Raw genomic sequence first — 42,158 nt, forward strand, 5'->3', positions numbered from 1 at the left:
TTGCCCAGGCCGAAGATCTTCTCCAGGTCGAAGCTGGAGGAGAAGTCGGTCTGCTTGTAGTCGTCGGCGAACAGCGCCGCGGCGGTGACGCCGTTCTGGTTGGCGCCGCTGGACTGCGAGCCCTTCCGGTAGACCTGGCTCAGACGCAGGCTGACGCCGTTRTGCTCGTAATAGCCCGTCAGGTTGTAGCTGTACTTGGCCACGCCGTAGGCGATGGCGGGGCCATTGCTGGTCTGGTCGACGATCGTGGCGTTGGCGTTGAAGCCCAGACCTTCGACGCCGAACCGGCTGGTCAGGAAGTCGAGCGGCTGCACCCACTGGAATTCCAGGCCGTTGATCGTCAGCTTGTTGGGCACGTTGATCTGCGACTGGATCTGGACTTGCGCCGCGGTCGGGCCGCCGCGCGAATTGATCGCCGTCTTCTGGGTGTCGTTCAGGGTGTCGTAGGTGATGCCGTACTGGGCCAGGTACGAGAACGGCTGGGTCACGACGTTGTTGGTCGTGAAGCCGGTCAGCGACTTGCGGAAGGCGTTGACCGCGATCACGCCTTCCTGGCCGGTRTAGATCTCGAAGCCCAGGTCCAGGTTCTTGGAGAAGTAGGGCTCGAGCGCCGAGTTGCCGATGGTGGCTTGGTCAGCCGACGGCGCGCCGAAGCTGACGCCGGGCAGCTGGGCGGCCGGATCAGGACGAGTCATCGTCTCCGACACCGCCGCGCGAACCACGGCGTGTTCGCCGACATCGTAGGCGATGTTGGCGGCCGGCAGCCACTTCGAATAGGTGTTCTCGGTGTAGACGACGTTGGTGATGTTCGGATAGCGCGAGCCGTCGGGCAGYTGGGCGCCGCCGGGCAGGCTGTTGCGGGGATCGGCGATCGATACGCGGCCGCCGATCGTCTGCTTGGTGTGCACGTACCGGACGCCGACGTTGAAGCGCAGATCGCTGTCCAGCACCGGGGTGACGCCGTTCAGTTCGGTATAGGCCGCGCTGTTCTTCTCGTTGATGTAGCCGCCGCTGGCGCCGGTGTTGGAGCCGCCCGACTCCGGCGTGTTGTCGTGGAGCTGGTCGTAGTTGGTGGCCTTCTTGACCGCGTCCCAGTCGACSGTGACGAAGCCGGCGCGGCCGGGCTTCAGRTAGCTGGCCAGGCTGGCGGTGGGGATCAGCGAGCCGGCGTAGGTGAGCGTCCCGGTCTGGCCGGCCGTATAGCCCGTGCCGTAGCCCGGATAGGTCGGATAGCCGGCGGGCGCGGCGCCCGGCTGGTTCAGGCCTTGGCAGGGCGGCTGCCCGTTGGGCGACGGCAGRTTGATGCTGGGATTGTTGCCGCAGGTCGCGTTCTGCCAGGGCTGGGTGTTGTCGTAGCCGCGGATGGTGCGCGACACGTCGTCGTAGTTTCCGCCGAACTTCAGGTTCAGCGCCTCGTCGCCCCAGGTGACGGCGGCGCGAGCGCCCTTGGTTTCATACCAGCGCTTCTCGTCCTGCATGTTCAACCGGCCGCCGTTCCAGACGAAATTGGCCGGGTTGTTCAGGTCGACGCTGCTCTTGATCGTCGGAATGCCGTTCGGRTTGTAGGTGTAGTCGACGGTCGTGCCGACGCCCAGCGCGGTCACCGGACCAAAGGTCGGGCTTTCGCGGTGGAARTTGCTCTTGGTGTAGTTGAGCTGGCCCTCGACCTTGAGCTTGTCGTTGATGCGCCACTCGCCGCCCGGGTTGATCCCCCACAGCTCGGTCTTCTCGAGATAGGGCCGGAATTCCAGGAAGAACTGCGAATTGGCGTAGGTGCCCTGGGTGACCGTGCAGCCGGTCGAGCAATCGGTCTTGTCGTACTTGGTGTTGGTCGGAATGATCGCGCCGTTGCGCACGATCCACGCGATGTCCTCGCGCAGCAGGTCGTTGTTCTTGTASCCRTACATGCCGTCGACATAGAAGTTCAGGTTGTCGGTCGGCTTCCATTCCAGGCTGGCCACGGCGTTGAAGCGGTCGCGGCGGCCGTATTCGGCCGAGGGGCGGCCCAGGCGCGGCAGCAGGCCGTTGTCGATCTGCTGGATCGTCGCGCCGGGATTGTGCGCCAACAGGAAGGCCTGGTCGATGGTCTGGCCRGCCACCAGGCCGCCGCCCGCGCCGACCGGCACCGTGGCCGGGATCGTCCAGTTGCCGCCGCCCGTGGGATTGCAGCCCGTCGCCGCGCCGCAYTGRGCCGCCGACAGGTTCGGRTTGGTGAAACCGATCGTCTCGTAGCCGCGCGTATCGGTCTTGAGTCTTTGGCCGGAAATCCCGAACAGGACGCCGAAATTGTCCCAGGTCTTGCTGGCGATCAGCGAGCCCTTGCCGCCCCAGTCGGCGCCGTCCGGCTTGACCCCCTGGACGTTGAAGGTGAGGTGCTGACCGGGCCGATCAAAGGGCCGGGCCGAGCGCATGTCGATGTTACCCGCCGCGCCGCCTTCCAGCAGACCGGCCGAATAGCTCTTGTTGACCGTCAGCTTGGTGAACAGGTCGGTCGGGAAGAAGCTGAGGTCGACCGAGCGGTCGGTGCCTTGCGCGTCGGTCGGGCCCGACGAGGCGACCGCGATCGAGGCGCCGTTCAGCGTGACGTTGGTGAAGTTCGAGCCCAGGCCRCGGATGGCGACATTCGTGCCCTCGCCCGTGATGTCGCGGGTGATGGTGATGCCGGGAATGCGGTTGAACGACTCGGCGATGTTGGAGTCGGGGAACTTGCCGATGTCTTCGGCGAAGATCGTGTCGGCGAAGCTGGTCGACTCGCGCTTGGCGACCGTCGACTGCGCCAAGCTGCGACGATAGCCAGTGACGACCACTTCTTCGACCCGCCGCTCCGACAGCATGACGATCCTTTCGCCACCGCACGTCGCCCGTCAATAATGTCGGACTAAATGTGGCCAGGACAGATCACAGCTGGCCTGACCAGTTGTGACATTTCAATCTTGTTACAATTTCAACGACATAACGACTAACGGCGTTCGCTCAAACGGTAAAAACACCAACAAGTCTGCGATGGTAGCGGTACCGATTCTACGAAGGCGTGGGAAATTTGTCACAATCTTCCCTGGCCAATCTGAGCTTAATGTTGGAAAATTCCCGACAATTGCCCTGGACACCCCACCCGCCCGGGTTTTTTCTTGGCGAGCTAGCAAGGTTCAAGCTGCGCAATTTGTCGGACAAGCGGATACGGGAAGAGTCTTGTCGATGCAAAATAGAGCGAGGACGGCTCTCGGGATCAAAGCCGAATGGCGGGCCGCGACTGACGAGGCGCCGCGCACCGACAACCTCATCGCCTCCATGAACGGCCAGGCGCGTGGGCTTTGCCGCCGGCCCGTCTTAGGACGCCGGCGGCCGGCGGCCGCATGGGCGCCGCACCGACGACCACGTCCGCAAGTTCCCACCGGCTTGCGACGGTTAGGCTGTTTGGACAATTGCAAGATGGCCGAGACGACGGGCGCGCCTGGCGCGCGGCCCGACCGGAGGCGTCCGCAATGAGCGCGTTCACCTCTTTGCTCGCCGTGCAGATCACCCCTTCGAGTCGTCGAGCTCCTCATCGGGTGGCCTTTGAATTGATCACGCGCATCAACAGCGGCGCTTACAAGCGCGGGTCGTGGTTGCCGACCGAGCAGGAGCTCCTGCGAGAATTCCCCGTAAGTCGCGGGGCGCTACGCGAGGCGCTGACCATTCTGCAATGCCTGGACCTGGTTGAGCCGCGACGCAGCGTGGGCACCAGGGTCCTGGGCGGGGAGGTATCCGTCGAGGATCTTTTCGACGCCTCAGTGGACCTGGTGGCCTTGCTGGAAGCCTGCCGCGTGTTCGAGGTCGAGTCCATCGTTCTAGCGGCCGGATTGTCCGGCGAGCGCTGCGTCTGCAAGCCGCCCGGCGGCGCCCCGAATCTTCAAGATTTTCTCCAGTTCCATCTCGACCTGGCGCGCGTGACAGGCAATGGCGCGCTCATCGCCTCGATTGGAAACCTGTGGGCTTTGGCGCTGACCCGGCCGACGCTCCGAGCGCTGTTCGCCGCCGCTATCAGCCAATCGGCAATCGATTTTAGCCACCTGCAAGGCTTGGTGGCCCGAGCGGTCGAGGCTGGCGATCCCGGTGCGGCGCGGAGCGCAGCTAAAGCCCTGTTCAACGCCTATCTCACCAGCGTCCTGGACGCCGAGGAGGCCGAGCGGCTGCACCAAGCCAATCGCGAAAGCCTGAGACGTGGGCTGGCCTGGAAAAGCCGGTTGTCGATCGATACACGCCCGCCCTCCCCCTCCCCAACCTAGCCTAGCCTGGCCTGGCCTGGCCTGGCCTGGCCTGGCCTGCGCGGGCCCTTGCGGAAATCCATCTCCTACTTGGCTCAAGACGCCTCGCGAATCCTCAGACCGATCGCAACGCAAGTCGGCGCCACGAACGTGCGAAATTTCCACTCTCGCATTTCAGAATGTTTGCGCTACCAATACTCCGACAAAAGTAGCCAGAAGCGTTAGGGTTTTTGATGGTCGATCGTTGTTGCGCGCACCATTCGCGCCGGGTCTTTCTCGCGGGCGCCAGTGCGGGGGCCGGCGCGCTGGTGGCCGCCGGGCCGACGTTCGGGGCGCAAGCCACGCCGACGTCGCGGCCATTGGCGAGCCGACCGCAAGCCAAGCTGCGAGCCTTCGACCTTGCCGACGTCACCTTGGACGAGGGCCCGTTCCTGCACGCCCAACGGAAAACCGAGGCCTACCTTTTGGCGCTGCAGCCCGATCGCATGCTGCATAATTTCCGGGTCAATGCGGGCCTCAAGGCCAAGGCGCCGGTCTACGGCGGCTGGGAGTCCGAGCCCACCTGGGCGGAGATCAACTGTCACGGCCACACGCTAGGGCACTATCTGTCGGCCTGCTCGCTGGCCTACCGCTCGACGGGCGACCAGAGATTCAAGGCCAGAACCGAATACATCGTCGGCGAATTGGCCGAGTGCCAAAAGGCGGCGAATTCCGGACTGGTCTGCGCCTTTCCCGACGGGCCGGCCTTGGTCATGGCCCACTTGCGCGGCGAAAAGATCACGGGCGTGCCCTGGTACACCTTGCACAAAATCTACGCCGGTCTGCGCGACGCCGCGGTGCTGACCGACAGCCCGACCGCGCGCACGGTGCTGATCAGGTTCGCCGACTGGGCGGTCGTGGCGACCCGGCCGCTGAGCGACGCACAGTTCGAAACCATGCTGGAGACCGAGCATGGCGGGATGAACGAGGTCTTCGCCGACCTCTACGTGATGACCGGCGACGCCAACTACCGACACGTGGCCGAGCGGTTTTCGCACAAGGCGATCATGACACCGCTCGCGCGCGGCCGGGACACTCTGGACGGTCTGCACGCCAACACCCAGTTGCCCAAAATCGTCGGCTTCCAGCGTGTCTGGGAAGTGACGGGAGATCCCGGGTACAGGGACGCGTCGGTGTTCTTCTGGAAGACGGTGGCGCTCACACGCGCCTTCGCCACCGGAGGTCACGGCGACAATGAGCACTTCTTCCCGATGGCCGATTTCGCCGAACACGTGTTCTCGGCCAAGGCCTCGGAGACATGCTGCCAGCACAACATGCTCAAGCTCACCCGCGCCCTGTTCCTGCACGACCCGCAAGCGGTCTATGCCGACTACTACGAACGCACGCTCTACAACGGCATCCTGGCCTCGCAAGACCCCGACAGCGGCATGGCGACCTACTTCCAGGGCGCGCGGCCAGGCTACATGAAGCTCTATCACACGCCCGAGGACTCCTTCTGGTGCTGCACCGGGACGGGCATGGAGAACCACGTCAAGTATCGCGACTCGATCTACTTCCACGACGACAGCGCGATCTATGTGAATCTCTTCGTGCCCTCGTCGGTGAAGTGGAAGGAAAAGGGGGCGGTGCTCACCCAGAGCACGGTCTTCCCAGACGCGCCGACGACCACGCTGCGATGGAAGCTGCAACGGCCGACCGAGGCGACGCTAAAGCTGCGCCATCCTCACTGGAGCCGGGCTGCTGTCGTCCTGATCAACGGCGTCGAAGCGACGCGATCGGCTGATCCGGGCAGCTATGTCGAGCTGTCGCGGACCTGGAGGAGCGGCGACGAAGTGGAGCTGCGCTTGACGATGGAGGCGGCTGTGCAGCGCGCCCCCGCCGCGCCCGACATCGTCGCCTTCACTTATGGACCGCTGGTGCTCGCGGGCGCCCTGGGGCGTGAGGGCCTGGCGCCAGGCTCCGACATCGTCGTCAATGAACGCAAGTATGGGGCCTACAACGACACGCCGTTCGACACGCCGACGTTGGCCGGCGCCCCCGAAACGATCGCGAGTCATTTGCGCCCGGGGAATAGGCCGCTGGAGTTCACGACCCTGTCGACCGAACAGCGACCCGTTCGGTTGATCCCTTATCATCGCATCGCGCACGAACGGTACGCGATCTACTGGCCGATGAAATCGCCAGGCTCGAAGACCAGCGCGTAGCGACCAGATGAGAACGCGCGACGACCTTCGTCCTCTCCCCGCCCGCGCCGCGTGGGCTCGCGCCAAATGCGGCCTGACGGCGATGAGGGCGACCCTCGCGCACCGCAATGACGCGCTGTCGCCAATCCGCCTTGGCGGCAGGCACAGCGCCAATCCCGACGGCCCATGCCGTCAAAGCTCGTCTGGTCTTCGACCGCTGACCACGATCTAGCGACAAGAGAGGCCTATCACGATGGCGCGTTGGATAATCACGACCGGGGCGATCGCCTTGTTCGCCGCCCCCGCTGTGGCGTTCGCAGAGCCGGCGACGCCGCCCACCGGCCTTGACCCTCTGGGTCAATTGCGGGCCATCGCGCCGGCCAGCGACGCCGCCTTTCACTTTATGAGGCTGCGCAACGGCGTGCAGTTCCAGTTGAACGGCGTCACCAAGTCGGTAGTCTTCTATTCGCCCACCGTCGTACGGGTGAACGCCAATCTCGGCCAATCCTATTGGACCGCGCCAAGCCTGGTGGTGATCCGGCAACCCGAGGCCGCGCCGTTCACCGTGCAAGAGACCGCCGGCGCGCTGGAGCTGATCGGCCAGAAGCTGCGCGTCGTGATCGACAAGCGCGCCGGCGCGCTGACCTATTACGACGCCTCCGGCCGACTGCTCACGCGCGAGAAGCCTGACGCGCCCCAGTCGATCGATCGGCGCGTCATTTCCGGCGCGCCGACCTACGAAGTGGAAAACCGCTTCACGCTCAAAGCCGAGGAAGGCCTCTACGGCTTCGGCTTCACCGGCGACGACGAGGTCAACCGCCGCAACAAGGATCTGCTGCTCGTTCAGACCAACGTCGGCATCATCATCCCGGTGATGGTCTCGACCGAACGCTACGGAGTCCTTTGGGACACCTATTCGCAGATGCGCTTCAAAGACGACGAGCACGGCGCACGTCTTTGGGCGGAAAGCGCGCCGGGCGGCGTCGATTATTATTTCATGTCCGGCGACACGATGGACGGCGTGATCGGCGCCTATCGCTGGCTGACGGGCGATGCGCCGATGTACCCCAAGCAGGCGTTTGGCCTGTTCATGAGCAAGGAGCGCTACAAGACCCAGGACCAGCTGCTTGAGGTCGCGCGCACCTTCCGCCAGGACCAGTTCCCGCTCGATTACATCGTCCAGGATTGGCAATACTGGGGATCGGACAAGGACGGCACTTGGTCGGGCATGACCTGGGATTCCAAGCGGTTTCCCGATCCGGCTGGCATGAGCCGCACGGTCCACGACCTCCACATGAAGCTGATGGTCTCGATCTGGCCCTCGGTCGGCAACGACACGGCGCTCGGGCGCGAACTCGACCAGTACAACCTGCGCTTCAAGCCGCTGCACTGGATTTCCAAACAAGCGCGCGTCTACGACGCCTACAGCCCCCAGGGCCGCGAGATCTACTTCAAGCACATCAAGTCCGGCCTGCTCGACAAGGGCGTCGACGCGCTGTGGATGGACGGGACCGAGGTCGAGGTCAGCTCGGCGATGTGGAATCCCGCCGACAACATTCGCGACACCAAGGCGCTGGGCGCCAATGCGATGGGCGACTTCACGCGGTATCTGAACCCCTATTCGCTGCTGACCACCGAGGGGACCTACAAAGGCCAGCGCGCGACAAGCGACAAGCGCGTCTTCACCCTCACCCGTTCAGCCTGGGCGGGCGCGCAGCGCACGGCCGCAGCCTCATGGTCGGGCGACATCTACGCCAATTGGAAGACCTTCGCCCAGCAGGTGGCCGGCGGCGTCAACGTCACGATCACGGGCAATCCCTACTGGACCCAGGATACGGGAGGTTTCTTCGTCACCGATTTTCCGGGCGGCGAGAAAAACCCCGCCTGGCGCGAGCTTTACGCGCGCTGGTTCCAATACGCCGCCTTCAACCCGATCATGCGGGTCCACGGCACCAGCGTCGAGCGTGAGCCTTATCTGTTCAAGACGCTGGATCCGCCGGTCTACAAGACGCTGCTGGAGACGACGCAGCTGCGCTATCGCCTGCTGCCCTACACCTACAGCTTGAGCGCCAAGGTCACGGCCGATCGCTACACCCTGATGCGCGCGCTGCCGATGGACTTTCCCCAAGATCCGGCGACGTTCAACATCAACGACAGCTTCATGTTCGGACCCTCGCTGCTGGTCCACCCCGTCACCCGGGCAATGTACAACATCCTTCCATCCATCCCCACGACCGTGCCGGCGCAATACCTGCACGCTGCCGACGGCAGGCCAGGCCTGGCCGTGCAATATTTCTCCGGCGAGAACTTCGAGACGCCGCGCGGCCAGGCGGTCGATACGAAGATCGACCACACCTGGCCCGACCCGCCCCTGGCGGAGCTTCCGCCGGGCCTGACCTCGCTGAGCCACTTCTCCGCGCGCTGGGAGGGCGATCTGATCGCGCCGGAAGACGGCGAATACGAGATCGGTCTGACGGGCAATGACGGGATGCGCCTAGCCCTGGGCGGTGAAACGGCGATCGACGAGTGGACCCGCGCGGCGACCCGCACGCGTCTGGTGCGGCGCACGCTCAAGAAGGGCGAAAAGCTGCCGGTGCGGTTGGAATTCTCCCATCCCGAGGGCGGGCGCGTGTTCCGTTTCGTCTGGCGCACGCCCAGCGAGTTGAAGCGAGACGCCGCCGTGATCGGCGCGCCACGTGACCTGACGATGCGCACCTATCTGCCCAAAGGCGCGGACTGGTACGATTTCTGGAGCAACCAGCGCCACGCCGGCGGCCAGATCGTCGCGCGCCAGGCGCCGCTCGACGTTATGCCGCTCTATGTCCGGGCCGGCGCGATCATCCCGATGGGGCCGATCGTGCAATATGCGACGGAGCGCCCCGATGCGCCCTATGAGATCCGTGTCTATCCGGGCGCGGACGGCAAGTTCACGCTCTACGAGGACGACAACGAAACCTACGCCTACGAGAGAGGCCAGTCAGCGCGTTCCGACCTCAGCTGGAACGATGCGACGCGGACCTTGACGGTGGGACCTCGGCGCGGCGCGTTCGTCGGCATGGTCAAGCAGCGAACGCTCAAGATCGTTGTGGTCGGAGTTGTCGGGGAAAGCGCGCTCAGTCCAGCGTTGGCCGATCGGATAGTCTCGTATGGCGGACGCGCCTTGACCGTGCGGTTTTGAAGCTGGCGGCTGTTACTCGACGGCCAGGCGCCACCGCTTGCAGCAAAAGACAACGACGTGGACGGGAACGCTTGTGAAACACGCTGACAAACCTGGTGTCGAACGCCGCGCTTTCCTTGGATTGAGCGCACTGATCGCGGCGGCGCCCTTCGGGGCGAACGCGCAATCGGCCCCTGGAGACGGCGAGATCATTCCTCTGTGGCCGACCCGGCCGCCTGGCGCGCCCGCGTCATTGCCCGGGGACCGTGTTGAAACGCGCTCCGTACAAGGTCAATCCTGGCGCGTGGCCGTGGCTGTCGGCACGCCGTTCATGGCTCTGCTGCGAGCGCCTCGGCCGAACGGAGCGGCGATGCTGCTCATTCCCGGCGGCGGCTATGTGAACGAGTGGTTCGACAGCGAAGGCTATGCAACGGCCCGGCGGTTCGCTGAGGCCGGCGTCACCAGCTTCGTCCTGCGCTATCGCCTGCCGGCCGGCGGGTGGGCAGACCCTTCCGAGGCGCCGCTGCAGGACGCACAGCGGGCTATGCGGCTCATTCGCGCTGGCGCGGCCAGGTACGGTATCGATCCGACCCGGGTCGCCGCCCTTGGCTTCTCAGCGGGCGGCCACCTCGCGGCGAGCTTGGCCACGCGAGGTGCGCTCACATATGCACCGATCAACGCCGCCGACGCCGGATCAACCCGGCCTGACCTGTCGGCCTTGATGTATCCGGTGATCGAAATGGCGCCGCCTTACGCCCATCTCGGCTCGGTCAGGGCCTTGCTTGGCCCTGATCCGTCTGCTGAATCGATCATTCGTCACTCGCCGCGCCAACATGTGGACGCAGCCACGCCACCGACCTTTCTGGTGCACGCCTCGGACGACGATCTCGTGCCGGTCGAGAACAGCCTCGGCTACCTTGCCGCCCTTCGCCAAGCCAAGATTCCGGCCGAAGGGCATATATTCGAAGAGGGCGGACACGGGTTTGGCTTGCGCCAGGGAATCCCGGCTTCCACTTGGCCCGACCTGTTCCTGGCCTGGGCTTCGCGCCGAGGCTACGCAGGTGGCTGAGCAAGCCAGGGCGACGCGCGCGCCGAGATTGCGCCCCCGCCCCGTTCCTGCCCGCTCCAGAGGACGAAATCCCGGCCGGGCGCGACTTTTTACTCGGAGGCGAAATAGGTTCCCGCTCCCTGCCTGCGCTGGATGATCCCCTCACGCTCCAAATCCGCCAGAGCTTTGCGGACCGTCACGCGCGCCATCCTGAGCTCTCGCGCCAAGCGCCGCTCAGTCGGCAGCCGAACGCCGCGATGGGGCGCTTCGATTTTGCGGATCATGTCCGCCAGCTGCCGATAGAGCGGACGCTGGGGATCAGATCGAACCAGGCCCGCGCGTGCAAACGCCAAGTCGACGACGACGGGCGTGTCGACGGCGGTGGCCTCTGCAAGAACCGCTTCCGCCAATGGGCTCCCATCTTCGGCTCCGAACGTTTCGACACGCTCGAGGGTCAAAGGACCAAGATGGATCACGGAGGGCTTCCCCCGGGACCTTGTTTGCGCGCGGCGCGGACCATGACTGACCCGGCCAGTTGCGAGAACCCGCCGTCGGCGAAGAGCGCCAGGTCCGACTTGTCGACGCCGTAGTACCGGAAGCTCAGGGCGCGAAAACGATTGATGTAAAGAACTCCCAATCCCAGTTTCGGGTCGATCACCAGGTCAACCACGTAGCGGCCGTCGGCCGTTCGCGGAAACGCTACCCGCGGCGCGTTGGCGCCTTGTCCGCGATAGAGGAACGCGGCCTCGCCCTTGGCGGTATCCAGTTCCAGGACGCTCTTGCCGCCCTTCCCGGCGTCAAAGCTGACGCCGAAGCGGTTCCCCGGCTTGACCGTGATGTCGGCCCTGGCCAGCAGCGCCTCGTCTCCAGGACCAATCGAGGTTTGGGTCGAAGAGATCCTGGCGCGTTCGGTGGAGAACTGGCGCGCCACGGCGTCGGGCAAGCTGACGGCCAGGACGCCAGGTCCTGCCCGACGGACCGCATGCGCGACCAGGTCGCCGCCCCAGACCAGGTCCCGGCTGTCCTTGTGCAGCTCCTTGTGCGCCACCCAGCCGAACAGCAGTCGCTCGCGGCCCGTGCCGGCCGTCCTGCCCGCATAGAAGGCGCGCCCATCCAGGCCGTTGAAGCGCCCGTATTCATATTTGCCATCGCTTTTGGGCGCGGTGAGATACCGGACCAGGCGATATTCTTCGCGCTGATCGGAGAAGACGACGAACCAGTCTTCGCCCTCGGAAAAGAGGTCGGGCACTTCCAGATTGAGCGGTGAGCGTTCCGAATAGAGCGGCGCGGCGGCGGTCCATTTGATCAGGTCGGGCGAGGTATAGAGGGCGATGACCGCATCGAACTTCTGGCGCGACGCCAGGACCATCCAATAGGCCTTGGCCTGGGGGTTCCAGATCACCAACGGATCGCGAAAGTCGCGCTGATCATAGGTCGGCTTGCCGGCGAACGTCGCCTGCGGATCCTTGATCCAAGGTCCCGCCAGGCTGGCCGCCCTGGCCACCATGGTCACCTCCATGGGCACGCCGTTCGGGTCGTGCCCGGTGTAGAAGAGACGATAGCCGCCGGCCGGGTCGGCGATGACGCTGCCGCTCCCCGTCCAGACGTCGGGCGAGCCCTGCTCGCCGACCTTGACCGCCTCGATCGGCTTGGACCACGTGGTCAGGTCGGACGTCTGCGACATCCACCAGGGATGACGCCCCTCGTTCTTGAGGTAGAAAATCGAATAGACGCCGTTCTCGTAATAGGGATTGGGATCACCGATCCCTTCGGTCTCGCCGGCGAAATAGACCGCGCCGTCCTGGGCGGTCTGTGCTGCGAGCGGTTGGGCTTGAACGGCCGCCGGCGTCATGGCCAGCAGCGCCACGCCGAGCATTGATGCGAGCATCGCTACGCTCCTTGGCTGATCAGAAATGCAATTGCCGCCGCCCTCAAGGCGTGAACGGTCGCGGCGACGCCCGAGCCAGGGAGCGCCTCGGGCGCTCCCTGGTCGAACCTCGGCATGCCTACATCTTGAAGCGCAGGCCCACGCTGATGTAGCGGCCCTCGACCCGCAGATCGCGGCCGAAGGACTGGGTCTCGTTGTAGTTGCGATAGGTCTTGAAGGGCGTGCCGAGAATGTTGCTGACGTTGCCGACCAGCGTGAAGCCCTTCGAAAGCTCATACGACGTCGACAGGTCCAGACGGTTCACCGCCCGCGTCAGCTGGCCGGCATAGAGCTCTTCATTGGTGTTGCGGTTGTAGTTGTCCACGTACTCGGAACGATGGTTGTAGGAGAGCCGCGCGGCGAACGGGCCCTTCTCGTAGAAGCCGGTGAGATTGTAGGCCCAATTGGAAACGCCGGGGATCTTCACCTGGCGCGCGGATTCGCCCAGGGTCTGGGGCAAGGCGTAGGTCCCGTCGAGATAGGTCAGGTTGGTCTGCACGCCGAAGCCCGACCACCAGCCCGGCAGGAAGGTGAAGAAGGTCTGGAAGTTGGCTTCCGCCCCCATGACCCGCCCCTTGCCGGCGTTCTCCGGACGACTCAGCTGGATCAGGCCGTAGGTCGGGTCGGTGACGTCACGCGTGTAGTAGCTGATGAAGCCGTCCAGGTCGTGGTAGAACAACGCCAGCGTCGCCGAGCCGCTCTTGGCGAAGTAATACTCGAACGAGGCGTCGTAATTGATCGACGTGAGCGGCTTGAGGTCAGGATTGCCGCCGCTGCCGGTGGCGGTGTAGTGCGGCGCGGAGCCGTCCAGACCGGTGCTGTTGATGGTGATGTTGAGCGAGGGGTTCAGCTGCCCGAAGCTTGGCCGCGTCCGCGTCTTGTTGACCGCCAGGCGCAGCTGGAACTCGGGCGTAAACCGGATGCGCGACTGGATGGACGGCAAGACGTCGACATAGTTTTGCGAGACCGACTGCGGGACGATCTGGGCCGCGCCGTTGGTCCCGATGATATTGGAAAAGCCGGAATACTGGCCATCGGTGTTGACGACGCGAACGCCGAGCGTTCCGTCCACCGGATAGGCGCCCAGGTCGAACTGATACTTGCCCTGCGCATACGCCGCGTAGGTGGCCTCCTTGGCCGTAAATCCGCCCAGCGGGTTGTTGGGAATTTCCGCGGTGGCGTAGTTGGCCTGGCCCGTTAGATCGAAGGCGCGCTGGCGCAGCGCCTCGTCATTGTCGCGCATGGCGTCCCACGTCGGCATCAGCCACTGCCTGAACTGTTGGCCGTCGTCGCCAAAGCCGTTGGAGATCATCTCCAGCGCCCCGGTCGGCAGGCTCGCCAAGGGGATGTTCAGCGGCGCGGTGTAGGCGTAGCGGTCGTTGTTCTGGGAGCTTGCGTCGCGGTCGCTGGCGCGCACCCCGACCTTGATGCTCGGCAGCCAGGAACTGTGGGTGTCCCAGTCCAGGTCCAGCCGGCCTTGGACGCCGTCGCCCTTTTCGACATAGTCGCGCTGGTAGAGGCCGCGCCACACGTAGTTGGCGGGATTGGCGATGTCATAGTCGCCCAGATTGAAGATGGCCGTCCCGTCGACGTCGAACTGGACGTTGATGGTCGGCGCGCTGGCCAACTGGGCGTCGATATTGACCTGGTTGGACTGGTACTTGCTGGAGGTGTAGGCAAAGTCGCCCGACACCACGGCGCGGTCGCCCTTCCATTTGAAGCCGAGCGCGCCTTGATAGGTGTTGGTCTTGTCTTCCTGGGCCTTGCGCCAGAACTCCGGCACGTAGCCGCCGGTCTTGGTGAAGCTGGCCGCCTTCAGCGGCTCGCCCTCGACCAGGACCACGTTGCTCAGGGTTGGTGAGACGCCGGCCAGGTCCGGCCGCTCGAAATTGACGTTGAACGCGTCAGTGGTGACGTCGCCGCGATAGGCTTGCCAGAGCCCTTCGGCATAGAGCTCCAGCTTGTCGTTGGGGCGCCATTGCAAGGTGCCGTTGAGGGCCGGACGATCGCGCACGCCTTTTTCGTAGAAGTTGCCGGCATTGGCCGGGAAGTTGAACATCCCCACGCCCGGCGTCGTCACCTTGACGGGGTTGCTGGGGTTCCAGGCCATCGGCGTGATGATCGCGGAGTCGGCGTAACGGTCGGCGTTGCGATAGGTCATGCGAACGAAGCTGACATTGGCCAAGGCGCCGATCTCGCCAATGGCGGTGTCCCAACGCTTGGTCACGACGAGGTTGACTGACGGGTCGTAGGCCTTGGATTGGGTGTTGTACGATCCGCGCACTTCGCCGGCGATCTCGGTGTCCTTGACGTCGAAGGGCCGGCGCGAGCGCAGGTTGATCAGCCCGCCCAGGCCCGGCTCGATCAGGTCCGAGGTGCCTGACTTGTAGACCTCGATGCCGGCGATCACGCCGGCCGGGAAGTCCTGCATGTGCAGCGAGCGGTCGTTGGTCGAGAAGAACTCACGGCCATTGAAGGTGGTGGCGACATCGGGAAGGCCGCGCACGAGCACCGTGCCGGCCTCGTCGTTGTAGCGAGTGACCTGCACGCCGACGACGCGCGACAAGGCTTCGGAAGCGTTGTTGTCCGGCAGCTTGCCGATGTCCTCGGAGACGATCGCATCGACCATGGCGTCGGAATTGCGCTTGACCTCCTGGGCCGAGCCGAGGGCGGCGCGGAAGCCGGTGACCACGACCTCCTCGACCGTGGAGTCGTCGGCCGGCTTGGCGGGCTTGTCGTCGGCCTGCTGGGCGAAGGCCGGCGAGACGGCCAGTAGCGACACCAGCGACGCGGAACAGAACAGGCCGCGAATGGTCCTAGGCATAGTGTTTCCCCTCTTTGTTTGATTTTGTTTTGGTTCGACATCTCGAGCGCTGGAGCGCGAACCGGCGCTTGAAGGTTGGGAGAATGGCGGTTGCATGTTCGGCACGGCCAAGATCGCCGTGAGCGTCCGGCGCGGCCGCTGGCGAACAGCGCAAATCCTTCGTCGGACGGACGACTTCACCGGCTTCCTCCCCTGGTTCACAGCGTGCTTTCACGCTTGCGGCCAAGCCTCGCTCGGCCACTAAATCTAGAAAGGTGATTTAGTTGGGTCAAGACGAAATCGTCGCTTCCGGCCGGCTCTTCGGCAGAATTTTTAGAAATAAAACAAAGGCTTGTTAGATTCGAACGACAAAGCGGGTCGGGCGTGCAGGACGCCCGACCCGTAGTCGGGGAGGAAGCCGCTGAAACAGCTGGACGAGCGCTGTCCGACGGCTGGTTCGGCTCTCGCCGAGGGATGGAGCCTGACGAAATCCGCCAGGCTCGACGGGGTTGCGTTTCCCGACGGGACGAGCCCCGCCGGGAGAGTAGCGTCATTTCTTGCGCGGATCCGAAAGCGTCCACGCATCGAGCTTGTCGATCGTCGCCTCACCGCCTCGCGCCGAGATCGACCAGGAAAGATCGCCGCCGCCGCGGAAGAAACGGTCGGTGATCGTGCGCGCGCCGTCGTTCACGTAGAGCTCGATGATCGACTCATCGACGAACAGGTGGAGCCTGACCTTGCGCCCCTTGAGGTCCACCGGCGCGATATGGCGGTCGGGGAAGCCCTCATGGAAACTGGGGCCCGAACGGGTCCGGTCGACATAGACCTCTCCCGTCGGCGCGGTGACGCCGACCAGGGTCTGGTAGCCTTGAGCGTCCTTGATGGCGATCTCGACCTGCTCGCTGGAGCCGGTGTCCAGATCGATCACCAGTTCAGCCCGGCCGCCCTTGATGGGCAGCGGCTGGGACGCCTCGCCTAGCTTTAGGCCCTTGGCGCTGGCATGATCGCGCCGCAGGGTCTCAATTTCAGCCACCGGGGCCTGGTAGAGTCGGAACCCCTCCGAAGTCTTGCGCAGGGACAGCGAGCGCGGCAGGCTCATCAGGCCGCGATTGGGATAGGTCGGGATCAGATTGGCGTAGCGCCAGTTGTTGGCCCAACCGATGGCGATCTTCCGCGGGTCTGACTTGGGCAGGTCGTTGTAGGTGACCGCCGCATAGTAGTCGGCGCCCCAGTCCAGCCACTGCGGATCGCCGGTCCAGCTGGGGTCGAGGGTAAAACGCTGGCCGTCGAAGTCGCCGACGAAATACTGCATCCCCGATCCGCCGTTGACCGAACTGTCGCCCAGGCTGATGGCCAGCACCCAGCGCTTCTCGCCGGGCTTGCCGCCCTCGACCGGCAATTCGAAGATGTCCGGACATTCCCAGTTCTTGCCGCGCGCGCCGGTGGGCCCAAAGCTGCTGGCCATCGTCCAGCTCTTCAGGTCGCCGGACGTCCAGACCAGCACCCGGTTCTCCGCGGCGATGACGGTCAGCATCACCCAGCGCTTGGTGGCCTCGTGCCAGAAGATCTTCGGGTCGCGAAACTCCGTCGAGCCGATGTCGAGCACCTTGCCGTGGGTGGTCCAGGTGCGGCCCTTGTCGTTGCTGAAGGCCAGATACTGCGACTGGATCCGGGTCTTGGTATTGTGCCCCGTGAAGAGGGCCACCAAGGGCGGCCGACCATCCTTGCCAAAGCCGCTGGTGTTGTTCCAGTCGACCGCTACGCCGCCCGAGAAGGCCTGGACGTCGGTCTCGGGGATCGCCACCGGCAGTTCCTGCCAGGTGACTAGGTCTCGGCTGACCGCGTGGCCCCAGCTCATATGGCCCCAGCGGTCGCCATAGGGATTGTACTGGTAGAACAGGTGATACTCGCCCTCGTAATAGACCAGGCCATTGGGATCGTTGTTCCAGTTGCGCGCCGGCGCGAAGTGGTAGCCGGGACGGGCTTCCTCCGCTCGGGCGGCCGGGGCCAAGGGCGCGGCGCAAAGCGCGGCGAGCGCGACGGCGAGAAGTTGACGGCGCATCAGTGGCCCCTCCGAACGTCCATGTCCTCGAGCGCGACACCGTTGGTCTCGGGCATCACCTTCCAGACCCAGAAAAACTGCAGCAGCATCATCGCGCCGAAGAAGGCGAAGACCCAGCCGCCGACACGGGCGGCGAAGACCGGGAACGCCCAGGTGATCGCCGCGGCCATCACCCAATGGGTGGTGCTGCCCAGCGCCTGGCCCTTGCCGCGCACGGCGCTGGGAAAGACCTCCGAGATGAACACCCAGATCACCGCGCCTTGTGAAATGGCGAAGGCGGCGATGAAGCCCAGCAGGCCCAGAAGCACCAGCGCGCCGTTGGGATGGGCGCTCTCCAGTTGCAGCCCCACAAGGATCAAAGCCACGGCGGTGGCGACCGAGCCGAAATAGAGCAGCGGCTTGCGGCCGAAGCGATCGATCAGGAACAGCGCCAGGATGGTGAAGACGAGGTTGGTCCCGCCCACGGCCACCGACTGCAGCAGGGCGCTGTCGACCCCTGCCCCGCCCAGTTCGAAGATGCGCGGCGCGTAGTAGAGCAGCGCGTTGATGCCGGAGAGCTGATTGAACATGGCGATGGCGATGGCGCAGCCCACCGGCGCGGAATAGGCCGCCTGGAAGAGGCTGGGCTTGGCCTTGCCCGCGTCGCGGTCGGCCGCCACGCGCATTTGCACCACTTCGCCGGCCGGATCGTGGAAGCCCAGGCGCGCCATGACGCGGCGCGCGTCCTCGTCACGGTCCTGCACCACCAGCCAACGGGGGCTGTCGGGCAGCAGGAAGGTGACCACGAGGAAGAGCGCCGAGGGAAGCGCCACGATGCCGAACATCCAGCGCCAGGCGACATCGGCCGGCGCGAGGCTGGCGATCGCGTAATTGGAGAGGAACGCCAGCAGGATGCCCAGGACGATATTGAGCTGATTGAGCGCCACCAGGCGGCCACGCACATGGGCGGGCGAGACCTCGGCGATGTAGATCGGCGTGACGACCGAGGCCGCGCCGATGGCCAGTCCACCCAGGAAGCGGAAGCCGATCAGGCTGTACCAGTCGAATGCCAGGCCCGTGCCCAGCGAAGAGACCACGTAGCAGATCGCCACCGCCAGCAGCATGGGTTTGCGGCCGAAACGATCGGCCGGGGCCCCGGCGATCAGTGAGCCGATCACCGTGCCTATCAAGGCCGACGCGACGGTGAAGCCCAGCGCGCCGTCGCTCAGGGCGAAACGGCTTTGCAAGGCCGCGGTCGTGCCGGAGATGACGGCGGTGTCGAACCCGAAAAGCAGGCCGCCCAGGGCCGCCCCCAAGGCGGAAAGAACCATCACCAGGGAAACCCTGGATCGAAGAGGCGGCGCGAGCGCGGTGTCGGTGGTCGTCATGGTCAGCAGACCTTCGCGAGGGTGGAAGCGGCGTTCTGTTGCGCGCCAATGGCCCAGTGCATGGGCCATTGGCGGGTGATCGTACGATAGGCGATGGCCAGGGCCCCGGTCAGGCCCGCTGAGTCGCCGGCGCTCGGCGCGGCGACATAGGTGTTCATGTCCAGACCCGCGACGCTGGAGTCGTAGCCGGCCAGTTGGCGCTCCAGGGACGCGCGAACCTGCTCATGCATGTTGACCGGCTGCATGACGCCGCCGCCGATGATGATGCGGTCCGGGCGAACGATGTAGGTCAGGCTGGCGCACAGGCCGGCGATGTAGTCGGCGATGATGCCCCAGGCTGGGTGGCCAGGCGCAAGCTGCTCGGCCGGCACGCCCCACCGGGCGCGAATGGCCGGCCCGCTGGCCAGGCCTTCCAGGCAGTCGCCATGGAACGGACAGATGCCTTCAAAGGCCTGGTCTCCCACAGCCCGCGGCAGACGAATGTGACCGGCCTCTGGATGATTGGCCCCGCCATGCGGCGCCCCGCCGATCATCAGGCCGACTCCGATGCCGGTGCCGATGGTTACGTAGCAGAAGGTGTCCAGGCCACGGCCGCTGCCGAACAACAACTCCCCGACGGCGGCGCAGTTGACGTCGGTGTCCAGCGCCAGGGGCACATCCAAGGTCTGACGAAAATGCCCAAGCAGATCGACCTTGCTCCAGCCGACCTTGGGGGTGGAGGTGATGGAGCCGTAGTCGGGCGCCGTGGCGCGCAGGGAAAGCGGCCCAAAACTGCCGATTGAAAGCGCCGCCAGAGGACCATGGCGCCCCTGGGTCCGGGCGAAGAAGGCGCTGGCCGCGCCCAGCGTCTCCTCCGGTGTCGTCGTCGGTATGCGGATCTGATCGAGCACGACGCCATTCTCGTCGGCCACGCCGCACAAGAACTTAGTGCCGCCCGCTTCGATACCGCCGAACAGATTGGATTCCGCCATGGACTGTTACTCTTGGAAAAGGATCGGATTGGTCAACGCCGCGCAAATGCCCCACGCAAGACGCGCCGGCGCGGGCGAATGCGTCGTCAGCGCTGGACGCCGAGGAAGGTCAGGCCTTGGGGCGACGTCGCGCTGGAAGGCGAAGATGGGCATGTCGCCGCAGGGTGCGGCGCACCGTGCATCGGGATTTGTCGAGAGCCATCATCTCCTCCCAGGCGCCTTGGCGGCGCACTGCGTCGCATGGCGACGTTATAGGACTAAATCTAGTTATGTGATTTAGTCTGTCAACGAGGAAATCGCCGAGCTTAGTTTCCGTCGCCTTTCAGCAGCGATCCGAGGTTGGGGCTGTAGCTTGCATAAAGCGGCAGGAGCCCTGCCCCCACCGCAGGCGCGGCTTCGCGCAGAGCTCCAATCCGAAGTTGGGGCTTGAAGAAGTCTATCGGCGCAGTCGCGGCGATGTTGGCTCCAACCCGGTCGGCGAGCGCCTCAAGCATGCCAGCGTCAAGCGCGCCGCTAAGAATGATCGCGTCGAGGTCCAAAAGGCTATTGGTGCTCAGAACGACGAAGGCGAGCGCCTCAGCGCAGGTCGCCAGCCAAGTCTCGCGGGCCGCCTCGTCGTTTCCCGCACCCAGGGCGGCTTCCAGGCTGTAGAGGGAGGCCCGATGCAGCAGGAAGTCCTGCCCATTTTCGCCGGGGACCGGCATCGACGCCAGGGCCGCGGCGTTGCCGTGGCGTCCTTGGTGGATCTGGCCACCGATCACCAGTCCGCCGCCGACAAACGCGCCGATGTGGAAGTAGAGGTAGTTTTCGACCCCCAACCCGACACCGCAGAGCAGTTCGGCGAGGGCCGCAGCATTGCCGTCGTTCTCGAAAAACACAGGACAGTTCAAGCTTGAACGGAAGGCGTGCTCGACGCCCTCGCCGCTCCATTCGCGAGCCTGGGCTGCCGAAACGCCGATTTCCTCGCGCCAGGCGCCAATGAACCAGGGCATGGCGATGCCCACTCCCAGGAACGCGTCACGTTGTTCCGGCTTCAAGGCCGCCAACTGGGTCCGCGCGAACTCAGCGACTTCGTCGATGACCACCGATCGGTCGGGAAAGGCCATGGCCCGCGATTGCGTGGCCAAAACCACGCCGTCGAAATTCAGCAGAACGCAGGTGAGCCGGTTGCGGCCGATCTCCACGCCGATCGTGTAGCCGTTTTCGCCATTGATCTTGTAGATCGTCGAGGGCTGCCCCATGCCGCCCGTGCGGCGGCCGGCGACCACGAGCAGGCCATCGGCCTGCAGATCCTCCACGATGCGAAGCGCCGCCTGCGGAGACAGGCCCGTTATCCTGGCGAGCTCGGCCTTGGAGGCTCCATCCAGCCGCCGGATCGTGGAGAGCACCAGACGTTCGTTGTAGCGGCGTACGCCATTGGAATTGCTGCCGCGCGCCATGAAAACGAATGCTCTCTACAGTCTCGTGGTGACGATCGGCGGGCCATCTTTGGGCGTCGACACGTCAAGCGGGTGAAACACCATATCGGGCTGGCCGTCGGTTTCTCCATCCCCCGGCTCGCCCATCATAGTATTTCGAGATTCGAGCCCACCGAAAGCGCAGTCTCGTCCGGCTAAGCCGCGTTATCTCTGCATTCGGCTATCCACCTTTTCTCGCCGATCCGAAGGCCTGCATAGCCGGCCGGGGCGCGCCAAAAGCCGCCGCGAGTTGTCGCTTCCAAATCACGGCGTCGCGGGCTGTCGGCAGATTTCAGTGAGAGGATTCCTTGAAGACGCCCGCGCCTCTCTGGATAGAGCGGCGTCAAAGCGCGATTCCGGAAGTCTCGTCTGGGTTCTCAATTCTCCTCAACGATCGCGAGACCCCACGCAGCCAGGTCAATTTTCTGCCCGCTGGCAACCTTCCTGTCTTGCAGCAATTCGGTGCCGGCTCGAGCCACCGTCAATTGCTGCGGCGTCGCGGAGTAATTGAATATGTATCGAACGGCGTGTCCGTTCCTCAGCGTCCCACCGCGAACGATCAACGGAAATTGGACGTCGGCAATAGTCGGCTCGACGCCGGCACGTTTGACCTCGCCAGCCATGATTTTCTGGATCATCGCGTCACTCGGCATGAAGCCGATGTAGCTGACTTCCCCCTTGCCCCACGTGTTTCGGGTCATCGCTGCGTCTGCCGGCCAAGATGGATGTTTGTAACGCGCGACCACCTTGGCCGTCGTTGGCTGCAGCATCTCCATCCACCAGCGAGCCTTGTTGTCGGCCTCTCCCACGCCGAACGGATCGCCATCGAGCGAGACATTCTCGGGCGTGGTGAACAGTTGATAGCTGACCCCCGCTGCCTTGGAAATCGCACCCGGCTGCGTCGCGTAACGGACCTTGACGTTTTCGTCCGAGAAGCCGCTCTTGAACGTATAGACCAGATGACCACCGCGTTTGGCGTAATCATTGAGCCGCGTGATTTCAGCATCGCTGGCCGCGTACAATGCGGGCACAATAATCAGCTTGTAATTATCGAGCTTCATCGTTGAATCTGGCGACAGGATATCGACTTCAACATTCATTCGGTAGAGCGCGTCATAGAATGGGCGCAGAACCTGATTATATTCGACGCCACTTGGCTTGAACGAATTGAACGCGCTCAGCGCCCTGTTGCTGACGTAAATCGCCACGCTGTTGCGCTTGGTCATCCCGGCAAGCTTTGGCCCCAGTCGCTTGAAGTCGGCGCCGACGGTGCTCGCCTCCTCGTAGACCGGATTGGGCTTGTAATCCTGCGTGAGCAACCCGCGCCAATAGGTCTCGATCGCGTTGGCGGTGGTCGCCCAATGCCAATACGCCACCATCTCTGCCCCGGAGGCGACGTGGCTAAAAGCCTGGAGGCGAAGCTGACCGGGATAAGGCGTCCATTGGGCCCAGCCCTGGGCCTGCGTTTCGATCACCAGATAATTTTGGCCGTTCCGGATCGACCGCGCGAGGTCGCCGCCGAAGGCGATCTCCGTTCCCGTCAGCTTATCCTGGCTGGGGTGATAGATGTCGATCCCGGCGATATCGAGGGGCTTGGCTGAATTCCAATGATCGACTTCCGGCTGGATGCCGTAGGAAGTCTCACGCCACCCCAGGTCGAAATTCTGCGTGAGAAATTGGTCGGGTCTGGCGTGGGCGCGGACGATCTTCGCCTGCCAGGTCAGGAAATCCGTGACGAGCCCGCGCTGGAACGCGGCGAACGCGTTGGACATGCTGGCGTTGATCGATGCGTTGGTTGAGGGGAAATCCTCCCAGCGATTGATCCGGTTGCTCCAATAATTGAGGCCCCATGCATCGTTCAACGCATCGAGGCTGGGCCACTTTTGCTTCATTTGAGCAACGAAGGCAGCCTGCACATTGGGACCGCTGCTGCCGTAAGCCTTGGTCTCATTATCGAGCTGGTACCCGATGACCGCCGGATGATCCTTTACATGATCGACCAGCGCCACGATCACGCGCTCGGCCGCCGCGCGGTAATCTGGATCACTGATGTCCATGTTCTGTCGGGGCCCATATTGCGCGCGAACGCCGTTGGACCCGACAACAAGCACGTTGGGATGCTCCCGGGCGAGCCAGGTCGGGATCGCGTAAGTCGGCGTACCGACGATCACCTTGATGCCCTGCTTGTGCATCGCCGCCAGCACCCGATCGACGTGGCTGAAGTCGAACACGCCCGGCTGCGGTTCCAGAGTGCCCCAGGTGGACTCGGCGATCCGTACCACCGTTATCCCGGCCGCTTTCATCATCCGGGCGTCCTCGTCGACACGGTCGACCGGCGTATATTCATCGTAATAGGCGACCCCGTAGAGGATGGTGTCCGGCACTTGAGCGTGCGCTGACGTGACGCCGATCGCGGCGCTGGCCAGCAAAAGTGCGCCGCAAAACATCCCCCAAAACGACCTCATAGCGCCCTCCATTTGTCGGACATAATAAATGCCGCAGCGGGCGATGCAATGGACTGCTCGATCTGGGCCACTATCGAAAAATGACATTGCTCGACTAGCCATTCCGGCCCCGTCGAATACGTTGGCGAGGATGTTGCGTCGGGGTTGGGATTAGGCCATTTGTCCGACAAGCTGAGAGCAGTCGGAGGTGAGACGACCATGCTTGATAAGGGTTTTGGCATGTCACGGCGTGGCCTGCTGCTCACGAGCGCCGCCGTCATTTTTGCGGGTCGCCAGCGCGCCTATGCTGCCGTTCGACCCAACAAACCGGATCTTCTCGTGCGCGATGGGGACGCGACGGTGACTGTGTTCGCGCTTAGCGACCGCGCCTTCCGGGTCCGGGTCTCGCGGAACGCCGATCCCGGCGACGCGGCCAGCGAGATGCTGGAGGGCTCGCCCTTGCGTCCCTTGGTCCGCAAAACCCGTCTTTCGGCGGGCGCACGCCTGGACGTCGCCCATGCACGGTGCGACTGGGACGCCAAATCGCGATGCCTGTCATTCTTCGACCGCGACGGCGCCCTTCTCCTCACCGAAGCGCCGGGAGCGCGTCGTATCGACCCGCACGAGGTCGGCGGCGAGCCGACCCAGGCGGTGACGCAGGGGTTCGTCAGTCCGCCCGACGAACGCCTGTATGGCGCCGGCTGTTTCCAGGACGGCCATCTTGATATCCGAGGCCTGCCGCGGCGGCTTACGCAGGTCAATACGCAGATCAGCCAGCCATTCCTGTTGTCCAGCAAAGGCTATGGCCTGCTCTGGCACAATGAGGGCATGGCGGAGATCAACACCCCCGGCGAGACGATACCGCTCGTGCGCCAGGCCGTGGCGGGCGCTGCGCAAACGACCGATGTCACGACGAGCTCCGGCAATGCGCGCGTCCAGCGACGGGAGGCGGAATTCGTCGGGCGGTTCACCGTCACGCGCCGGGGCAGCCACGCATTCCTGCTCGATCTTGGGCGGAAGATGTCGTCGCGCCACTATGTCGAAATCGACGGCAAGCCGGCGACCGACCTCGCGAACCAGTGGCTTCCCCCTACGGCGAGTTTTCTGCGCGACCTCGAGCCGGGCGAGCATAAAGTCCTCGTCAAAGCCCAGCAGGAGGACGAGCCGGTACTGACGTTCGGCCCCGTCGAAGACCGCACGACCTGGTCATCGCCCGTGGCCGAGGAAATAGACTATGTCGTCATCACCGGGCCGGACGCGGCCGAGGTGATGGCGGGCTATCACGAGCTTCTGGGGCCGCAGCCGATGATGCCGTTGTGGGCGCTCGGCTACATTCACTGTCGCGAACGATTTCATTCGTCCGAAGAGATACTGGCGACCGCGCACGAGTTTCGCCGCCGCAAGCTGCCCTGCGACATGATGGTTCAGGATTGGCAGTATTGGGGCAAGTATGGCTGGAACGCGATGCGCTTCGACGAGGATCATTATCCTGATCCCGCCGGGCTCGTGCGCGATCTCCACGCGTTGGACATGCGCTTGATGCTTTCGGTCTGGTCTAAGGTCGGAAAGGAAACCGAGCTTGGCAAGGAAGTGGCCGCCCGCGATTTCTACATTCCCGACACCGACTGGATCGACTTCTTCAATCCGACCGCAGCACGCTTCTATGGCCAGGCCCAGAACGGTCGCCTTGCCTCGCTCGGGATCGATGCCTGGTGGCAGGATGCGACCGAACCGGAGAATGACGATCTGGTCGGACGCTCCATCTACGCCGCCCCCGGTCAAAGGCAGCCTGGCGAGAAGCGCCGCAATCTCTACTCATTGCAGGTCAGCCGAGCCGTCTACGAGGCGCAGCGCGGCGCCTATCCCGACAAGCGGGTCATGATCCTCACGCGATCGGCCGCGCCCGGACAGCAGCGCTACGGGGCCGCGACTTGGTCCGGCGACATCGGCAATGATTGGGAGACGCTGCGCCGCCAGATCCCGGCCGGGCTAAACATGGCCGCGGCGGGCCAAGCCTGGTGGACGGTCGACGCAGGCGGCTTTTTCCGGCCGGGCGAGGGGCAGTATACCGACCCGGCCTATCATGAGCGCTTCATTCGCTGGTTCCAGTTCGCGACGTTCCTGCCGATGCTGCGTGTCCACGGCTACATGACGGACACAGAATTCTGGCGATTTGGCGAGACGGTCGAGGGCATTGCGCGGTCCTATCTCGAACTGCGATACCGGTTATTACCCTATACCTACGCGCTTGCGGCGGAGGCGTCCGCTCGCGGCATGCCCATCATTCGTCCTTTGACGTTCGACTTTTCCGACGATGCGGCGGCCCTGGATCAGGTTCATGCCTACATGTTCGGCCCTGCCATCCACGTGGCGCCGGTGGTCGCGCCGGATGCGCGCGAGTGGGATGTCTATCTGCCCCGAACGGCCGGCGGCTGGTACGACTTCTGGACCGGTGTCCATCGCGAGGGCGGGCGAGAGCATCGGGTGCCAGCGGGCCTCGACCGGATACCGCTCCATGTCCGCGCAGGCAGCATTCTGCCGCTCGGCCCGGTCCGCCAATCGACGGTGGACCTGGCGGGCGGCGACCTCGATCTGCTGGTTTATCCCGGACGTGACGCCGCGGCCACGCTCTATGACGACGATGGGACGTCCTATCGTTATGAGACCGGCGAGGCGGCGCGCACGGCGCTTGATTGGGACGACGCGACGGGGGCGTTGACGATCGGCGCCCGCAGGGGCCGTTTTGCCGGCATGAAAGCGCAGCGGACGCTCCGCGCGCACCTCATGGGCCCGGAACGCGCAGCGCTCGCCTTCGGCCGGGCGTCCGAAGCTTCCTACACGGGACAGTCTGTCAGACTCCTGCTGCGGACATAGACGCGCCAGCGGGACATGCGGGCGCGGCTGTGGCGGGCTTCCGCTCGCGCTCCTACCCACGTTCCCACCGCCGGTTTCTATCCACCTTGAGGTCGCGTCGGGAAGCTGGACCGAACTGACATAAATTTGGGAACGCGGTCGCTCAGTTTGGATTTCCGAGCAATATCAAGTGCTTTAAGGACAGTTTGAATTGGTGCGCTCCCGTGATCCATGAAGCGCCATCATTCGATCATCCCGATGAGGAATCGAACTCGATCGAATTTTTTAATAAAATCAACGTGTTGTAAGGTTGGCGGAGACGGAGGGATTCGAACCCTCGATACCCTTTTGAGGTATGCCGCTTTAGCAAAGCGGTGCCTTCAGCCTCTCGGCCACGTCTCCTCCTGAGAGGGAGCGGTTCGATAGCCTGTTCGCGGCGGCATGACAACGCGCTGTCTCGAAAAATCCGCGTTAACGTGAAGCTCAGACCGCGAGACTAGTGTGAACCCTGTTCTACAAAGGGCTCGGGGCTTCCATGTCGTCCGCTATCGCACATCCGCCGGAACGCGAAGGCGTCGCCGTGTTCGACGTTCAACCCACGCCGCCGCGACTCGTGATCGAGGACGAGGCGGCCGAGGGCGTCGGCCGGCGCGGTCCGTTCCGCCCCGGCCGCCTGGTACCCGCGCGGGCCCGCATGCAGGTGCGCAGCCTGTCGCGGATGTTCCGCGTGGTCGACGGCCTGGTCTTCGCCGGCGTCACCGCCGCCGCGATCTCGATCGCCCGCCCGACCCCCGACGTCTTCGCGCCGCTGGTGCTGGGGGCCCTCGCCCTGCTGCCCGCCCTCTACCTGCTGGAGGCCTACACCTTCCATCGCCGCGAGACCCTGGGCCGCCAGGCCCTGCGGGTGTCGGCCGCTTTCGGCGTGGTCGGCGTGGTGGTGCTGCTGGCCACCCTGATCTTCGAACGCGGCGGGATCGACACTCCCCTGCTGGCCGGCTGGGGGATCGCCCTGGCCCTCGCCACCGCCCTGCTGCACGTGGCCTGGTGGCGCGCGGTCGACCATGGCCGTCGCGACGGCCGACTGACCCCGAACGTCGTGGTCGTGGGAGCCACGGTCAACGCCGAGCGCTTCATCCGCAGCGCCCTGGCCACCGGCGACATCAACGTGTTGGGCGTGTTTGACGACCGCGCCGACCGCGCCCCGTCCCAGGTGCTGGGCGTGCCGGTGCTGGGCGACACCACCGCCCTGATCGACCACCGCATCATGCCGTATGTCGACCGGGTGATCATCGCGGTCACCTCCACCGCCCAGGCCCGGGTCGCCCAGTTGGTCGAACGTCTGGAAGTCCTGCCCAATCCGGTCAGCCTGTTCGTCGACCTGAACCGCGAGGCCCAGCGCAACGCGTCGCTGGCGCACTTCGTCGACCTGTCGGGAGCGACCACCGATGCGCGCCGCGCCCTCGTCAAACGCCTCCAGGATCTGGTGATCGGGTCGCTGGGCCTGTTCGCCGCCGCGCCGGTCATGCTGTTGACCGCCCTGGCCATCAAGCTGGACAGCCCCGGCCCGGTGTTCTTCCGCCAGCGCCGCCATGGCTTCAACAACGAGGCCATCCTGGTCTGGAAGTTCCGCTCGATGCGCCACGACATGGCCGACGCCAAGGCGGTCCGCCAGATCAGCGCCGACGACGACCGCGTCACCAAGGTCGGCAAGTTCATCCGCAAGACCAGCCTCGACGAGCTGCCCCAGCTGTTCAACGTGCTGCGCGGCGAGATGTCGATGGTCGGCCCCCGCCCCCACGCCATCGGCATGAAGAGCGGCGACGTCGAGTCCGAGACCCTGGTCGCCCGCTACGCCCACCGCCACCGCATGAAGCCCGGCGTCACCGGCTGGGCGGCGATCAACGGCTCGCGCGGCCCGGTCGACACGGCCGAGCTGGTGCAGGAGCGCGTCGCCCTGGACGTCGAATACATCGAGCGCCAGTCGTTCTGGCTGGACCTCTACATCATCGCCATGACCATCCCCTGCCTGCTCGGGGACCGGTCGGCGGTGCGCTGAGGACGAGACATGTTCTGGCGTGGCGTACTCGGATATCTGCCGGTCAATATCGCTCAGGGCGTGGTGGGGCTGCTCACCATCGTCCTGTTCACCCGCGTCCTGACGCCCGAGCAGTACGGCGTCTATGCCCTGGCCTTCTCGGCCCTGAGCCTGACGCAGACCATTCTGCTGACCTGGACGGAAGCCGCGATGGCCCGCTTCCACGCTCGCCAGGACGCCGACGGCCGCCTGCCCGATCACTTCGCCACCCTCTACCGCCTGTGGTTCGGCCTGGCCCTGATGGTGCCGATCGTCGCCGCCGGCGTGCTGCGCTTCGCCCCCCTCTCCGCCCCGCTGAAGGTGGCCATCGCCGCGGCCTTCGCCGCCGTGGTGGTCAAGAGCCTGACCAAACTATCCCAGGAGCGCCGCCGCGCCGCCGGCGAGGTGTCCGGCGCGGCCCTGCTCGACATCGTCCAGACGGTGGGCGGCTTCCTGCTGGGCCTGGTCCTGGCCCTGGTCGGCCTGGGCGGCGCCGCACCGCTGCTGGGCATGGGCGCGATCTCACTGCTGTGCCTGGTGTTCGTGCTGCCGGCCGACCTGCGCCGATCCAAGGGCGGCCGCTATGACCCGACGATGGCCAAGGCCTACGCCGCCTACGGCCTGCCGGTGGCCCTGTCGCTGATCCTGGCCCTGGTGCTGTCGACCACCGACCGCTTCCTGCTGGCCGCCTTCCTCAACGAGCAGGCGGTGGGCGTCTATCACGCCGGCTATTCGCTGGGCTCGCGCACCCTGGACGTCGTCTTCATCTGGCTGGGCATGGCCGGCGGCCCCGCCCTGGTCGCGGCCCTCGAACGCGGCGGCCATCCCGCCCTGAAGGACGCCGCTCACGAGCAGGCCGGCTTCATGGTGCTGCTGACCTTGCCCGCCGCCGTCGGCCTGGCCCTGGTCGGCCGTCCGCTGGCCGACGTGATGGTCGGCGCCGAGCTCAGCACCGGAGCGGGCGCCGTCGTGCCGTGGATCGCCGTGGCCGGCTGGCTGTCGGGCGTGACCACCTACTACCTGCTGCAGGCCTTCACCCTGGGCAAGCGCACCCTGATGCTGATCGCCTGCATGGCCATTCCGGCCGGGGCCAACGTGGTCCTGAACCTGGCGCTGATCCCGCGCTTCGGCCTGGACGGCGCCCTGTGGTCGACCGCCGCCAGCTATGGCGTCGGCGCCGTGGCCGCCGCGATCCTGGGCCGCAGCATCTGCCCCCTGCCCGTGCCGTGGGCCAGCTTGGCCAAATCCGGCCTGGCCTGCGCCCTGATGGCCGCCGCCGTGCTGGTCGTGCCGGCCTTCGGCGGGGTGGTCGAGTTGATCCTCAAGGCGTCCGTGGGCGCCATGGTCTATGGCGTGGTCGTCCTGGCGCTCGACGCCGGCGGCCTGCGCGGCCGGGTCATGGACATCCTCCAACGCCGACTGAAGCCCGCATGACCGCTACTGAAACCCTCGTCGACAACGCCGCCTGGGCAAGCGCCACCCCGCGCCTGTCGGTGCTGATCCCGACCTATCGCGACGATCCCAGCGCGCTGCTCAAGCCCCTGGACGAGCGCGGCGCCGACGCCGAGATCGTGCTGCTGGACGACGGCGGCGGCGACGCCGACCTGACCCGGCGCATGGCCGCCCGCATCGAGAAGCTGAACCTGCCCGCCCGGCTGATCGTGCTGTCGCCGAACGAAGGCCGCGCCAAGGGCCGCAACCGCCTGGCCCAGCACGCCCGGGGCCGGCACCTGCTGTTCCTCGACAGCGACATGCTGCCCGACCCCAAGGATTTCCTGACCCGCTGGGCGGCCGTCGCGGCCGACGACGTGGCGGTGGCGTTCGGCGGCTTCACCCTGGACCAGACCCCGCGTCGCCCCGAGCACGAACTGCACCGGGCCATGGCGCTGAAGAGCGACTGCACCCCGGCGCCGGAGCGGGCCCGGGAACCGGCCAAGCACGTCTTCACCTCCAACCTGCTGGTGCGCCGCGACGTGTTCGAGATGGTGGCCTTCGACGAAGGCTTCGCCGGCTGGGGCTGGGAGGACGTCGAGTGGGCCCTGCGCGTGGCCCGGTTCTATCCGATCCTGCACATCGACAACTCGGCCACCCACCTGGGTCTCGACACCGCCCCGGTCCTGGCCGCCAAGTACGAGCAGTCGGCCGCCAACTTCGCCCGGGTGGTCGCCAGCCACCGCGAGGTGGTCAGCGCCTATCCCAGCTACAAGGCCGCCAAGGCCCTGAAGCTCGCGCCCTTGCGCGGGGTCTGGCGGCCGATGCTCAAGGCCGTGGCCCTCAACGAGGCCGGCCCAACGCCCCTTCGCGCTTTCGCCCTGCGGCTCTATCGCGCCGCCCTCTATTCGGACGCCGTCTGATGCAGACCTCCTTCGAGAAAGTCGACGCCTACGAGCCGGACCGCAGCCTGAAGGGCAAGGTCCGGCGCCGGCTGATCCGCCTGGCCCATCGCCGCCCGGCCCGGGTCAAGCTGGAGCGGCCGATGGTGTCGTTCAGCTTCGACGACGCCCCGGCCACGGCCTGCGAGGCCGGGGCCCGCGTCCTGGAGCAACGCGGCCTGCGCGGCACCTACTATTTCGCCGCCGGCCTGACGGGGCGCGAGGGACCGATGGGCCGCTTCGCCACCGGAGCCGACGCCGCCCGCCTGCACGCCGCCGGCCACGAGATCGCCTGCCACACCTTCTCGCACCTAGACTGCGGCCAGGCCTCGGAAGCCGAGACCCTCGCCGACGTCGACCTGAACGCCCGGCGCCTGACCGAGTGGGGCACGGGCGCGCCGACCAGCTTCGCCTATCCCTATGGCGACGTCGCCTCGCCGGCCAAGACCGCCCTGGCCGGACGCTTCAAGACCCTGCGCGCCCTGCACCATGGCCTGATCGCCACCGGCGCCGACCTCAACCAGGCCCCGGCCGTCGGCATCGAGGGCGAGGACGGCGAGCAGGTCGCCCTGGACTGGCTGGACAAGGCTCACCGGCGCAAGGCGTGGCTGATCCTCTACACCCACGACGTGGCGCCCGAGCCCTCTCAGTGGGGCTGTACGACGGCGGCCCTGGAGCGGCTGGTCGACGGCGCGGTGATGGCGGGCTTCGACGTGGTGACCGTGGCCGAAGGCGCGCGGCGGATCGGGGCCTGAGGCCCTCCCCACGGCGAGAGAATCCGGGTCATGTGATCGTCACGGCCCGCCGCATAGTCTTCACTCGGTCCCGACTCAGCCGTTTCAGGGAAAACAGATGAAGCCGCCGATCAAACGCCTGGCCGATCTCAAGCCCGCGCAAGCTCCAACCGGGGCCTACGCGCGCCCCACCCCGATGGCCGCCCGGCGCAAGACCGCCAAGGTCCTGACCGACGAGGAACGCGCGGCCTTCCTGGCGTCGCGACCGGACCTCGCCCCGAAAGCCTGAACTAGCGGGAAGCCGTCGTCAGCGACAGGGCGGCCAGGTCGGCCTGCACCTTGGCCAAGTCCTTGTCCGAAATCGCGCCGCCGAACTTCGGCGCCAAGGCGCGCAGGCTGTCGCTCTTGAATTTGTCGAACAGCGGATGCTCGGTCAGCCCGGGGATATCCGCGTCCAGCACCGCCTTCGCCTTGGGCGTGGCGGCCACGACCTCGATCGGCGTGTCGATGGTCAGCGCCTGGGCCGCCGAGGGTGCGGGTGTAGCCGGCGGCGGCGGCGCGGACTGCGCCAGCGCAACGCCCCCGCTGACGAGAACCGCGGCCGCGACCGCGGCGAGATGACGAATGGCGCGCATGACTTTCTCTTTCACGTCGGGACGTCGCCGCGATCGAACGTCCGGGATGCCGTTCGACCCGCGCGACCGCTCGATGAACCTCCATGGCTTCGGGTTCGCCAAGCCGTGAAGGCCCGGCGAGCGCCTATCCGCCTGGAACTTGTTCGATTTCCGGGCGCCGGCGATGATGACGTCGGCATCCCGGGCGACCATCCAACCACGAAGGTCGCGGCTCGCTCATCCCCGGTTCATCTGGCGTCGCCTTAAACAAGCGTGACTACTGGAATATTCCCTGGAAGCCGCCTCATGCACCCTCTGCCGATCACCCTGGCCGCCGTCCTGTTGCTCGGCGCGAACGCCGCCCAGGCCGCCCCTCGCGCCTGGGTGCGGGATGTGAGCCTCAATACCGGCTGGCGCTGGGGCAAGCCGCCGACCGAGGACTTCGTGGCGACGTTGCGCGAGTCGGTCGACGAGCGTCTCGCCGTCTGCGCGGCGGGCAAGGACCTGCGGCTGGACATCAAGGTCGAGCGCCTCAACATCCGCCAGCCGAGCGACCGCCGCCCCAACGCCGTCAACTTCCTGGACGCCCAGGTCAAGGTCCGGCTCGGAAGCGACAAGAGCGTCGTCGACCTGAGACGCCTGCATGTGGAAGCGCAGGACGACGGCTTGCTGGCTGTCGCGCGTGACCCGGAGATCGTGCTGTCAGATGCCCTGGGCGACCAGATCTGTCGCGACGTCTTCCCAGGCGCCTAGCCCCTGACCTCGCGGTCCGGGAAAGCCAGCTTGGCGGCGAAAGCCACGAACAGCACCCAGCGGAAGTCGTTGTAGGTGACCGCGATGCTCTCGGTCAGGGCCACCAGGCTGTAGACGACCAGGAACGGGAAGGCGAGCAGCGCGCCCCGGTCGCGAAACACGGCGATCACCGCCAGGGTCATGGCCTGCAGGTAGAACAGCCCCCAGGCGACCAGGCCCAGCAGGCCCATCCCCAGCCACTGCTCCAGCCAGCTGTTATGGGCGTGCTGGGCCTGGAAGCCGGCGTTCTTGCTGATCCAGGCGAACGGCCCCCAGCCGGACTTGTCGCCCCACACCGCCTGGTAGCCGAAGCCCAGCCACGGCCGGTCCTCGATCTCGCGCATCACCGCCGCCCAGATCTTGGTGCGGCCGGTCAGGGTGGCGTCCTTGCCCAGGATCGCGAAGAAGACATCCGAGGCGAACAGGATGAAGGCCCCAAGCAGCACCACGCCGGTGATCCCGGTCCAGGTGGCGGCCGCGCCCATCGCCGGACCTCGGCGGGCGATCCAGACGAAGCCGATCGCCGCCACGCCTAGCATCAGCGACACCAGCGAGGTCTTGGAGGTGGACATCAGCACCAGCACCAGGGCCAACCCCGCGAAGGTCCACCACAGGCGGGCCCGTTGCGGGTTCAGCAGGGCCGCCGCCGACAGGATGCAGAACCCGAACGCCATGTTGCCGCCCAGGCCGTTCTTCTCGCGCCACAGGCCGCGCCAGGCGCCGGGGAACAGCTCGGTCATCACCCCGATGCGCGGGACGGCAAGGCAGACCACGAAACACGCGACGATCAGCACCGCGAAGGCCGCGCCGACCACCTCGGCCAGTTGAGGCCAGCGGAACCGGGCCGCCAGGGCGATCCCGCCCAGGGTGGTGCAGATCAGGGCGAAGCCGCGCCGGGCCGTCTGGTCCGGATTGACCGACCAGAACACCGAAGCCGCGGCGACCAGCAGCAGCACGATCAGGAAGGGCTGACGGATGACCACCCGCAGGGTCGAGCCCGGCCGCAGGGCGATCAGGGCGAAACCGGCGGCGTAGGCGGGCAGGTAGCCGACGCGCAGGATGGCCGAGCCGGCCTCGGTGGCGTTCTCGCCCACAAGGGGCAGCTCCCAGCCGCCGCTGTAGAGCAGCAGGGCCAGGACCGGCAGCGCCCACAACGCCATCTGAAGGAAGGTCAGCCGGGTCGGCGCGGCGGGCGCCGCTCCGTAGGTGGGCGTCAAGGCAGAATGGCCTTCAGGAACTTCGGCGGCTGGACCGAGGCCTGGTTGAAGAACACGCCGGCCGTGCGTCCGCCGGCCGAGGCCAGGGCGTCGCGCAGCAGGCCCGGCGGCCGCACGTCGGGCTGCTGGGCGCTGACCACCAGCACGGTCTGGTCCATGTGCTGGGCCAGGGTCAGGGCGGCCTGTGAGCGGTCGGCCGAGGGGCTGTCGACGACGATGATCTCGGCGTGGCGGCGCAGGGCGGCCCAGTATTCGACGCCGGGCAGGATGTGCACCTTCTGGCGACCGCGCAGCGCCTCGCGGTTGAAGCGCGTCACCCAGAAGCGCGGCCCGCCCACGCTGTGGGCCGTCAGGTACTTGGCGTCCGGCCACACGCCGCCACCCGGCTTGGGGGCCGGCGGCTGGACGGTGAAGAAGGCCGAACCGTCGGGCGAGGCCGGGGCCCCCCGGCCCAGGGCGCCGTAGCGTTCCGGATCGCCGGCGATGGCCTGGTATTGCGGCGAGGTGACCAGGTCCATGTCGATCAGCCAGGTCTTGCGGCCGGCCCGCTTGGCGGCGAAGCGGGCGAATTCGCGGGCGGCCGTCGAGGTCCCCTCCCCGCGTCTGGCGGCGACGAACTGGATGACGTGCGCGCGGCCGGGCGCGGGGGCGCCAAGGCTCCCCCACAGCTCAGCCATCTCGACGTTCAAATCCACCATGCGCCGAATCGCCGCCCGTTCCTGAGCATTTACCCTAATGCGCAAACGCGCTCGCGCGAAAGGCGACGAAAGCGCCCAGGCCCCGGTTCAAATGGCAGTTGGGGATCAGCGCTTGTAGTGCGCGGTCGCCAGGACCGGCAGGCCCAGGGTGCGCGAGGCCGAGGCCGGGGTCTGCAGGCCGGGGCGCAGCAGCATGCGCACCAGGCCCGCGCAGGCGGCGGTGAAGGCCGCGAACAGGAAGGCCAGCACGATGATCGGCTTCTTCAGGCTCTTGCCCGTCGACGGAGCCACGGCGCGCTGGACGATGCGGATGTTGTCGCTGCCCTGGGCCGACATCTGCCGCTGGGCCTGGTCCTGCTGTTCCTTGACCGTGAAGTCGCGGACGTTGGTCGACAGCACGTCGCGGTCGCGCGACAGCTGGTTGAAGGTCGGCTCCAGCTCGGAGAGGCGCAGCAGGCGCTGGTTCACGTCCTGGACCTGCTGGGTGTAGGCGGCCAGCGACTGTTGCAGCGCGGCGACCTCGGCGGTGAGGTCGTTGCGGGTGGACTGCAGGGTCTGCCAGATCGGGTTGGGGCCGCTGCGACGCGCGCCGTCGCCGTTGGTGCGGCCAGACGCCACGCCCTGCTCCAACTGGGCGATCTGGGCCTCGATGTCGCGGACCGGCTGGGCGTCGGGACGATAGCGGGCCAGCAGACCCTCGCGGTCCAGCTTCAGCTGGGCCAGCTTGGCCGAGGCCGAGGTGTCGCTGTCGCGATAGAGCACCATGTCGGCCGGGGTCCGGGCCAACTCGGCCTGGACGGCGGCCAGGCGGCCCATGCGATCCTGCAGTTGGGCCTCGGTGGCGTACTTCTGCGACTCGGCCTGGGCCTGCAGCTGGGTCAGGGCCGTCTTCTGGGCGGTGAAGTCGCCGATGTCGTTGCCCGACAGGAAAGCCTGATAGGCCGTGTCGTTCTCGGCCAGCTTCTGGGCGAACAGGTCGCGTTGCCGCTCCAGACCGTTGTCGCCGGAGCCGATCAGCAGGCTGCGGCGATAGATCAGATATTCCTCGAGCAGGGTGTTGAGCACCTTCTCGGCGATTTCCGGATCCTCGTTGGCGTAGGCCAGGCGGATGATCGAGTTGTCGGGGGCGGTCTCGATCTTCAGGTTGCGGGCCAGGGCGTCGCGGCCCTCGGCCATCAGCTTGCGCTTACCTTCCGGCGAGGCGACGGCGTACTTGGTCCCGCTGCCCGGGAAGATCTTTCCGAAGCCGACCTTGCGGATCACCCGCTCGCGCAGTTCGCCGCTGCCCAGGATCTCGGATTCCGACTGGATCACCTGGTCGACATCGGGAACCGCGCCGCGCGCGGCGTCGCCGGCCCGGGGCTCGTAGACATATTCCTGGCCCAGGCGGACGAACAGGCTGGACTGGGCGGTGTAGGTCTTCTTCATCGTGGTGGAGAAGGCCAGGCCCAGCAGGAAGATCGCCAGGAACACGCCCAGCATCAACCACCGCTCTCGCCACAGCAAGGTGACGAAGTCGGTCGGCGCATAGCGGGCACGCGCCGCCCAGTCGCTACGCGACGGCGGGTCGTGCGGCACGCTGCTCCAGGCGCTCGTGGTTGACATAGGAATCCGACTGACTGTCCCCAGTCGCACCCTGACCGTTGGCGGCTTAAGGCTTCGTTACCTATATCTGTTAAGACTTGTCGCATGCACAGGCGCACCATCCTTTCGGCGGCTATCGCCCTGCCCTTCGCGGCCGGCGGCCTGGTCGCCTGCGGCCACGTGGATCGCGAACCGATCACGCCCACGGCCCGTCCGACGGCCACTTTTTCCGATATCGGCTATGCCGACTGGTCGGATCAGGAACCGGACTACCGGTTTTACCCAGGCGACGAAGTCGAGATCACCGTGCCCTCGGCGAGCGAATTGAACAAGTCCGTGGTGGTCCAACCGGACGGCCGCGTCGCTTTGCCGCTGATCAATCCGATGATGGCGGCCGACCGAACGATCGCCGAATTGGAAGGCGCGCTCACCCAGGCCTATTCGACCCAGCTGCTGCGTCCGCAGGTGCAGGTGTCGATCAAGGCGACGGCGCCGTTGAAGGTGTTCGTGGGCGGCGAGGTCGGCAATCCGGGCGTCTACGACATGGCCGGCGACGGCGACGCCCTGCGGGCCGTCATCCAGGCCGGCGGGTTCAAGACCTCGGCCAAGCGCACGTCTGTGGTGATCATTCGTCGCGGTCCCAACGGGCGGGCCATGCTGCGCACGGTGGACCTGCTGACGGGGATGACCAACGGCCGGACGGACCTGGTGCCGCTCCGGCGGTTCGACGTGGTCTATGTGCCGCGCAGCGGGGTGTCCGAGGCGGGCCTGTTCATGCAGCAGTACTTCCGCGATCTGCTGCCGATCAGCTTCAGCTACGCGGTCAACGGCTTCAGCGGAAACTGAAGCCTTTCACGCGACCTGGAATAACAGGCTGAGCCTCTTCAGGCTCAGCCGTGGGCCAGCCATTCGCGCGCCTGGCGCTGGGCTTCGGCGACGTCCTCGCTGGCCATCTCCTGCGAGATTTCCTTGCGATAGACCTTGGCTTCGACCGAACCGCGCATGGCGGCCAGGTTGAACAGCATGTGGGCCGACACGTAGTCCAGCGGCGCGCCGCCCTGGCCGGTCGAGTACAGCAGGCCCATGCGGAACAGCTCGTCGCCCGAGGTGTCGGTGGTCGGCAGCGGGATCCCGTGGATGGCGGCCGGCGGTTCGATACTCATCATCATGGCTTCAATTCCCCTTCCCAACCCGCGTCGCCGTTCTGGCTCCGCTTGGCTGTGAGAACAGAAAAGTCCGCCGCCACTGAACATATAGTTAAAGGCGTCGACATCATGAATCTAGGCCATGAATACATAAACCGTTTAGAGACATTACGTCGCATTCATGGGTGTTACTGCGTGTAAACCGCCGTATACAGCAGGTTAACGGGCGCGCTGCCCAAAAAGCACTTTTCGGGCCTCTTCCTGGGCTTTTCCGGGCGCTTGCAGGCCTTGGCGGCGCAGTTCCGCCCCCAGCTTGAAGCCCCGGTCGACGGCCTCGCGGGCGGCCATGCGTTCGAACCAGGCCTTCAGATGCGGGAATTCTTCCAGAATAATGCCCTGATTTTTCCACGGCACGACCCATCCCCAGCAGGCGAAGTCGGCGATGGACAATTGGCCGCAGATGAAATCCTTCCCGTCCAACTGCTTGTTCAGCACGCCGTACAGCCGGTGGGTCTCGTTGGTGTAGCGGATGGCCCCATAGGCGATCTGGCGCTGGTCGCTGACGATGGCGGCCGCGTACTGGCGGAAATGGTGGGTCTGGCCGGCCATGGGACCCAGGCCTCCCATCTGCCACATCACCCACTGGTCGATGTCGACCCGCTCACGCTCGCTGGTCCCGTAGAACTTGCCGGTCTTGCGGCCCAGGTACTGCAGGATGGCCCCGGACTCGAAGACCGAGATCGGCTGGCCGTCGGGACCGTCGGGATCGACGATGGCCGGCATGCGGTTGTTGGGGCTGATGGCCAGGAAGTCCGGCTTGAACTGCTCGCCCGTGCCGATGTTCACCGGGATCATCGTGTAGAGCAGGCCCATCTCCTCGAGGGCGATGGAGATCTTCCAGCCGTTCGGCGTGGGCCAATAGTACAGCTCGATCGGACGGCTCATCGGCGGACTCCCTGAATGTCTGCTTGAGGGGCGTTTCGTTTGACCACCAACATGGTCCCGCCGCGCGCCGTCGCCAAGGGCGGCCATGCTCCAGCCTGACGGCGCCGTTCAGATCAGGTTCAGCCAGGGCGGCGGAAACTGCCTTCAAGGTCGAGGGATTAGGCGGTTGTCGGACCGCTGACCGAAGAAGGAGACGTCGGAATGAAGCGCTTGTTGCTCACCATCGCGGCCGTGGCCGCCGTGGCCGGCCCGATGGCCGTCACCGCAAGCGACGCATCCGCCCAGGATCGCGGGCGCTGGGGCCATGGCGACGGCCGAGGCGATCGCCACGACGGCGGCCGAGGCGGCCATGACGGTCGCGGCGACGGCCGAGGCGACCATGGCGGTCGCGGCGGTCATGACGGTCGGGGCGACGGCGGCTGGAACGGTCGTCACGACAACGGTCGCCACAACGGCTGGGATCGCCACGACAACCGCTGGGATAACGGCCGCCACAACGGCTACTACTACAACAACCGCTGGAGCTACGGCGCGCCGCCGGCCTATTACTATGGCCGCCCGGGGTATCGCCCCGGTTACAACGCCTGGCGTCGCGGCGGCTACCTGCCGCCCTATTATCGCGGCAACACCTATGTCATCCATGACTACGGATACTATCGCCTGCGTCCGCCGCCTCGCGGTTACTACTGGTATCGCGCCGGCAACGACTACGTCCTGGCGGCGATTGCAACCGGACTGATCTTCGACATCATCAACAACTAGATGGTGTAAACCTGACGACGTTGGCGGCGCTTTTCGAAACTCTCGGGAAGCGTCGCCATTCGCCGCATACTCGCCGCGCATGCGGCGAGATCGCCCGATTGCCGGGTTATTCCCACCGCATTCGCGGATCAGCGTTCCGGCCGTGTCACTTTCCGACGCGACAGTAACGAGACGCTTCCATGACCAAGCTCCGCATCCCGGCCGCCGTCGCCGCCCTGACCCTCGCCGGCTTCGCCGGGTCGGCCCTGGCCCAGCAGACGGCGCCCACCGATCCGACGGCCCAGACCACGCAAAGCGCGCCCTCCTCGTCCACCACGTCGCCGTCCTATGGCACGGACCCGGCGACCGCCCCGCCCTCCAGCGCCGACAGCGCCGGCGCCAGCGGCACGCCCAGCTCGGCCACCGCCTCCGACAGCTCGACCGACGCCTCGGCTCCGGCCGCCGACGCCAAGCCCGAGAAGAAGGCCAAGAAGCACAAGAAGCCGGCCGGCGCCGAAGCCGACCCGGCGGGCGCCGCGGCCTCGGAGACGCCCAAGCCGTAAAGCCGGCATTCCACCGATAAAAAGGGCCCGTCGCGCGAGCGGCGGGCCCTTTGTCTTTGTCGCGGTCGGCTGAGCGCTAGAGCTCCAGCTTGCTCCGCAGCAGTTCGTTGACGGTGGCCGGGTTGGCCTTGCCGCCGGTCTCCTTCATCACCTGGCCGACGAACCAGCCGATGGCCTGGGGCTTTTCCTTCACCGCCTCGGCCTTGTCGGGGTTGGCCGCGATCAGGGCGTCGATCGCCGCCTCGATGGCGCCGGTGTCGTTGATCTGCACCAGGCCGCGCTTCTCGACGATCTCCGCCGGGCGGCCCTCGCCGGCCCACATGTGCTCGAAGACCTCCTTGGCGATCTTCGACGAGATCGTGCCGTTCTCGATCAGCTCGACCAACTGGGCGATGTCCGCCGACGGCAGCGGCGAGGCGGCGATCTCGTGCCCGCCGGCCGACAGCTTGGACAGCAGCTCGTTGGTCACCCAGTTGGACACCAGCTTGGCGTCGCGGCCCTTGGCGGCGGCCTCGAAATAGTCCGCGCGGTCGGCCTCGATGATCAACACGCCGGCGTCGTAGGCCGACAGGCCGTACTGGCTCTGCAGGCGCTGCTTCTTGGCGTCCGGCAGTTCCGGCAGGGTGTCCTCGATCTCCTTCACCCATGCCGGGTCGAGGACCAGCGGCAACAGGTCGGGATCGGGGAAGTAGCGGTAGTCGTGCGCCTCTTCCTTGCTCCGCATCGAGCGGGTCTCCAGCTTGTTCGGGTCGAACAGCCGGGTCTCCTGGTCGATCTTGCCGCCGTCTTCCAGGATCTCGATCTGGCGACGGGCCTCGTACTCGATGGCCTGCTGGATGTAGCGATACGAGTTGACGTTCTTGATCTCGCAGCGCGTTCCCAGGTGCTTGAAGCTGCCGGTCTCGCGGAACTTCTCGTAGTCGCCGGGGCGGCAGACCGAGACGTTGACGTCGGCGCGCAGGTTGCCCTTCTCCATGTCGCCGTCGCAGGTGCCCAGATAGACCAGGATCGTGCGCAGCTTCTTGACGTAGGCGGCGGCCTCTTCGGAGGTGCGCATGTCCGGCCTGGAGACGATCTCCATCAGCGCCGTGCCCGCGCGATTCAGGTCGACGTACGTCGCATTCGGGTCCTGGTCGTGCAGCGACTTGCCGGCGTCCTGTTCCAGGTGCAGGCGCTCGATGCGCACGTCGAAGGTCGTGCCGTCGTCGCGCTCGACGGTCACCACGCCCTCGCCGACGATCGGCTGGTCGAACTGGCTGATCTGATAGCCCTGCGGCAGGTCGGGATAGAAGTAGTTCTTGCGGTCGAAGCGGCTCTTCAGATTGATCTGCGCCTTCAGGCCTAGGCCGGTCTTCACCGCCTGCTCGACGCAGAACCGGTTCAGGACGGGCAGCATGCCGGGCATGGCCGCGTCCACCAGGCTGACCTGCTGGTTCGGCCCCGCGCCGAAGCCGACGGCGGCGCCGGAGAACAGCTTGGACACGCTGGCGACCTGGGCGTGGACCTCGAGGCCGAGAACGATTTCCCAGGGGCCGGTGCGGCCTTGGATCACTTTGGAATCTTGCGTCATGGCCGCCTGTCTACACCGTGGACCTCGGGAGAAAAAGCCTGACGGCCGGCGAGTTTTGAGGAGAGAGGACAACGCTTCGCGCACGCCTCCGGCTTGCGAGCCCACGCCTCCCCGAACACGAGCGAGGTTCATTTCATGCTTTCCGAATTATGGCGGCAATTCGTCAAAATCAGCACCATTCCGAGAACAGCGGAACCGCCACCGCAGCCCACCGTTGACTCCTCGAATTCGAATATCTCTCAGGAGGAAATCATGGCTGTTCTGAACCTCGACGCCAACGAACCTTATATCTCCTCGCCGGTCAGCGCGGAAAACTCGCCGCTGTTCCCGAGCGCCCCCGTCTATGCCCGTAAGCCGACGAAGAAGTCTTCGTCTAATCTGCCGCTGATGGTGGGTCTGCCCGTTCTGGCCGTCGCTGCCGGCGCCTTGGCCTGGGGCATGATGAGCCGACCGGCCCAGACCCCGACCACCGACGAGGCCTTGCCCGCCCAGGTGGCCGAGGCCACGCCKCTGCCGACCACCCAGCCGCCGGCGCCTATGCCGACGCCGGCTCCGGCCGCCGCGACGCCCGCGGCTCCGGCGCCGACCCAGGT

General features: G+C 65.9%; 29 protein-coding genes, 1 tRNA gene and 2 pseudogenes. 15 read left to right on the forward strand and 17 right to left on the reverse strand.

Translation table 11 applies throughout. The features are described from left to right. Positions 1-2,816 (reverse strand): annotated as a pseudogene (locus AC1DMQ_RS24525) (TonB-dependent receptor); the annotation flags it as partial. A 666-nt stretch (positions 2,817-3,482) separates the two neighbouring features. Here AC1DMQ_RS24525 and AC1DMQ_RS24530 point away from each other — a divergent pair. The 4 genes from AC1DMQ_RS24530 (at position 3,483) to AC1DMQ_RS24545 (ending at position 10,653) form a co-directional block, all read left to right on the forward strand. After that, on the forward strand, positions 3,483-4,265 hold the full coding sequence (locus AC1DMQ_RS24530) for a FadR/GntR family transcriptional regulator (protein WP_477036151.1): 783 nt from the start codon (positions 3,483-3,485) through the stop codon (positions 4,263-4,265). Positions 4,266-4,477: 212 nt separating this feature from the next. Next, positions 4,478-6,448, forward strand: a complete 1,971-nt coding sequence (locus tag AC1DMQ_RS24535) for a glycoside hydrolase family 127 protein (protein ID WP_477036178.1) — start codon at positions 4,478-4,480, stop codon at positions 6,446-6,448. A gap of 232 nt (positions 6,449-6,680) precedes the next feature. Next, positions 6,681-9,605: a TIM-barrel domain-containing protein gene (locus AC1DMQ_RS24540; RefSeq protein ID WP_477036152.1), complete on the forward strand. Its 2,925-nt coding sequence runs from the start codon at positions 6,681-6,683 to the stop codon at positions 9,603-9,605. Between the two features lie 349 nt (positions 9,606-9,954). Further along, positions 9,955-10,653, forward strand: a complete 699-nt coding sequence (locus AC1DMQ_RS24545; RefSeq protein WP_477036153.1) for an alpha/beta hydrolase — start codon at positions 9,955-9,957, stop codon at positions 10,651-10,653. A gap of 89 nt (positions 10,654-10,742) precedes the next feature. On the opposite strand, the gene AC1DMQ_RS24550 is transcribed toward AC1DMQ_RS24545, so the two are convergent. From AC1DMQ_RS24550 to AC1DMQ_RS24585, 8 genes are all read right to left on the reverse strand, one after another. Further along, positions 10,743-11,108, reverse strand: a complete 366-nt coding sequence (locus tag AC1DMQ_RS24550) for a GntR family transcriptional regulator (protein ID WP_477036154.1) — start codon at positions 11,106-11,108, stop codon at positions 10,743-10,745. After that, positions 11,105-12,520, reverse strand: a complete 1,416-nt coding sequence (locus AC1DMQ_RS24555) for a hypothetical protein (RefSeq protein ID WP_477036155.1) — start codon at positions 12,518-12,520, stop codon at positions 11,105-11,107. Before AC1DMQ_RS24555 ends, AC1DMQ_RS24550 begins: the two co-directional genes overlap by 4 nt. Positions 12,521-12,638: 118 nt before the next feature. Next, on the reverse strand, positions 12,639-15,383 hold the full coding sequence (locus tag AC1DMQ_RS24560) for a TonB-dependent receptor (protein WP_477036156.1): 2,745 nt from the start codon (positions 15,381-15,383) through the stop codon (positions 12,639-12,641). A gap of 529 nt (positions 15,384-15,912) precedes the next feature. Then, positions 15,913-17,424 (reverse strand): glycoside hydrolase family 32 protein, encoded by a 1,512-nt coding sequence (locus AC1DMQ_RS24565; RefSeq protein WP_477036157.1) that lies wholly within the window; start codon positions 17,422-17,424, stop codon positions 15,913-15,915. Next, on the reverse strand, positions 17,424-18,734 hold the full coding sequence (locus AC1DMQ_RS24570; protein ID WP_477036179.1) for a sugar porter family MFS transporter: 1,311 nt from the start codon (positions 18,732-18,734) through the stop codon (positions 17,424-17,426). The genes AC1DMQ_RS24565 and AC1DMQ_RS24570 overlap by 1 nt, the downstream gene beginning before the upstream one ends. Positions 18,735-18,793: 59 nt before the next feature. Next, positions 18,794-19,762, reverse strand: a complete 969-nt coding sequence (locus tag AC1DMQ_RS24575; protein WP_477036158.1) for an ROK family protein — start codon at positions 19,760-19,762, stop codon at positions 18,794-18,796. A gap of 305 nt (positions 19,763-20,067) precedes the next feature. Further along, positions 20,068-21,201: an ROK family protein gene (locus AC1DMQ_RS24580; protein WP_477036159.1), complete on the reverse strand. Its 1,134-nt coding sequence runs from the start codon at positions 21,199-21,201 to the stop codon at positions 20,068-20,070. 395 nt (positions 21,202-21,596) lie between these two features. Further along, positions 21,597-23,684 carry a beta-galactosidase gene (locus tag AC1DMQ_RS24585; protein ID WP_477036160.1) on the reverse strand — a complete coding sequence of 696 codons (2,088 nt, stop codon included), beginning with the start codon at positions 23,682-23,684 and terminating at the stop codon, positions 21,597-21,599. Positions 23,685-23,882: 198 nt separating this feature from the next. Between AC1DMQ_RS24585 and AC1DMQ_RS24590 the strand changes: the two genes are divergently transcribed. After that, entirely contained in the window at positions 23,883-26,537 is a 2,655-nt protein-coding gene (locus tag AC1DMQ_RS24590) for a glycoside hydrolase family 31 protein (protein ID WP_477036161.1), read from the forward strand. Between the two features lie 290 nt (positions 26,538-26,827). On the opposite strand, the gene AC1DMQ_RS24595 is transcribed toward AC1DMQ_RS24590, so the two are convergent. Continuing rightward, positions 26,828-26,918 (reverse strand) — tRNA-Ser (locus AC1DMQ_RS24595). Positions 26,919-27,051: 133 nt separating this feature from the next. On the opposite strand from AC1DMQ_RS24595, the gene hfsE reads away from it, so the two are divergent. The 5 genes from hfsE to AC1DMQ_RS24620 all read left to right on the forward strand — a co-directional run bounded on the left by hfsE (position 27,052) and on the right by AC1DMQ_RS24620 (position 31,985). Continuing rightward, on the forward strand, positions 27,052-28,572 hold the full coding sequence (gene hfsE / locus AC1DMQ_RS24600; protein WP_477036162.1) for a polysaccharide biosynthesis protein HfsE: 1,521 nt from the start codon (positions 27,052-27,054) through the stop codon (positions 28,570-28,572). Positions 28,573-28,581: 9 nt separating this feature from the next. Next, entirely contained in the window at positions 28,582-30,024 is a 1,443-nt protein-coding gene (gene hfsF, locus AC1DMQ_RS24605; protein ID WP_477036163.1) for a polysaccharide biosynthesis protein HfsF, read from the forward strand. Next, positions 30,021-30,944, forward strand: a complete 924-nt coding sequence (gene hfsG, locus AC1DMQ_RS24610; protein ID WP_477036164.1) for a polysaccharide biosynthesis protein HfsG — start codon at positions 30,021-30,023, stop codon at positions 30,942-30,944. The genes hfsF and hfsG overlap by 4 nt, the downstream gene beginning before the upstream one ends. Further along, a complete protein-coding gene (hfsH, locus tag AC1DMQ_RS24615) occupies positions 30,944-31,717 on the forward strand; it encodes an oligosaccharide deacetylase HfsH (protein WP_477036165.1) in 774 nt (257 codons plus the stop codon). The genes hfsG and hfsH overlap by 1 nt, the downstream gene beginning before the upstream one ends. A gap of 97 nt (positions 31,718-31,814) precedes the next feature. After that, positions 31,815-31,985: a hypothetical protein gene (locus AC1DMQ_RS24620; RefSeq protein ID WP_477036166.1), complete on the forward strand. Its 171-nt coding sequence runs from the start codon at positions 31,815-31,817 to the stop codon at positions 31,983-31,985. A 1-nt stretch (position 31,986) separates the two neighbouring features. On the opposite strand, the gene AC1DMQ_RS24625 is transcribed toward AC1DMQ_RS24620, so the two are convergent. Next, positions 31,987-32,331, reverse strand: a complete 345-nt coding sequence (locus tag AC1DMQ_RS24625) for a hypothetical protein (RefSeq protein ID WP_477036167.1) — start codon at positions 32,329-32,331, stop codon at positions 31,987-31,989. 285 nt (positions 32,332-32,616) lie between these two features. On the opposite strand from AC1DMQ_RS24625, the gene AC1DMQ_RS24630 reads away from it, so the two are divergent. Further along, complete coding sequence (locus AC1DMQ_RS24630) at positions 32,617-33,063, forward strand: hypothetical protein (protein WP_477036168.1); 447 nt, start codon at positions 32,617-32,619, stop codon at positions 33,061-33,063. Here the strand turns inward: AC1DMQ_RS24630 and AC1DMQ_RS24635 are convergent. The 3 genes from AC1DMQ_RS24635 to AC1DMQ_RS24645 all read right to left on the reverse strand — a co-directional run bounded on the left by AC1DMQ_RS24635 (position 33,060) and on the right by AC1DMQ_RS24645 (position 36,622). Beyond that, complete coding sequence (locus AC1DMQ_RS24635; protein WP_477036169.1) at positions 33,060-34,319, reverse strand: O-antigen ligase family protein; 1,260 nt, start codon at positions 34,317-34,319, stop codon at positions 33,060-33,062. The two genes, AC1DMQ_RS24630 and AC1DMQ_RS24635, sit on opposite strands and share 4 nt — an antisense overlap. After that, the gene (locus tag AC1DMQ_RS24640; protein WP_477036170.1) at positions 34,316-35,017 is read right to left on the reverse strand and encodes a P-loop NTPase family protein; all 702 of its coding nucleotides are present in this window, start codon (positions 35,015-35,017) and stop codon (positions 34,316-34,318) included. The genes AC1DMQ_RS24635 and AC1DMQ_RS24640 overlap by 4 nt, the downstream gene beginning before the upstream one ends. Positions 35,018-35,122: 105 nt before the next feature. After that, positions 35,123-36,622: a GumC family protein gene (locus tag AC1DMQ_RS24645; protein WP_477036171.1), complete on the reverse strand. Its 1,500-nt coding sequence runs from the start codon at positions 36,620-36,622 to the stop codon at positions 35,123-35,125. An 84-nt stretch (positions 36,623-36,706) separates the two neighbouring features. On the opposite strand from AC1DMQ_RS24645, the gene AC1DMQ_RS24650 reads away from it, so the two are divergent. Then, the gene (locus AC1DMQ_RS24650) at positions 36,707-37,447 is read left to right on the forward strand and encodes a polysaccharide biosynthesis/export family protein (RefSeq protein WP_477036172.1); all 741 of its coding nucleotides are present in this window, start codon (positions 36,707-36,709) and stop codon (positions 37,445-37,447) included. 44 nt (positions 37,448-37,491) lie between these two features. Here AC1DMQ_RS24650 and AC1DMQ_RS24655 read toward each other — a convergent pair whose 3' ends face one another. Both AC1DMQ_RS24655 and AC1DMQ_RS24660 read right to left on the reverse strand, forming a co-directional pair. Continuing rightward, entirely contained in the window at positions 37,492-37,770 is a 279-nt protein-coding gene (locus AC1DMQ_RS24655; protein WP_477036173.1) for a sel1 repeat family protein, read from the reverse strand. Positions 37,771-37,965: 195 nt separating this feature from the next. Beyond that, entirely contained in the window at positions 37,966-38,691 is a 726-nt protein-coding gene (locus tag AC1DMQ_RS24660) for a glutathione S-transferase N-terminal domain-containing protein (RefSeq protein ID WP_477036174.1), read from the reverse strand. 201 nt (positions 38,692-38,892) lie between these two features. On the opposite strand from AC1DMQ_RS24660, the gene AC1DMQ_RS24665 reads away from it, so the two are divergent. Further along, positions 38,893-39,453, forward strand: a complete 561-nt coding sequence (locus AC1DMQ_RS24665; protein WP_477036175.1) for an RcnB family protein — start codon at positions 38,893-38,895, stop codon at positions 39,451-39,453. A 179-nt stretch (positions 39,454-39,632) separates the two neighbouring features. Further along, a complete protein-coding gene (locus tag AC1DMQ_RS24670) occupies positions 39,633-39,995 on the forward strand; it encodes a proteophosphoglycan 5 (protein WP_477036176.1) in 363 nt (120 codons plus the stop codon). A 76-nt stretch (positions 39,996-40,071) separates the two neighbouring features. On the opposite strand, the gene gatB is transcribed toward AC1DMQ_RS24670, so the two are convergent. Beyond that, on the reverse strand, positions 40,072-41,565 hold the full coding sequence (gatB, locus tag AC1DMQ_RS24675) for an Asp-tRNA(Asn)/Glu-tRNA(Gln) amidotransferase subunit GatB (RefSeq protein WP_477036177.1): 1,494 nt from the start codon (positions 41,563-41,565) through the stop codon (positions 40,072-40,074). A gap of 252 nt (positions 41,566-41,817) precedes the next feature. Between gatB and AC1DMQ_RS24680 the strand changes: the two are divergent. Beyond that, positions 41,818-42,158 (forward strand): annotated as a pseudogene (locus tag AC1DMQ_RS24680) (hypothetical protein); the annotation flags it as partial.

The sequence above is a fragment of the Caulobacter sp. 05L422 genome, assembly GCF_056397765.1.

Coding starts and splice junctions, on each gene's coding strand:
- AC1DMQ_RS24580 (WP_477036159.1), bottom strand. CDS start 21,201: ATGGCGCGCGGCAGCAATTCCAATGGCGTACGCCGCTACAACGAACGT.
- hfsE (WP_477036162.1), top strand. CDS start 27,052: ATGTCGTCCGCTATCGCACATCCGCCGGAACGCGAAGGCGTCGCCGTG.
- AC1DMQ_RS24655 (WP_477036173.1), bottom strand. CDS start 37,770: ATGATGATGAGTATCGAACCGCCGGCCGCCATCCACGGGATCCCGCTG.
- AC1DMQ_RS24540 (WP_477036152.1), top strand. CDS start 6,681: ATGGCGCGTTGGATAATCACGACCGGGGCGATCGCCTTGTTCGCCGCC.
- hfsF (WP_477036163.1), top strand. CDS start 28,582: ATGTTCTGGCGTGGCGTACTCGGATATCTGCCGGTCAATATCGCTCAG.
- AC1DMQ_RS24560 (WP_477036156.1), bottom strand. CDS start 15,383: ATGCCTAGGACCATTCGCGGCCTGTTCTGTTCCGCGTCGCTGGTGTCG.
- AC1DMQ_RS24590 (WP_477036161.1), top strand. CDS start 23,883: ATGCTTGATAAGGGTTTTGGCATGTCACGGCGTGGCCTGCTGCTCACG.
- hfsG (WP_477036164.1), top strand. CDS start 30,021: ATGACCGCTACTGAAACCCTCGTCGACAACGCCGCCTGGGCAAGCGCC.
- AC1DMQ_RS24620 (WP_477036166.1), top strand. CDS start 31,815: ATGAAGCCGCCGATCAAACGCCTGGCCGATCTCAAGCCCGCGCAAGCT.
- AC1DMQ_RS24670 (WP_477036176.1), top strand. CDS start 39,633: ATGACCAAGCTCCGCATCCCGGCCGCCGTCGCCGCCCTGACCCTCGCC.
- AC1DMQ_RS24545 (WP_477036153.1), top strand. CDS start 9,955: ATGCTGCTCATTCCCGGCGGCGGCTATGTGAACGAGTGGTTCGACAGC.
- AC1DMQ_RS24555 (WP_477036155.1), bottom strand. CDS start 12,520: ATGCTCGCATCAATGCTCGGCGTGGCGCTGCTGGCCATGACGCCGGCG.
- AC1DMQ_RS24585 (WP_477036160.1), bottom strand. CDS start 23,684: ATGAGGTCGTTTTGGGGGATGTTTTGCGGCGCACTTTTGCTGGCCAGC.
- AC1DMQ_RS24530 (WP_477036151.1), top strand. CDS start 3,483: ATGAGCGCGTTCACCTCTTTGCTCGCCGTGCAGATCACCCCTTCGAGT.
- AC1DMQ_RS24645 (WP_477036171.1), bottom strand. CDS start 36,622: ATGTCAACCACGAGCGCCTGGAGCAGCGTGCCGCACGACCCGCCGTCG.
- hfsH (WP_477036165.1), top strand. CDS start 30,944: ATGCAGACCTCCTTCGAGAAAGTCGACGCCTACGAGCCGGACCGCAGC.
- AC1DMQ_RS24575 (WP_477036158.1), bottom strand. CDS start 19,762: ATGGCGGAATCCAATCTGTTCGGCGGTATCGAAGCGGGCGGCACTAAG.
- gatB (WP_477036177.1), bottom strand. CDS start 41,565: ATGACGCAAGATTCCAAAGTGATCCAAGGCCGCACCGGCCCCTGGGAA.
- AC1DMQ_RS24665 (WP_477036175.1), top strand. CDS start 38,893: ATGAAGCGCTTGTTGCTCACCATCGCGGCCGTGGCCGCCGTGGCCGGC.
- AC1DMQ_RS24565 (WP_477036157.1), bottom strand. CDS start 17,424: ATGCGCCGTCAACTTCTCGCCGTCGCGCTCGCCGCGCTTTGCGCCGCG.
- AC1DMQ_RS24535 (WP_477036178.1), top strand. CDS start 4,478: ATGGTCGATCGTTGTTGCGCGCACCATTCGCGCCGGGTCTTTCTCGCG.
- AC1DMQ_RS24660 (WP_477036174.1), bottom strand. CDS start 38,691: ATGAGCCGTCCGATCGAGCTGTACTATTGGCCCACGCCGAACGGCTGG.
- AC1DMQ_RS24570 (WP_477036179.1), bottom strand. CDS start 18,734: ATGGTTCTTTCCGCCTTGGGGGCGGCCCTGGGCGGCCTGCTTTTCGGG.
- AC1DMQ_RS24630 (WP_477036168.1), top strand. CDS start 32,617: ATGCACCCTCTGCCGATCACCCTGGCCGCCGTCCTGTTGCTCGGCGCG.
- AC1DMQ_RS24650 (WP_477036172.1), top strand. CDS start 36,707: ATGCACAGGCGCACCATCCTTTCGGCGGCTATCGCCCTGCCCTTCGCG.
- AC1DMQ_RS24625 (WP_477036167.1), bottom strand. CDS start 32,331: ATGCGCGCCATTCGTCATCTCGCCGCGGTCGCGGCCGCGGTTCTCGTC.
- AC1DMQ_RS24640 (WP_477036170.1), bottom strand. CDS start 35,017: ATGGTGGATTTGAACGTCGAGATGGCTGAGCTGTGGGGGAGCCTTGGC.